This is a genomic window from Coriobacteriia bacterium (genome assembly GCA_030652115.1).
Lineage (GTDB): Bacteria > Actinomycetota > Coriobacteriia > Anaerosomatales > Anaerosomataceae > UBA6100.
This window is the reverse complement of the sequence record JAUSBK010000010.1, coordinates 173,015-228,836: the sequence shown is the minus strand read 5'-3', so window position 1 is coordinate 228,836 and position 55,822 is coordinate 173,015. Positions and strand designations below refer to the sequence as shown.

Here is a 55,822-nt window from a genome sequence, read left to right as displayed (position 1 = left end):
CGCGGACGCGGTGGCCGAGGTGTTCTCGGAGGCGTACGGAGAGGCCGGCAGCTGGGACTCGGTTGCGTTCGTCAACATCGCGCATCTCGGACTCACGGGCGACTACAGCGTGCAGGTGCTCGACGCCGACGGTGATCTGGTGGCCTACACGCAAGACCGGATGGGCCGCATGATGACCGGCGGCACGCCCGCCGACAATGCCGAGGTCACGGCGCGCGCGGACATCGTGGTGGATGGTGAGGTGGTCGGGGAGGCGCTCGTCGTGCGCATCACGCCCGGCGGCCTGCTGACCGAGCGCGACGTCTGGTTCCGGGCAGCATCACTGCGCGGCCTGGCGCTGGCGGCGTTCATCGCGGTCGCGCTCGCCTCGCTTGCAGGCGTCCTCTTCTCGCGGGGAATCGTGCGGCCGATCGCGGCGGTGACCCGCGCAGCCGAGGCGCTTCGGCACGGAGACCGCTCGGCGCGCACCGGTATGACCGGCGGCGACCCGATCGCCGACCTCGGGGCGACGTTCGACGAGATGGCGGATGCGGTGGAAGCCGAGCGTGCCTTCGAGCAGCAGCTCACCGCCGATGTAGCACACGAGCTCCGGACACCGCTGCAGGCGATCCAAGCGACGGTCGAGGCGATGCAGGACGGCGTGCTGCCCACCGATGAGGAGCGCCTCGCGCTCATCCACGATGAGACGGTTCGCCTCGGCAGGCTGACCGGTTCGATCCTCGAGCTCTCGCGTCTCGAGAACGGGTCTGCCCCGATGCCGCTCGTGCCGATCGACCTGGCCGAGCCGGTGACGGCTGCGCTCGAGACCTCGCGCGCGCTGATGGAGTCGACCGGACACACGCTCGAGGACGCGGTTGAGCGCGGGATCGTGGTGATGGGCAACGCGGACCGCCTCAGACAGGCCGTGGGCAACTTGCTCTCGAACGCGGCGCGCTACACGCCCGAAGGGGGGAGCGTGCGGCTGCGGCTGCTGCGCGACGGCGACGAAGCGGTCATCGAGGTCGCCGACTCGGGCATCGGCGTGGCCGACGAGGACCGCGAGCGGGTGTTCACGCGCTTCTGGCGCGCGGATCCCGCCCGCGCCCGCACGAGCGGCGGGTTGGGGATCGGCCTGGCGGTCGTGCGCGAGGTTGTCGATCGTCACGGCGGGAGGGTCGGGGTCCACCGCTCGGACCTCGGCGGCGCCTCGTTCGTGATCCGCATCCCCGTCGCGCAGGACCGTCGCTGACGCGCGGCCGGGGGATCCCACGCCTGTTGTCCGCTCGTCGGGAGGCTCCCACGCGTGGGTTGTGAGGCGGCCGCTGTCCTGGTACCCTCTGACAGACCTTTAATACCGGTCCCGTGAGGCCGGCAAGGAGCCAACAGCATAGATGAGCCGCAGCCGCCCCCAGGGTTGGTCGCGTGCAAGCCGAAGCAGACGCCTTCTTGCCAGCCGCAAGAGGGCGTTATCTGTGCCCGGGGGGAACCGGCCGACGCCAAGCCAGGGAGGTGCCGCACGTGAGCTACCGGGAGAAGGCCGAGGTGATGGACGCCGAGGCGATGGACCGCGCACTGACCCGGATCGCACACGAGATCCTCGAGGCGAACAAGGGGGCGGGGAGCATCGCGCTCGCGGGCATCATGACGCGCGGCGTGGACATGGCCAACCGCCTCGCCGACCGGATCGCCGCGATCGAGGGGACCGTGGTCCCCGTAGGAAGCCTCGACATCTCCTTCTACCGCGATGATGTGGCCACCCGGCTCAGTCCCGAGGTGCACACGACCGACATCCCCTTCACTGTCGAGGACCGCACCATCGTGCTCGTGGACGACGTCCTCTACACAGGGCGGACCATCCGGGCCGCGATGGACGCCATCATGGACTACGGCAGGCCTTCGGCGGTCCAGCTGGCTGTGCTCGTGGACCGCGGCCACCGGGAGCTCCCGATCAGGGCGGACTTCGTGGGCAAGAACGTGCCCACCGCCCGCCGGGAACGCGTGAAGGTGCTCCTGAAGGAACACGACGGTCGCGAGGCGGTCGTCATCCTCGAAGACGACGGGAAAGGGGAGTAGCGTGCTCTCAGGCAGGCACATCATGACGATGGACGATGTCTCAGCCGAGGAGATCGCACTCATCCTCGACACCGCGGAATCCTTCGCCGAAGTGAACCAGCGCCGCATCAAGAAGCTCCCGACGCTTCGCGGCCGCACCATCGTGAACCTCTTCTTCGAGCCGTCCACGCGGACGCGCACCTCCTTCGAGATCGCGGCCAAGCGCCTCTCGGCCGACGGCATCAACTTCTCGGCATCGGCTTCGGCGACCGTCAAGGGCGAGACGCTGCTCGACACCGCCAAGACGCTCGCGGCGATGAGCTGCGACTTGGTGGTTGTGCGCCACAAGTACGCGGGCGCGCCGCAGATGCTTGCCGAGGTGATGGGCTGCTCGATCGTCAACGGCGGCGACGGCGTGCACGAGCACCCCACGCAGGCGCTGCTCGATCTTTACACGATGCGCCAGGCGCTCGGGAAGCTTGCTGGACTGCGTGTGGGCATCGTGGGCGACATCTGCCACTCGCGGGTGGCCGGCTCGCTCGTCCCCGCGCTCCGCAAGATGGGGGCGACGCCGATCGTGATCGGCCCACCCACGCTCATGCCGGCCAGGCCGGACGTGCTCGGCGCCGAGGTGGCGTGGGACCTCGATGAGGTACTGCCCACGCTCGACGTGTGCTACCTGCTGCGCGTGCAGTTCGAGCGCGCCGAGGTGATGCCATTCCCGAGCAACCGCGAGTACGCGACGCTCTACGGCATGAACATGGCGCGGATGGCCAAGCTGCCCTCGCACGCGATCGTGATGCACCCGGGTCCGATGAACCGCGGCGTGGAGATCTCGGCCGATGTGGCCGACTCCTCGCGCAGCGTCATCCTCGGCCAGGTCGAGTCCGGAGTGGCGGTCCGCATGGCCGTCATGTACCTGCTGCTGGGAGGTGCCGACAGTGGCGCTGCTGCTTAAAGGAGGGCGGGTGGTCGACGCCGCCATCGGGCTCGATGCGGTGCTCGACATCATCGTGAAGGACGGCCACATCGTCGGCGTGGGCACGGACCTCAAGCTCGAGCGTGGCGAGACGGTCGACTGCGCCGAGAAGGTCGTGCTGCCGGGCCTCGCGGACGTGCACGTGCATCTGCGCGAGCCGGGTCGTGAGTACAAGGAGACGATCGAGAGCGGTACCCGCGCTGCGGCGCACGGCGGTTTCGCCGCGGTAGCCTGCATGCCGAACACCGACCCCATCTGCGACAACGGCTCCAAGGTCCGCTTCATCGTGGAGCGCGCGGCCGCGAACGGAGCGGTGCGCGTCTATCCCGTTGGCGCGATCACCAAAGGGCAGGCCGGCGAGCAGCTCGCCGAGATCGGCGACATGATCGCCGAGGGTGCGGTTGCCTTCTCCGACGATGGCAAGGGGATCCAGTCGGCAGGCATGACCCGCATCGCGATGGACTACATCAAGCGCTTTGGCGCCACGCTCATCGCACACTGCGAGGACGAGTCGCTTGCAGGACACGGCGTGGTGAACGAGGGCGTCGTCTCCACGCGCATGGGGCTGCCGGGCATCCCGGCTGCTGCCGAGGAGACGATGGTCGCGCGCGACATCGCGCTTGCCGAGCTCACGGGCTGCAGGTTGCATCTCGCGCACCTCTCGACTGCGGGCTCGGTCGCGCTCGTGCGGGAAGCGAAGGCGCGCGGCGTGCGCGTGACCTGTGAGGTCACGCCGCACCACCTGTTCCTCGACGAGGACGCGCTTGCGACCTACGACACAAACCTCAAGATGAACCCGCCGCTGCGCACGGCAGAAGACCGCCAGGCGCTCGTGGCAGGCCTCCTAGACGGTACGGTGGACTGCATCGCCACGGACCATGCGCCGCACGCGCCGCATGAGAAGGAGCTTGAGTTCGAGCTCGCGCCGTTCGGCACCACCGGCCTGGAGACCGCGCTTCCGCTGGTGATCACGAACCTCGTGGCTGCCGGCACGCTCGGCTGGACCGAGGTCACGAACCTCATGTGCCACGGGCCGCGGCTGGCGCTCGGCCTGCCCGAGGTCCGCCTCGAAGCCGGCTTTCCGGCCGACATCACGATCGTAGATCCCGAAGCGCGCGTTGAGGTCACGGCCGACTGGTTCGTCTCCAAGTCGCGCAACTCGGCGTTTGTGGGCAGCAGCCTGCTCGGTAAGGCGAGCGACGTGCTCGTGGGCGGGAAATGGGCGCTCCGCAACGGGAAGGTGGTCGGTTAGGTGGCTTCCGGCAACGACACCCGCGCCCGCGCGCTGCTTGTGCTCGAAGACGGCACGTTCTTCGAGGGCTTCAGCTGCGGCGCGCCCGGCGAGAGCTTCGGCGAGATCGTCTTCAACACCTCGATGACCGGCTACCAGGAGATCCTCACCGATCCTTCCTACACCGGGCAGATCATCGCGATGACCTTCCCACACATCGGCATCTACGGCGTGAACGCCGCCGACGTGGAGTCGCGCAGCATCTTCGCGTCCGGGCTGGTGGTGCGTGAGCTTTCGGCCACGGCCTCCAACTGGCGTTCCGAGGAGACACTGGGCGCGTACCTTGAACGCCTCGGCGTGGTCGCGATCGAGGGCGTGGACACGCGGCGCCTCACGCGTCATGTGCGCGAGGCGGGGGCGATGCGCGCGGTGCTCTCGACGGTGGACCTCGACGTGGCCTCGTTGCTTGCGAAGGTGAGAGCGTCCGAGTCGCTCGTGGGGCGCGACCTTGTGAGCGGCGCGGCGGCGGGAAGCAGTTACCGTTGGGGCGCAGAGGCGCCACCCGAATGCGAAGTGCCTGTGGACACGGGCGTGCTCGCGGGGCTGCCACGCTACCGCGTGGTGGCGTACGACTCGGGCCTCAAGTACAACATCATGCGTCGGCTGTCCGAGGCAGGCTGCGAGGTCACCGTGGTGCCGCCGTCGACGACCGCAGACGAGGCGCTCGCGCTCGAGCCCGACGGCATCTTCTTCGCCAACGGCCCGGGCGACCCGGCGGCCGTGGCGTATCTCTACAGCACGCTCAGGGACCTGCTCGGCGTGCGGCCGATCTTCGGCATCTGCCTCGGACACCAGATGCTCTCGCTCGCGCTCGGCGCAGAGACGTACAAGCTCAAGTACGGGCATCGTGGGGGCAACCAGCCGGTGAAGAACCTCGTGACGGGCGCGGTGGAGGTCACGTCGCAGAACCACGGCTTCTGCGTTGACTTCGGCTCGATCGGCCCGCTCCTGGCCGAGGACTCGCGGGGGCTCGAGCTTGACCCGAACGATCTTGGGGCGTGGGTGCGCGCAGGTGTGGCACCGGTGGTACGCTCGTCGGTGCACGGTCGGGTGCAGCTCACGCACGTGAACCTCAACGACATGACGACCGCGGGGGTGCGCACGCTCGACCTGCCCGCGTTCTCGGTCCAGTACCACCCCGAGGCGGCTCCCGGCCCGCACGACGCACGGTACCTGTTCCGCGCGTTCACGCGACTCATGGACGGTCGCCCCGACCTGTTCGGCGAGATGGACGGAGAGTGAAGATGCTGCGAACAGTACTCCTGCCGGTCGACTTCACCGAAGACAACGCGCTCATACTGGCGTTCGCCAAGGGACTGCCCTCTATCGGGGTCCGGCGGGTCATCCTCGCTCACGTGGTCGAGGTCCCGGGCGTGGAAGGGCATCTCATCGCACAGCGTGTGGACGAGGCGCTCGAGGCGATCCGCGCATTCGCTCCCGAACTGGAGGCGGCGGGACTGCTCGTCGAGGTCCGGGTCGCCACCGGCGACACGGTCGAGGAGATCGGTGCGCTCGCGATCGAGAGCCAGGTAGACGGCGTCGTCTACGGCTCGCACGCCAAGACGGTGATGGACCAGCTGCTCGCAGGCTCGGTATCCGAGCGCCTGCTGCGCGACGCGACGATCCCGCACCTCGTGGTGCGCTTCGACCTGCTCCGCAACCAGAGTTCGCCCGAATCGCTGCTTCGGCACTTCGGAGAGAAGATCGTGCTCCCCACGGACTTCTCGCTGTCGGCCGCACGTGCGTTCACGGTTGCGATCGACCTGCCCAAGGGCGTCATCAAGCACCTGTTCCTCGTCCATGCGATTGATCCGGCGCTCACCGGCGAGAAGCTGCGGCGCGCTTCGGAAGGGGCCGAGTTCCAGCTCAAGAACCTGCAGGCGATGTGCAGTCAGCAGGGGATCACGTCGAGTCCCACGACCACGCAGGAGGCCCCGATCCCCGGGATTCTGAAGGAGATCGACGAACGTCGCGCGACCGGCGTGATCGTCGGAACGCGTGGCCGCAACGCCGTGCAGGAAGTGCTGCTCGGCAGTGTCTCGATGACGCTGCTGCGGCAGGCGAGCTGCCCCGTTCTCATCGTGCCGTAAGGCAGGTCCCGCCAGCCCTCGACCGTCAAGGAACCCATGCCCCGCAGAGACGACATCAAGAAGATCCTCATTATCGGCTCCGGACCGATCGTGATCGGCCAGGCGTGCGAGTTCGACTATTCGGGCGCCCAAGCGTGCAAGGTGTTGCGTGAGGACGGCTTCGAGGTCGTGCTCGTGAACAGCAACCCGGCCACGATCATGACCGACCCCGAGTTCGCGGATCGCACGTACGTGGAGCCGATCACCGTCGAGTTCGTCGAGAAGGTCATCGCCAAGGAGCGTCCTGACGCGCTTCTGCCCACCCTCGGCGGGCAAACCGGACTCAACTGCGCGGTGGCACTCGCCGAGGCCGGGATCCTCGACAAGTACGGTGTCGAGCTCATCGGCGCGACGCTGCCGGTCATCAAGAAGGGTGAGGACCGGAGGCTCTTCAGCGAGGCGATGCGGGCGATTGGGCTCGACACGCCGCGTTCGGCGTACGTCTATGCGATCGCGGATGCCGAGGAGTTCGTGGCCTCGGTCGGCTGGCCGGTAGTCGTCCGGCCGAGCTTCACGCTCGGCGGCGCGGGCGGCGGCATCGCGTACAACATCGACGAGCTCCGCGAGATCTGTGCGGGCGGCATTGCGCTCTCGCCAGTAGGCGAGGTGCTCGTGGAGGAGAGCGTGATCGGCTGGAAGGAGTTCGAGATGGAGGTGATGCGCGATCGCAAGGACAACTGCGTGATCGTGTGCTCCATCGAGAACTTCGACGCCATGGGCGTCCACACCGGCGACAGCATCACCGTGGCGCCCGCGCTCACGCTCACCGACCGTGAGTACCAGGTGCTGCGGGACGCCTCCTTCGCGATCATGCGCGAGATCGGGGTGGAGACCGGCGGCAGCAACGTGCAGTTCGCGGTGAACCCCGCCGACGGCCGGCTGTTCGTCATCGAGATGAACCCGCGCGTGTCGCGCTCTTCCGCGCTGGCGTCCAAGGCCACTGGCTTCCCTATCGCGAAGATCGCGGCGAAGCTTGCGGTGGGCTATACCCTTGATGAGATTCCCAACGACATCACGAAGGCCACGCCCGCGAGCTTCGAGCCATCCATCGACTACACGGTCGTGAAGGTGCCACGCTGGGCGTTCGAGAAGTTTCCCGGAACAGACACCACGCTCACCACGCGCATGAAGAGCGTGGGTGAGGTCATGGCGATGGGCCGGACGTTCCCCGAGGCGCTCGGCAAGGCGCTGCGTTCGCTCGAGAACGGTCGCGGAGGCCTGGGCGCCGACGGCAAGGACTCCTTCGACGAGCATCGCTTCGACGAGCACCTTGCGGTGCCGAACGAGCAGCGGGTGTTCTACATGGCCGAGGCGTTCCGCCGGGGACGCACCACGGACTGGGTTGCCGAGATCACGCGGATCGACCCGTGGTTCTGCGAGCAGGTGCGCCGTATGGTCGAGGTGGAGAGTTCGATCCGTGATCGCTCGCTCGATTCACTCGACGGCTCTGAGCTGCGGAAAGCCAAGCAGCACGGGATGTCGGATGCGCAGATCGCGTACCTTACAGGAACGCTTGAGGGTGACGTCCGGCGAGCAAGGCTCGACCTGGGCGTGACGGCTACCTTCAAGGCGGTCGACACCTGCGCAGCGGAGTTCTTTGCGGCCACACCCTACTACTACAAGACGTACGAAGAGGAGAACGAGGCGCATCCCTCGGAGCGCAAGAAGGCGATGATCCTCGGCGCGGGACCGAACCGCATCGGGCAGGGCATCGAGTTCGACTACTGCTGCGTGCACGCGGCCTACGCACTGGCCGAGGCCGGGTTCGAGACCATCATGGTCAACTGCAACCCGGAGACGGTCTCCACCGACTACGACACCTCGGACAAGCTCTACTTCGAGCCGCTCACCTTCGAGGACGTCATGGACATCATCGAGGTGGAGCGTCCCGACGGCGTGCTCGTGACCTTCGGCGGGCAGACGCCTCTCAAGCTGGCTCACGCGCTCGAGCAGGCGGGCGTGCCGATCCTCGGCACCAAGCCTGAAGCGATCGACCTGGCCGAGGATCGGCAGCGGTTCTCGGAAGTGCTCGATCGGCTCGGGATCGCGTATCCGGCGGCCGGCACCGCGCGCACACTCGAGGAGGCCGTGGAGGTCGCCGCGCGCATCGGCTACCCGCTGCTCGTGCGTCCGAGCTACGTGCTCGGCGGGCGCGGCATGGTGATCGCCTACAACGAGGAATACCTGCTGCGCTACGTGCAGAAGGCCACGGAGGTCTCACCCGACCATCCCGTGCTGCTCGACCGCTTTCTCGAGGGCGCCATCGAGGTCGACGTGGACGCGGTGTGCGACGGTGAGACCGTCTACATCGGCGGCGTGATGGAGCACATCGAGGAGGCGGGCATCCACTCGGGTGACTCGGCCTGCTGCATCCCGCCGTTCTCGCTCGGCGAGGAGACCGTCGAGCGCATCACCGAGCACGCCCGCGCGCTCGCGCTCGAACTTGGCGTTCGCGGACTGATGAACGTGCAGTTCGCGGTGAAGGACGAGGCCGTCTACGTGCTCGAGGTCAACCCGCGCGCCAGCCGGACCGTGCCGTTCGTGAGCAAGGCGACCGGCGTGCAGCTCGCCAAGGTGGCGGCACGCGTGATGGCGGGCGAGAAGCTCGCCGAGATGGCGCTGCCCGCCGAGGGTCGCGAGCTCGGGCGGTACTGCGTGAAGGAAGCAGTCATGCCCTTCGGCCGCTTCCCGGGCACCGACAGCGTGCTCGGCCCGGAGATGAAGTCCACCGGCGAGGTCATGGGTGTGGCGCACGACTTCCCGAGCGCGTACGGCAAGAGCCAGCTCGCGATCGACTACTCGCTGCCGCGCGAGGGCGCGGCGTTCATATCGGTGTGCGATCGCGACAAGCGTGCCATGGTGCCGGTGGCGCGCCAGCTGCACGCGCTCGGCTTCCGCATCATGTCCACCAAGGGTACGGCGCGCCTCCTGCAGGCCTCGGGCATCCCGGTCGAGAGCGTGCGCAAGGTGCACGAAGGCCGCCCGAACGTGGTCGACAGCATCGTGAACGGCGAGGTACAGCTGGTCATCAACACGCCGTTCGGCCGCGAGACGCGCTCGGACGGGTACCACATTCGCACCGCCGCCGTGCAGCACGGCGTCAGCAACATCACGACGCTTGCCGCCGCACAGGCGAGCGCCGCCGCCATCGAGGCGATCATCCGCGGCAATCTCGACGTGATCGCGCTCCAGGACTTCAACGGGGAGGCGGAGTGAGCGACACGCGCCAGCGACCGGCGACCGAGCACGCCACGATCGTTGCGAACGAGCGCGTCGCCGAGGGCGTCGGGATGGTGGTGCTGGACGCACCGCGCACGGCGGCCGCGATCGCTCCGGGGCAGTTCGTGCATCTGCGCATAGCCGAGGGTGCCGACTTCATCCTGCGCCGCCCGTTCTCGGTCTACCGCGCCGAGGCGGGCCGCCTCGAGATCCTCTACCAGGTGGTCGGGCGCGGCACGCGTGTGCTCGCCGAGGCTGCGCCCGGCGTGGTCATGGACCTCATCGGCCCGCTCGGACGCGGGTGGTGGGTGCCCGAGGGCGTCGCACACGCGCTCGTCGTGGCCGGCGGCCTGGGTGCAGCTCCCATGGGCATGCTGGTGGAGGAACTCGCTCGCCTGGGCGTGGCGACGACGCTCGCACACGGTGCGCCCACAGCCGATCGCCTGCTCGCGCGCGACCTCTTCGAGGCCACGTGTCGGCGGACCGAGGTAGCCACTGACGACGGTTCGGCGGGCACGTGCGGGTTCGTGACTGCACTCACCGACGGCCTCATGCGCAAAGCCCGGCCTGATGTCGTGTACGTGTGCGGCCCGGAACCGATGCAGCGCATCGTGGTGGCTCAGGCGGCCGCGGCGGGCATCCCATGTCAGGTATCGCTCGAGCGCCTCATGGCGTGCGGCGTAGGCGCGTGCCTGTCGTGCGTGGTAACGACGGTGAACGGCCGCAAGCGCGCGTGCGTGGACGGCCCGGTGTTCGACGCCGCCGAAGTGCTGTGGGACCCGTCCGAGGACCCGGAGGCAGGGGAGTGACCGGCACCGTGGACATGCGCGTGCGGATTGGCGAGCTCGAGCTTCGCAACCCGGTGATGACCGCCTCGGGCACCTTCGGCTCGGGGCGCGAGTACGCGGACTTCATGGAGCTCGCGCAGCTCGGCGCCGTGGTCACCAAAGGCGTGTCGCTCGAGCCCTGGGCGGGCAACGACAGCCCCCGCATCGCCGAGACGCCTTCGGGCATGCTCAACTCCATCGGCCTGCAGAACCCCGGTGTTGCGGCCTTCTGCGCGAATGACCTGGCCTGGCTCGCTACCCAGAACGTGCCGGTGATCGTGAACCTCGTGGGTCACAGCGTGGCCGAGTACGTGGCCGTGACCGAACGGCTGGATGCGGAACCGGACATCGCGGCCTTCGAGCTCAACATCTCGTGCCCGAACGTGGACGCCGGCGGCATGGCCTTCGGTACGTCGTGCCCGGCCGCCGCCGAGGTCGTGAGGGCGGTGCGGGCAGCCACCACCAAGACGCTCATCGTGAAGCTAAGCCCGAACGTCACCGACATCGCAGAGATCGCGCGTGCAGTTGAGGCCGAAGGTGCAGATGCCGTGAGCCTCATCAACACGCTACTGGGCATGGCGATCGACACGCGCACCTTCCGGCCGAAGCTCGCACGCGGCGTGGGCGGCCTCTCGGGGCCGGCGATCCGGCCGGTGGCTGTTCGGATGGTCTGGCAGGTCGCGCGCGCGGTGGCCGTGCCGGTGATCGGGATGGGCGGAATCATGTCGGCTGCCGATGCGGCCGAGTTCATGCTCGCGGGCGCGACGGCCGTGGCCGTGGGTACGGCGAACTTCGTCGACCCGACGGCATCTGCTGCGGTTGCCGAGGGCTTGCGGCACTTCTGCGAGGAGCGCGGGATCGCCCGCGTGAGCGACCTGACCGGTGCAGCCTGGCCCGAACGCCAGGCCTGACAGAGTCGCGGCGACCGGCGAGGCGGCCGGATGCCGCGTGCGAGTGCAAGGGGACACTATGAGAGACCGGATCATCGTCGCACTGGACCTGCCCGACGCCGAGCGCGCGCTCGCGATGGCGCGCACGTTGCGCGGTCGCGTGGGCTGGGTGAAAGTCGGCATGACGCTCTACTACGCCGAGGGCCCGCAGATCGTGCGGGACCTGCGCGCGATGGGCTTCAAGGTGTTCGTGGACCTCAAGCTCCACGACATCCCGCACCAGGTCGAGGGCGCGTGCCGTACGCTCACCCGCGCGGGCGCCGACATGTTCACGGTGCACGCCTCGGGCGGGCGCGCGATGCTCGAGGCCGCTGTGGGCGCCACAACGGCGGCCGCCGAGAAGTTCAAGGCGCCACGACCGAACATCCTCGCCGTCACCGTGCTCACCAGCCTCGATGACGCCGCGCTTGCCGAGATCGGCGTCTCGACCACCTCGGCCGAGCAGGTCGCCGCGCTGGCGACGCTTGCGCGCGACACGGGCTGCGACGGCGTGGTCTGCTCGCCCGTGGAGGCCGAAGCGATGCGCACGCTCCTCGGCACAGACGCGCTTGTGGTGACACCGGGCGTGCGTCCCGCCGACGAGGACGCGGGAGACCAGGCCCGGACTGCGACCCCGGCCGAGGCGATCGCTGCGGGTGCGTCGCATCTGGTCGTCGGGCGGCCCGTCACCGGCGCCGCGGATCCGGCGGCAGCAGCCGAAGCGATCGTGAAGGAGATGGCCTCATGACGATGACCGACGCAGACGTCCTCGCGGCGCTCAAGGAAGCGGGAGCCATCCTGCACGGGCACTTCCAGCTCACGAGCGGGCGGCACTCGGACACCTACGTCCAGTGCGCGCGCGTGCTCGAGGATCCGGCGCTCACTACGCGACTCGCCCGGGCGATGGCCGCATCCGTTGCTGACCGGCAGATCGATCTTGTGGCCGCTCCGGCGGTCGGCGGCATCATCATCGGCTTCGCCGTGGCTCAGGCACTCGGCGTCAAGTTCATCTTCAGCGAGCGCCAGCAGGGCGTGATGACGTTCCGTCGCAGCTTTGCCGTGCGTCCCGGCGAGCGCGTGCTGGTCGTGGAAGACGTGGTCACGACAGGTGGGAGCGTGGCCGAGGTCATCGAGCTGGTGCGCGAGGGCGGGGGAGTCGTCGCTGCGGTAACGTCGATCATCGACCGCGGCGGAGACAAGGCGTTCAACGCCGAGTACCGCCCTCTCCTTAAACTTGAGGTTGAGTCTATGGAGCCGCAGAACTGCCCCCAATGTGCGGCTGGAACGCCCATCGATTCGCCCGGAAGCCGCCGTCTTGCGTAACACAGGGTTGGCATCCTCGCAGGTCAGGGGTATCATCAACCCGCTGTGACGCAACGGTTCCCGTTCGCCGCGGCGATGGTGGAACCGACCGTGTGCATGTGCACGAACCCGCGAGGAGGAACAATGGCTCTGCCGAACTTGTCTCCGGAGGACCGCAAGAAGGCCCTCGAGAAGGCCGCCCAGGCGCGCCAGGCACGCGCTGATCTCCGCCAGAAGATCAAGAGCGGGAAGACGTCGTTTGCTGACGTCATGAAGAAGTCGGACGATCCCGTCGTCGCGCGCATGAAGGTCGCCACGCTGCTCGAGAGCCTCCCGGGCTACGGCAAGGCCAAGGCAGCCAAGATCATGGCCGAGTTCGAGATCTCCGACAGCCGCCGCGTCCAGGGCCTTGGCGCCCGTCAGCGCGAGCTGCTCATGCAGCGCCTCGGCTAGAGCGTCTGCCTCTATGCCGAAAGGCTCACTCGTCATCATCTCCGGTCCTTCGGGCGCCGGAAAAGGGACCCTGGTGGACCGGCTGGTCGCCAGGGTTCCGGGTCTGTGGGTGTCCGTGTCCGCCACCACGCGTTCGCCGCGCCCGCACGAGGTGGAGGGCGAGGACTACTACTTCCTCTCGGCCGAGGAGTTCGCCGACAGGATCGAGGCCGGCGAGTTCCTGGAGTGGGCCGAGGTCCACGGGAACCGCTACGGCACGCTCGCTTCCACCGTGCGCGAGCACTGCGATCGCGGGCTGGATGTGATTCTGGAGATCGACCCGCAGGGTGCCATGCAGGTCAAGGAGCTCATGCCGGATGCCGTGCTCGTGTTCATCATCGCACCGTCGATCGAGGAGCTCGAGCGCCGGATCAGGGCGCGTGGCGCCGAGAACGACGAGCAGATCAAGACGCGTCTCGCGACCGCCGTTCGGGAGCTCCAGCTTGTGGAGACATACGATCATGTGGTAGAAAACGATGATGTTGCCCGGGCCACCGATCAACTGGTCGGCATCATCGAATCCCTCCGAAGCGGCGAAGGATGTTCATAAACCATGGTCATCAAGCCTGAGATCGATCTCTTGCTCGAGAAGGTCGACTCCAAGTACACGCTCTGCATCGTGGCCGCCAAGCGTGCGCGCCAGATCAACGACATGATCCACGGTGTTCGCGACCAGGCACTGCTCACCATGCAGGCCCCGCAGATCGCCCAGATCACGAGCACCAAGCCGCTCACCCTCGCGCTCGATGAGATCGCGAGCGGTGACGTGAGCTACGAGCGGGTCAAGGAGAGCTACAAGTAGCCCCACCGCCCTCTGCTCTGCGAACATGATGCCCCGGCCGCATGCGCGGAACCGGGGCATCGTTGCTGATGAGGGGTGATCGTCAGGTGCGTGTCGCGCTCGTTCACTACCACGAGATCGGTCTCAAGGGCCTGAACCGCGGCTCGTTCGAGCGCCGCCTCGAGACGAACATCAAGTGGGCACTCCGCGACATCCCCTCGGCCGAGGTCGGGCGCATCGCGAGCAGGGTGCTCGTGCGCATCAACGACGACTCCTCGGCTCCGGACGTGGCCGCCGCGCTCGCCCGTACGCCCGGCATTTCCTACGCGGCAATCGGCATGGAGGTCGAGCAGACACCCGAGGCTATCGCGTCGGCCGCACTTGAGCTCGCCCGTGCCGAGATCGCTCGCCGGGGCGGGGCGATCCGCACCTTCGGGATCGAGGCGCGCCGCTCGGCCACCGACTACCCGGAATGCAGCATGGATATGAACCGCAGGGTCGGCGACGTTGTGCGTGAGGGCACCGGGCTTGCGGTCGACCTCTCAGCGCCGGACCTCATGGTGCGCATCGCGGTGGTCCAGGGTGCCGCGTACGTCCATGCCGAGCGCGTGGACGGCCCGGGTGGCCTGCCCGTGGGCACGTCGGGCAAGGTGATGGCGCTGCTCTCCGCCGGCATCGATTCTCCGGTGGCGGCATGGCGCGTCATGAGGCGCGGGGCGACGATCGTGGGCGTGCACTTCTCGGGGCGGCCCCAGACGGTGGGCACGTCGGAGCGCGCGGTGGAGGATCTGGCGCGCGTGCTGGTGCCGGGCGGGGGGATGGGCCGCCTCTTCGTGATCCCGTTCGGCGCCGTGCAGCGGACGATCTCACTCGACGCGCCGCCGGATATCAGGGTGCTTCTCTACCGCAGGTTGATGGTTAGAGTCGCCGAGGCTCTGGCGCGAGTCGAGGGTGCCAGGGCGCTCGTAACGGGGGAGAGTCTGGGACAGGTTGCATCGCAGACGCTCGAGAACATCGCGGTCGTGGATGCAGTCGCCACGCTCCCGGTCTTCCGGCCGCTCATCGGCAGTGACAAGCAGGAGATCGTGGCTGAGGCCCGCGCGCTCGGCACCTACGAGCTCTCGATCGCAACCGATGACGACTGCTGCACGCTCTTCATGCCGCGTCGGCCGCAGACGCATGCGCGACACGAGGAGATCGCCGAGGGCGAGGCCGGTCTCGACATCCCCGCTCTCGTCGCCCAGGCGCTCGCTGGCGCCACGCATGTGGACTTCCCGTCGGTGTCGTACCGCGCGCCGCGCATGGGGCAGCGATGAGCACGGGGCCGCTGCGCGTACTCGCGCTCGAGCCGTACTACGGCGGCTCGCACCGCGCCGTGCTGGACGGGCTCGTTGAGTGCCTCACGCCGCTCGGCTTCACATTCGACCTGCTCACGCTGCCTGCGCGCAAGTGGAAGTGGCGCATGCGCGGCTCGGCGATCACCATGGCCGAGGAGGTGCGCTCGCTCGCCGGCACCTGGTGCGAGGCGCACCCCGTCGGCGAGCCGGGGCGTCGGCGTCCCGATCGCGCGTGGGACCTCATCTACGCCAGCACCTTCGTGAACCTCGCCGAGTTCGTGGCGCTCGCGGGAGAAGCGGTGGCAGGCGTTCCGCGCATCGTGTACTTCCACGAGAACCAGCTGCTCTATCCGAACCGCCACACTGCCGAGTGGGACTACCAGTTCGCGCTCACCAACATCACGAGCGCGCTCACCGCGGACCGCTGCCTCTTCAACACGCGGTACAACCTCGACGGCTTCCTCGCCGAGATTCCCGGCTTCCTGCGCGAGTTCCCCGATCACCAACCGAAGGGCGTCCCGGCGCGCATCGCCGGGCACGCAGAGGTGCTTCCGCCGCCGTTCGACCCTGCCGTCTTCGATGCCGCACTGCCAGAGCGCGGCGCCCGCCCGCGCATCATCTGGCCGCACCGCTGGGAGCACGACAAGGACCCGGAGGCGTTCTTCGCAGCCGCAGGGACGCTCGCCGCCGAAGGCCTCGACTTCGAGGTGGCCGTGGCCGGCCAGTCGTTCCGCGAGACCGAGCCGCTGATGGCCGAGGCGGCCGCGGCGCTCGGCGACCGGCTGGTGCACCTCGGCGAGCCCGAGTCGCGTGAGGCGTACGCACGCCTGCTGGCGAGCGCGGACGTGGCGGTCTCCACTGCGCGCAACGAGTTCTTCGGCCTGGCGATGCTCGAGGCGTGCTACGCGGGTTGCACACCGGTCGTGCCCGACGGTCTGGCGTATCCGGAGCTCTACCCCGCCGAGTGCCGCTACGCGTCGCCGGGCGAGCTCGTGGCCCGGCTGCGGGGTGCGATCACCCACCGCACGGAGCCGGGCGGATACCGCGCGCTCGCGGAGCCGTTCACGTTCGATGCGCTCGTACCGCGCTACGCCGAGGTGTTCGAGGCTGTCGTGCGAGGTTAGGGCACGGTCAGCAGCGTCACCCGTGCTTGACCCGGCTCTGCAGCTCGCCCTACACTCTGCATGGTTGTAAACCGTTAGAAACGGAGCGATCATGCCACGCATCGCAAAGACGATCGGGTTCTCCGTTCCACCCGAGGTCATCGAGGACGTCGAGAGGATCGCCGCCGCCGAGGGGCGCACCCGCAGTGAGCTCTTTCGCGAGATGGTGCGCGTGTACAAGCGCGACCGGGAGCTTGTGGCCTTTGAGGACCTCGCCGCATATGGGCGTGAGCGCGCGCGTGTGCGGGCGGTGCGCACCGAGGCAGACGTGGAGCGACTGATCCATGAGGCGCGCGGTGTCTAGGCTCGTTCTCGATACCAACGTGCTTATCTCAGCGTACGGATTCGGCGGCAAGCCCGCCGAGTTGATGCGTGCGATCATCGACGGCCAGCACGGGCTGATCACCTCACCGGCGCTACTGACGGAGTTCGCGGACAAGCTCTACGACGTGCTCGGCTACGATGACGATCGCGTGCGCGCGGCGCTCCAGCAGCTCGCGCGGCTCGCGGAGATGATCCGTCCCGAGGTGACGCTGCATGTCATTGCCGATGAGGCCGACAATCGCGTGCTGGAGTGCGCGGTGGAGGGTGGCGCCGAGATGATCGTCTCGGGCGACCACCATCTGCTCGACCTCGGCGAATACGAAGGTGTGCCGATCGTCCGCGTGTCCAGCCTGATCATCGGGTAGGAACCGCACATGGACGAACTCACCATCGGCACACGCACACTCCGCCTCGTAATCGACGACATCACGCGCCAGCACGTGGACGCGATCGTGAACGCCGCGAACCCCGGGCTGCTCGGCGGCGGCGGCGTGGACGGCGCCATCCATCGCGCCGGTGGCTCCGCCATCTACAACGAGTGCAAGGCGATCGTGGCCCAGCGGGGCTCGCTGTCGCCGGGGCAGGCCGTGAAGTCCGGTGGCGGCCATCTGCCGGCGAAGCACCTCATACATACCGTGGGCCCCGTGTGGCACGGCGGCGGGGCAGGGGAGGCCGTCACGCTCGCGAGCGCGTACCGCGAGAGCCTGCGCGTGGCCGAGAGCTACAGTCTGCGCACGATCGCGTTCCCGTCGATCTCGACCGGCGCGTACGGCTATCCGCTCGCCGAAGCCGCGGAAGTCGCGCTGGCCGAAGTGAAGCGCTTCCTGCGCGACGAGGCGCGTTCGGTGCGTGAGGTAACGTTCGTGCTCTTCGACGAGCGAACGTATAGCGCGTACCGTGCCGCGCTTAACGATCTCCGCTGATCGCCCGGCGCGCCGGCGCGGTGAGCTCCGAACCCTTGCACGTCCGATTCGAACGCTATCTTGCATCACCAACTAGCATGTGATACAAGGTAGTTGGCAGTACCAATCACTTCGGCAGGACGGACGAGAACGCCACATGGCCGCCGAGCGCGACAGTCGGGTCTCGCAGTTCCGAAAGGGCGCGCTCGAGCTCGTCATCCTTGCGCTGCTGGACTCCGGCGAGCTGTACGGCGTGGAGATCGTGGACCGCCTCGGCGAGCACGCGGGGCTGGAGGCGAGCGCGGGCACGGTGTACCCGCTGCTCTCACGCCTCAAGAAGGCGGGGTCGGTCGAAACCACCTGGCGCGAATCGCCGGTGGGGCCGCCGCGCAAGTACTATCGGCTCTCCGCGCAGGGCAAAGGCGAGCTGGCGGAGATGAGCGCCTCATGGCGCGATCTGTCCGAGACGGTCGAACGGCTGCTCACGAGGGCCGAGGGCGATGACTGAGCCGAGCACGATAGCAGGATTCGTGACCGCCGTCGGCGCAGATCTGGCCGGGCTCCGGAGCCGCGACCGTGACGAGGCGCTCGCCGAACTCCAGTCGCTGCTTGCCGACGATGCGGCGCGCGTGGGCGAGGCGGCCGCGGTGTACGCGCTCGGCGACCCGCATGAGTACGCGCGGAGTATCCGCGAGGCGCTCGGCGGGTCGGGCGGGGAGCTGGACGACGCTTCATCGCAGCCGCAGGGCCGGCTGCTCGGGATGCCGTACGACTTCCGTGGCGCCTCGGTCGACCGGATCAGCAGCCGCATGTGGAATCCGGCAGATCCCCACATCTTCACGCCGCGCCTCTTCGGCCTGGGCTGGACCATCAACTTCGGCGCGCTCGCGGTGAAGCTTGGCTTGCTTCGGCCGGACGACGTGGGCGATGAGCTGTTCGAGCGCATCCCGTCGGCCGCCGTGTGGATAGCGTTCGCGATCCCTGCGGTGATCGCCACCGCGACCGCGGTGCTCATGGCGGTGTCGTGGAGCTCGCTTCCCGCCGAGGTGCCGGTGCACTGGGGCCTCTCCGGAGCACCGGACGACTGGGCGTCGAAGGCGTTCTCGTTCGGGCTCGTGGCGGTGCTCACCGTGCTTCCCGTTGCGATCACCGACGTCCGCGCGCTGTGGCGGCGCGTTCCCGCGCGTAGCCTCGTGCTCTCGTCGGCCGCACTCGGCCTGATCGCGCCGCTCGGCCTCGGCCTCACGATCATCACCGTGGCCGATGCGGACGGCGGTGCCAGTGGCAACCTCATCGTGGTGCCGATCCTCGTAGGACTCGCGCTCTCGTTCCTGCTTCTGTACGTGCCTGTTCGTTTGGGGCTGCGCGCCGACTGGCGTGCGAGCCTCAACGATGATCGAGAAGGGAACTGATGATGGGTACGCAAATCGCATGGGGCGACATTCCGGCGGGGCTGCAGATCGGGCTTATCGCGCTTGCCGTGGTGCAGATCGGCGTGGAGGTCTTCGCGCTGTTCAAGCTGTTCCGGACGCCGGATGAGCAGCTCGTCTTCGGCAAGAAGTGGCCATGGGTGATCATCATCCTGTTCGTGAACCTCGTCGGCGCGATCGCGTTCCTCGCGGCCGGTCGCAAGCCCGCGGCTGCGGTGGACCCGCTGTCTACGGCTGCCGAAGGCGCACCTGCCGCCGGTGACCGCGCCGCGCGTGCGGCCGACGTGCTCTACGGCAGTGGAAGTGACGCCGAGTGAGCGCTGCAATCGAGATACGCGGCCTCACGAAGGCCTACGGCGAGAAGCGCGCGCTCGATTCGGTGGACCTCACGGTGGCCGAAGGGTCGGTCTTCGGGTTCCTCGGCCCCAACGGCGCGGGCAAGACCACCACACTGCGCATCCTGACCGGGCTTGCGCGGCCCACGTCGGGTGAGGCCCGCGTGTTCGGCCGCGACGTGGTGAGCGCCACCAATGCGGTCCGTGCCGACATCGGCTATCTGCCCGACGTCCCCGGCTACTACGGGTGGATGACCGCGCCCGAGTTCCTGCGCTTCGCGGGGAGGCTCTTCGGCATCGATGCCAAGACGCTCGACGCGCGCGTGGAGGCACTGCTCGACCTAGCCGGCCTTGCGGACGTGCACGCCAAGATCGGCGGCTACTCGCGGGGCATGAAGCAGCGGCTCGGCGTGGCGCAGGCGCTCATCAATGCGCCCAAGCTGCTGATGCTCGACGAGCCGACCTCCGCGCTCGATCCGATCGGGCGCAAAGAGGTGCTCGAGATGATCGGGTCGCTCGGCGGGAGAACCACCGTGTTCTTCTCCACGCACATCCTCGCCGACGTGGAGCGCGTGTGTGACACGGTCGCGATCCTGCACGAGGGCCGCGTGGTCACACAGTCGCCGATCGACGAGCTCAAAGCGCGCTACGGCGCCTCGCGGTTGCTCGTTGAGGTCACCGAGGGCGCCCACGAGTTCGCCGAGCGATTCGCCGCCGAAGCGTGGGCGGGCGAGGTCACCCGTGTGAATGGCGGCGCGCTCTCGATCTCGGTGAGCGATCTCGAGGCCGCGCGTGTGGCGATCCCCGCGGCGGTTGCCGAGCGGGGCGTGGGTCTCGTGCGGCTCGAGGCGGGCGAGGTCTCGCTCGAAGAGGTCTTCGTGGACCTTGTGGGAGGTGAGGCGTGAGATGAACGGATTCACGGCCTTCCTCGGCAAGGAGCTCCGCGAGATCCTCCGCACGTGGCGCATCTGGGTGCTGCCCGGTATCGTGCTCTTCTTCGCGATCTCCGGTCCGCCGCTCGCCAAGATCACCCCCGAGCTCCTCGGCTCGCTCATGACCGACCAGCAGCCGGGCGTGGTCATCCAGCTCCCGGACCCGACATACGTGGACGCGTACATGCAGTGGACCAAGAACCTGTCGCAGATGGTGCTCTTCGCGGTGATCATCATGTTCGGCGGCATCATCTCCTCCGAGACGAAGTCGGGCACCGCGGCGCTCGTGCTCACCAAGCCGCTCTCGCGCACGGCGTTCGTGCTCGCCAAGTTCGTGTCGCAGGCCGCGCTCGTGGCGGTGCCGGTCATCGTCGGTGCGCTCGCCACCTGGGGGATCACCTACGCCATCTTCGCCGAGGCGCCGCTTGGCCCGCTTGCCGAGGCCACCGGGGTGTGGCTCCTGTTCGCCCTCATGTTCGTGGCGCTGATGGAGCTGCTTTCGGCGGCGCTCGACTCGCAGGCGGGAGCAGCGGGAATCGGCTTTGGCGCCTACATCCTTCTCAGCCTGGCAACGCTGTGGGCGCCGATGCTCGACTACTCGCCGGCCGGGCTGGTGGGCGCGCCGTCGAACCTCGTGATGGGCGAGGCCGCATCGCTCGGGTGGCCGATCGTGACCACAGTCGCGGTGATGGCGCTCTGTGTGGGCGTCGCAGTGCTCGTGTTCCGCCGAAGGGAACTCTAGAGGCTTACTCGCGGGCGGGGCGTGATGCCCCGCCCGGAGCATCAGATGTACGTCAGCGCGAGGTCGTCGAGTGTGACGTGGTCGGCCTCGACCTCCGAGATCGCCCGCCACACCTCCCGCAGTCGCGGGTTGGTAGCCCGCTGTGCAAACTCGGCGTAGAGCGCCGTGGCGCGGTTCTCGCGCTTGAGCGACTCCTCGATGTCGGTCTTCCAGGAGTCGGTGGTCTCGCTCGGGGCGAGCAGGTCAGTCGGCTTGTGCACCTTCGCGAGCTTGCAGAACACGCTGCAGTGCTCGGCCTCCACTTTTGCCAGACGCTTGTACGTGGCCCGCAACGTGTCGTTATCCTTGCGCCCGGTCATGCCGAGGTAGAACCGGGTGTTCGAACGCTCGATCTCGATCGAGCTCTCGAGGTCGGCGCGCTCGGTCTCGGTGACCGTGATGTCGTTGATGTCCTCAGGGTATTTCTCCGGCGCCTCGAGGAACTCGGCCTTCACGCCGCAGAACGGGCAGTTCTGAGGCGCTTCGTAGCCAAGGTAGACCTCACCGCAGATGCGGCAGCGGTAGATGTGAAGCTGCATGGTCGCGTCCTTTCGTCGAGCGTATCAGGGCAGGCCGAGCGTATCGGCGATCTCCATGCCGAAGTCGCGGGCCGCGTCGGGGCCATTGGCGGTAACGATGGCGCCGTCCACCTCGACCGGCCTGCCGGTCCAGATGGCGCCGTGGGCAACCAGGTCCGCGCGCTGGCTGCCGAACGCGGTAGCTCGCACGCCCTGGAGCAGTCCGGCGCGGGCGAGGATCGAGGGCGCGATGCAGATTGCGCCGAGGACGCGGTCCGCCTCAAGGGCCCGCCGCGCGAGCCGATGGGCGGCCGGGTCGTCGAAGAAGACCTCGGCGCCGCCGCCGCCCACGAACACGACCGCATCGTAGTCGGCGGCTTCCACTTCGGCGATCGCCACCGTTGCTTCGGCGGTCATGCCGAGCTTGCCGTGGCAGATGCCCGGTGTGCGGCTGGCAGTGATCACCTCGGCGCCGCGCGCTTCGAGCACGGCTTTGGGCTGGGAGTACTCCTCGTCCCGGAAGATCGCGGGCGCGATCACCATCAGTACGCGTGCCAAAGGAGGTCACCTCCGTGGGAAGCGGTCACCTCCGATGATACCCGTAGCGGGTGACACGCAGGCGTGGGTGAGGGCGGGCGTGCGGGAGTCCCGCGCACATGCCACGTGAACGTCCGGGTGGGCATGACAGCGCACCGCCCCCCGCCTATACTTCGGCCATACGAAGAGGGTCCGCGCGATACATGCCGTCGTGGTCCTGTTCGGGTATCGCACCGCGGCACAGGAGAGCGTGTGACACAGGCGCCACTTTCGGTAGCGGAACGCCCCGTCAGTCCAATGGTGGTCGCCGGCTTCGTGACGCTCGCGGCGTGCTTCGTGCTGGCCCCCTCGGTCGCTCCCGTCCCGTCCGTCGGGGCGGCGGTGCGACTGGCTGCGTATGTTCTGCCCGCCGTTCTCGCGCTCGTCATGTCGCTTCGAGTGGCAAGGCGACTGCGGTCCTCGGAGCGTCGTGTCTGGCTTGGCATCGCCGTCGGCGCCGGCGGGTTCGCGCTCTCGACGCTCGCGGCATCTTCCGAGGTGATCGGTGGTGTGGTTCCGCCGTGGCCATGGCTTTCCGCCCTCGGGATCCTGGGTGGGGCGTTCGTGACGCTGGTTGCGACCCTGAGTATCAGCGGGTTCCGCGTGGGTTCGTGGGCGGTTGTGGTGCGCCATGTGGTGGATTTCGTGGCGGTTGGCGTGCTGGCGTACGTTGCCGGCTATGCCTTCGTGTGGCGGCACCTGGCCGCGCTGTATCCTCCGTCGGTTCCGGCCGAGGTCACTGTGGTCGGTCCGCTGTTCTCGGTACTCGGGCTCGGCATGCTCGCGGGCATGCTCGTCAACTACGCCGGACGCAAGTTGCGGAAGCGTTCCCGGTGGGGTTCGTTCATCGCTGTCGGGCTGGGGCTTGCGGGCGGGGCTCTGTTCTTCTGGCCGCTGTGGTATCTCGGTGCGGTCGTGAGACCGGCGCTGGTGTACGACGACGCAGTGCAGTTGTTCTGGATGGCCGGCGCCTACGCGCTGTTCGTTGCGGGGCGCGAGCGGCTGGCTGCTCCTGCCGACGGGCGCGACCTCGCCGGAATGCCGCGGATGCGCCCGCGCTCGCATATGGTCCCGGGCATCATCGTTCCGGTCGTCTACACGGCGCTCATCCCCCTCTTCTTCTGGCTCGCGTTCAGCCGACCCGAGGGCGGGCAGGAAGCATCCGTCTACCTCGGAGTCGGCGTCACCTTCGCGATCGTTCTTGCCGCTCGCTCGGCGCTCACGGCCATCGAGAACGGTCACCTGTTCAGTCGCGCGGTGAGCGACCCCGTGACGCAGCTGCTCGGTCACCGGTACTTCCACGAGCGATTGGCCTGCGAGCTCGACCTGGCCGAGCGACACCGTGAGGAACTCGGCGTGGTGGTCATCGACATCGACGACTTCAGCCGGGTGAACAGCGTGTGCGGCCATGCGGGCGGAGACACATTGCTGCGGGCGCTCGCCAGTGAGTTCGCCGCGTGTTGCAGAGCCTCGGATACCGTGTGTCGTCTTGGCGGAGACGAGTTCGGCATGATCCTACCGGACGCGGGGGAGCGAGGCGTGCTCGAGGTCTGCGAGCGCATTCGCAATCGCCTCGGCGGCGTGAAGACGCCCGATGGACGACCGGCAACAGCATCGATGGGAGTTGCGCTGTACCCGCGAGATGCCACGGTGGTGGCCGAGCTGCTGAGACGCGCGGATGGCGCGCAGTACTGGGCCAAGTATCACGGCAAGAACGCGGTGGTGTTCTACGACAGCGAGGTCGTGGAGGCCCTTGATGCCGACGAGCGCATCCGCAAGTTGGAGGAGCAGTCGGAGCTTGCGGCGGTGCGGGCGTTGGCCGCCGCTGTTGACGCCCGCGATTCCGCGACGCAGTACCACTCCCGCAATGTTGCCGCGCTTGCCGTGCGCGTTGCCCAGTCCCTCGAGCTCTCGCACGACACCACCCGGCTGCTCGAGGTGGCTGCGCTCCTCCACGACGTGGGCAAGATCGCCGTGGCCGATGCGATTCTTCGGAAGAAGGGCGCCCTCACCGCCGCGGAGCGACGTGACATTGAGGAGCATCCGGCACTCGGAGAGAAGATCCTCGCCTCGAACCGGTTCGACGAGATACTGCCGTGGGTGCGGGGCCATCACGAGCGGTGGGATGGCGCGGGTTACCCCGACGGCCTCGCCGGGGAGGACATCCCTCTTGAGGCTCGCATCCTCGCCCTATGCGACGCCTACGACGCGATGACCTCCGAGCGGCCGTATCGCAACGCGCTCTCGACCGACGCCGCGATCCAGGAGCTGGATCTGTGCATCGGTACCCAGTTCGACCCCGCACTGGCCGACGTGTTCATACGGATGGTCAGCGGGACCCGTCGGAGCGATAGGCGATCATCACGCATGCCGCACGCTGCAGCGGGCCCGGATCCGCAGAGTGCGCTTCGCTGAACGCGCGCACCTCGCCGGGTGAGCGGTAGGCAGAGCCCACCGCATCTTCCTCTGCGTCCAGTCTAATGGCAGGACCCTAGAGTGAGCGGCTCAACCGAAGTGGACTCCAACGACTTTGCATTCGGCCAGAACCTCAGCCAGCCGTAGCATCCGTCCTACTCGTTCCCCTCTGCTTCCTCGAACGCGCCGACTTCCCAGGTGTCGACGACCGCGGGGTCCTCGTAGTAGGCCGCGATGAACGCGCGCACCTCGCCCGGCGAGCAGCCGTACGCGTCCTTGAGGTCCTTGAGTGCCGAGTCCATCTCACTCTCAGGCACGCCGTAGACCTGCGTGAACACGCTTGCCGGGATGCCGCTCGCCTCGACGACCTCGGACAGCGGCGTGCTGCCCTTGATGAGAGCGGTGTCGAACGGCAGGCCTTCGATGCTGCCGCCGGTGCCCTCACCTTCGCCGGAGCCCTGACCGCTTTCGATCTGGTCGCGCAGTGAGGCGACCTTCCAGTCGAAGTTGTCGGTCACGGTGGCACCCGCTACGAGCACCGCGAACGTCCCCACGGCGAGCACACCTGCGGTGACGGGGGAGAGGCCCTTCTTGCCGCGTGCGCTCACCGCGAGCGTGTCCGCCACAGGGCATGCGCTCACGCATTCGCCGCAGTCGATGCACTCGGGGCTGGTGACGGTCTCCACCTCGGAGACGATCACGTTCACGGGGCACGCCTTGTCGCACGCCTTGCAGTCGATGCAGGTCTCGGTGTTACGCCGGACCTTGAAGATACTCACCTTCGAGATGAGGCCGAGGAACGCACCCATCGGGCACGCGTACTTGCAGAAGAAGCGGTCGTAGACGAGCGATCCGGCGAGCGCGATCACGAGCACGGCGAGGCCGATGCCGTTCTCGGTGAGCAGCTCGGCCGACGTGAGGTGGTTGTACGCCACCCACGGGTCGTAGGAGCGGATCACGAGCTCACCGGCGTTCCAGGTGAGCAGCAGGACGGCGGCGAGCACCACGTACTTGAGGTAGCGCGCGGGGCGGTCAAGCACCTTGGGCATCTCGAGACGCCGCTTGAAGAGCTTGCGCCCGATCCCGCCGAAGAGCTCTTGCAGGTAGCCAAGCGGGCAGATGCGCCCGCAGAACGCGCGTCGGAAGACGAGCGCGGTCACCACGGCCGCAACGAGCAGCGCCACGCTGGAGGCGGCGATCTTCTTGATGAGCCCGGTGCCAGCGATGAGTGAGAACAGCGTCTCGAGCCCACCGAAGGGGCACAGCGCGTCCACGCCAACGGGCTTGCCAACACCCACGACCTGGTGCAGGTACCCGAGCACGGTCACGAGTACGAGCACGGCCGCAAGCACGGTCCAACGGACAATGCGTGCCGTGGCGCGGGGGCCCTTAGGGGCCTTCTCGACGGCCATTCTGCCTCCTGTGTCGGCTGCCCGGCTCCGTGCCAGGCGTCGGCGTGCGTATACCCTACTAGGTATGCAGCATCATCGTGTAGTGAACATGCCGAAGTTGTGTGCGTCAGATGGAGATGGGGGCGGCCCGTCGCCGCAGCGCGGTAACGCTACTGCAGCGCGGTCGTGATCGCCGCGTACGTACCCGCGCGGTCGTGCAGGCCCTCCACCACGAGCCGGTCGAGGGCGGCGAGAGCGTTGTGCTGGTTGGCGAGGTCGTTGCGCCGATCGGCCGCTGTGTTGAACTCGTCCACGAGTGCGTTGTACTCGGGCACCGCGGCATTGTACTCGGCGGTGCGTCCACTCGACCTGAGCGAGTTGAGTTCGGCCTGTGCGGCTGCGAGTTCCGCCTGCAGGCTGGCGAGTTCGGCATCAGCCGCATCGATCTGCGACGCCAGATCCGCTGCGCGCGCAATCGCTTCGGTGCGGCCGTCGAGGATGCCCCGCACGTCGTCACCGGCGGTGTAGGCAAGCGTGCCGCCGTCCACGCCGAACACGCGTGGCTCGCTGGTGAGCGTCACCCCGCTGCCAAAGCTGTCCGGCACCATGCCGATGAATCCTTCGGCGGTCGTCTCCACGAACGCGTAGCCGGTGTCGAGGTAGCCGATGTCCTCCGAGCGGATGCCGAGCGCCACGTGCTGTTCGGGCTCGAACATGAGGATCGCCACGTCGTACCCCTCGCGCGAGAGCAGCCCCGCGAGCAGGAGCGTCTTGTCGTCGCAGTCGCCGGCTCCGTCCACGAACGTCTCCACCGGGAACTTGGGCTCGAGGTCGACCGGGTCGGTCTGGTAGGCGAGCGACTGCACGTACACGGTCATGAGCTCGCCATACCGGTCGGCATCGAGTCCCGCGTTGTCGCGCACCTGCCTGAGCGCTGCGAGCAGCGAGGCGTAGAATTCCTCCTGGTGCTCTTCGTTGATGAACGCCGGCCAGTAGTCCTCGATCCAGTCGTTCTCGCGCGCATTGCCGAAGCGAGTGACGGTCTTCTCGGCGGCCACCGCACCCGCGTACAGGCTGCCGTCCACGGTCACGTTGAGCGTCACCTGTTGTCCCTCGAAGACGAACGAGTGGGTCACGGGGATGTCGTCGGTGACCGTCTGGTCGAGGGTTATGGACGGGTAGATGACGCCTTTAGGCAACCCGACCGAGCAGCCCGCGAGCAGGGCGGGCAGCAGCAGCGCGATCACGAGCGTTCGGCGCACAGAGGGCCTCCATCGGAGCGGATGAGAGTGCGTGCAGCAACACCGATGCCGAGCATACCCGAACGCGAGCTACTCGCGATGGGGTACCTTCACTTCTGTCCGGTCGTCGTCGCGAGGAGCCGCGCTATGTCCGCACGTTTCGGGTTCGTTCCGGTCGTCCCGCCGTTTGCCGGCGCCGGTCAGGAAGAGGCCGTCGTGGCCATGTACATGGCGCAGCTCGAATCGTTCGGCGGCGTGCGGTGGCATGCCGGGGACTTCGGCGATCCGGATCCGCTGTGCTTCGTGATGGCCACCGGCGGCACCGAGCGCGCGCTCCTCGATCTGCACGAGCAGCGTGAGGCGGCGCACCCCGGCGAGCCGGTGCTGCTCGTGGCGCACCCGGGCAACAACTCGCTGCCGGCGTCACTCGAGGTGCTCGCGCGCCTGCACCAGGACGGCGCACAGGGGCGCATCGTCTACCTCCGCGGTCCCGACGACACCGAGGGTCTCGCCGCGCTCGAGAGCGCGCTGCACGACCTGCGTGTGCGTGCGGCGCTCCACTCGGCGCGGATCGGGCTTGTGGGTGCGCCCTCCGACTGGCTGGTGGCAAGCTCGCCCGACCCTGCGGTGGTCGCCGAAGTGTGGGGCCCCGAGGTGGTGCCGATCCCGCTCGACAACCTGACCGCCGCGATGGATGCCGCTGCCGAGACGGACGTGGAGGCGGGCGTGGCTTCGCTTTCGCGTGACGCCACCGAGACGCTCGAGCCTTCGGCGGATGACCTCACCGCGGTTGCGCGCGTCTACGAAGGCCTGCGCGCGCTCGTGGCCACACACCGGCTCGACGCGCTCACGCTTCGCTGCTTCGACATCGTGCTTGAGCGCGGCACGAGCGGCTGCTTCGCGCTCTCGGAGCTCACCGACACCGGCGTGATTGCCGGCTGCGAGGGTGATCTCGTGAGCACGGTCGGCCTGATGTGGGCGCAACTGCTCACCGGCCAGACGCCGTGGATGGCCAACCCCTCGGGGATCGACGAGGAGGCCAACGCGCTCTTGCTCGCGCACTGCACCGTGCCGCGAACGATGGTGGACGCGTACCGCCTGCGCTCACACTTCGAATCCGGCCTCGGCATCGGCATCCAGGGGATGTTGCCGCTCGGGCCGGTCACGTTGCTGCGCATCGGCGGCTCGATGATGGACGCGCTCTGGCTTGCCGAAGGGGAGATCGTGGCCACTGGTGACGCCGAGAACCTGTGCCGCACGCAGGTGCGCATCGCGCTCTCACGTGGCGACGTGAGCGACTTGCTCTCCTCGCCGCTCGGCAACCACATCGTGCTCGTCTACGGCCACCATGCGGACAGGCTCGCGACCTGGTGGGAGAGCATGCTGTGACGGACTGGGCGCCTCCGAGTACCGTGCTACGTAGTCCTCGCCGGGGGCCCCCGCGGCGCGTTCGGAGGACATGCCTCCTCGGCGCCTTCCCCGGCTGCGGAGTGACTCCGCTTAGGTCTGGCCATCCCGCGCGATTGTCGCATCCTCATCCAGCACTCGTCGCTCGTGAAGAACCATTGTGACGGTGACCGAATCGGGATCCCTGCGGTAGATCAATCGGTAGGGGCTGATGATCAGCTCGCGGATGTCCTTGCGTGCCGCTTCTGGGACAACGCGGCCCAGATCGGGGAAGTCGGCCAGGTCTGTCGCGGAGTCGAGTATGCGATCGAGCCACTCGGCCGCGACCTGCGGCTTGTCCCGCGCGATGAAGGCCATCGCCTCATCCAGCTGCGCGTACGCATGCTCGGTCCACGCGACTCTCACAACCCGTACTTCTCCCTGATGCGGCGGACGACATCTTCGTGGGCGATGACCTCGCCCGCGGCCAGCTGAGTCTCAGAGATCGCCAAGTGGCGGAGGAGCTCGTTCTCAGCGACGAGATCCTCAAAGACCTGAGGATCCAACAGGACCGCCGCGCTCCGCCCATGCTGCGTGAGGATGAGTGGACGTCTCGTCGAGCGCACGTGTTCGATGATCGCCGAGGCATTGGCCCGGAACTCGGTCACGGGTCGGACGTCAGTGGAAGGTCGGAGCTGGGGCATGAGGCACCTCCAAGATTGCACACTAGTACGTACAGGTTAACGTATTTGAAACCGTATGTAATCTAGAGTATAGCGGTCCTGGGCGCGATGAAGCGCGAATCGAATCTCTAGCCGTCTTCAGCTTGCGTCTTGACTGCGGCGGCAGTATTCTCGGGAGGTAGTACCTATAAGGTAGTACCCTGGGAGCGCGCCATGGCCAAAGTGAACGTCTACATACCCGATGACCTGCTCGAACACGTGGACGCCGACGCGCTGGCACTCGGACGGAGCCGCAGCTCCATCGTGCAGGAGGCGTTGGCCGAGTACGTCACGTCGCGCGCTGGTGACAAACGGCGTGCCGGCGTGGAGCGCGCCATCGCCATCGCCGACGAGGTCGCGGCCATGTGGGCCGACAACGACATGATGCCCGAGGTCAGCGCCAGCGAGTTCCTGATCGGTTTGCGCCACGCCCCTGACGGCGCAAGTGACGCAGAGGTCATTCTGCGGATCATCGAGGAGCGTTCGGGCGGTTCGGATGCCTAGTCGGCTCGTCGTGCTTGACGCATCTGTCGGCGTGAAGTGGTTCACTCTGGAGTCCGGTCGCGCGGAGGCACTCGCGCTGTTGCACGCGGCGGCCGAGGGTGAGGTGACCCTCGTCGTCCCGGATCTGTTCGTGTACGAGGTCCTTCGCACCGTGAAGCGCAAAGCGGGCGATGTGCCGGCTCGCCGTGCGGCTGAGCTCTTCTCCACGGCCGGGATGGTCACCGTTCCGCCGGTTGCCCATGTGATGCGAAGGACGCTTGATCAGGCAGCCGCACTCGGATGCGACGTATACGACGCCTGCGCTCCAGCGATCGCCGCGATGCTGGATGCGGAGCTCTTCTCGGCCGACAGGCGGGCACATGCCGCGTTCCCCGGCGTCACGCTGATCGAGTAGTACTTGTGGGTTCGAGGGACTGCTTGGGAAGGCCTCGGACGCGGGTCGGGGTGTCCCGTACGGAGTCACTCCGCAGCAGGGGGAGGCCGAACGCGGCGCGGGCGAGCGCCGCGAAGGCCGAGGGCCCCCTGCGAGGACTACGCAGTACGGGACACCCGGGCCCGCCGGTTACTCGTACTTCTCGAGGATCGCCGAGATGTCCCTCGGCTCGGATGCATGCTTCCACATCGGCCGGTCGAGTTGCGGCAGGCCGTCTTGGTAGGTGAACGAGTCCTCTTCGCGGTAGAACACGCCGATCGGGATCTTACACTCGTCCGGCGCGCAGGTGAGCTCGTGGAAGGTCGACATCGATACGTCGAACGCCTGCGTGCGGTTCGTCGGGTCGTAGCCTTCGGTCTCCTCGAGCTTGTAGACGCGATCGCGGAACCACTTGAAGGTGTTGATCTTGTTCCAGGTCACGCAGGGCTGGTAGACGTCCACCACGGCGAAGCCCTTATGGGCGAGTGCCTGCCGGTAGAGGTCCTTCAGGTGTTCCACGTCGCCCGCGAAGCCGCGTGCCACGAAGGACGCGCCCTGCGCCACCGCTACGCCAACGGGGTTCACCGGCTCCTCCACCACGCCGCCCGGGGTGCTCGGCGTCTTCATGAACTGGTCCGAGGTGGGAGAGGCCTGCCCCGTCGTGAGGCCGTATATCTGGTTGTTGTGGAAGATCGCCACCATGTTGATGTTGCGGCGTACCGAGTGGATGAAGTGGTTGCCGCCGATGCCGTAGCCGTCGCCGTCACCCATCTCCACGATCACCTTGAGGTCGGGGTTGGTGAGCGCGATGCCGGTCGCGAGCGGGAGCGCGCGACCGTGCAGGCCATGGAAGCCCTGTGAGCGGTAGAAGTCGGCGCCGTTGCCGTGGCAGCCGATGCCCCACACCATCACGTAGTCCTCGAAGCGCATGCCGCTTTCGGCGAGCACCTCGGAAAGCGCCTTCTGCATTTGGAAGTTGCCGCAACCGGGGCACCACGTGGGCGCCAGCGCGCCGGTGATCTCGGAGACCTCAGGCATTCTCGGCCACCTCCTTCAGCTTCTCGTAGACCATCTCGGGCGAGAACGGCCGCCCGTCGTAGCGGTGGAGCGTGTCCTCCACGTCGCGCAGGCACTGTTCACGCACGAGCCCCTGCAGCTGCCCGGTGTAGTTGCCCTCCACGATCAGCGTGCGCTTGGCCGCGCCGAGGAACACCGATACGTCATCGGCGGGGAAGGGCCAGAGCGTCACGACCTGCATGGCGGCCACCTTCACGCCATCGGGTTCGATCCAGCGCATCGCCTCGAGCACGGGACCCTTGGTGGTTCCAAAGAAGAGCACCGCGACATCAGCCTCCGCGGTATCCGCGCCAAACAACGCCGGTCTCGGCACGAGCGTGCGAGCGAGTTCGAGCTTGCGCATACGCTTGTCGTTCTGGGCTTCGCGCATGTCGGCCGACTCGCCCGCGGAGCCGTAGCCGTACTCATCATGCTCGTACGAGTTGCCGAGCTGGATTGCTCCGGTCACACCTGGCAGGACGCGCGTCGAGACGCCGTAATCCGTGAGCTTGTACCTGAGGTAACGTCCAGCCTCATCTAGAGCGTCAGGGTGGTCCGCGACGTCACCTTCGGCCACGAGCTTCCCTCGGTCGACTGCAACCGCCTCAAGGTCGAAGTACGGCACCGTCTCCCGGTTGTCAGACAGGTAGCTGTCGCCGAGGATGACGACAGGCGTCTGGAGCTGGTCGGCGAGGTTGAACGCCCTCCAGGTTAGTTCGAAGGCGTCGGTGCGGTCGCCGGGGGCGAGCACCACACGAGGGAACTCGCCCTGCGCGGCGTGGAGCACGTAACGCAGGTCGGACTGCTCGGTCCAGGTGGGAAGACCGGTCGCCGGTCCGGGGCGGGTGAACACGCCCACGACGACGGCACTCTCGCTCACCGCCGCCATGCCGAACGCCTCCACCATGAGTGCGAAGCCGCCGCCTGCGCTCGCGCACATCGTTCGGGTGCCGGTGAAGGCCGCGCCCACGACCATGTTCATCGCGGCGATCTCGTCTTCGGTATGCTTCACGACCACACCTGCGTCGCGCTCGTGCGCCGCCATGAAGTGCAGCAGCGACGAGGCGGGGGTCATCGGGTAGGCGGCGTAGAAGCCGATGCCCGCTGCGAGCGCGCCGAGCCCCACCGCCTCGTTGCCGTCCACCAGGAGCCGCTTTGGTGCGTCCGGATTGGGCTCCACGCCCATCCAGAAGTCCCCGGCGAGCTTGGCTACGTAGCCGTATCCGACGGTTGCGGCCGCCACGTTCTGTTCGGCGATCTCGGGTGCCTTGTGCGCGAACTGCGCGCGCAGCGAGTCCACCAGAAACTCGAGCGGGAAGTGTACGAGCGCGAGCGCCGCGCCAAGGGCGACGGTGTTCGCCATGATCGGCCCGCCGGCTTCCTTGGCGAACTTCGCGAGCGGTACCGGCACCGGGCGGACCTTCGAGTTCGGCAGCCATCCCTCGGTTGAGGTGCTCTCGGGATCGAAGATCACCGCGCCGCCCTCGATCATCTCGTCGAGGTGACGGTCCACGGTCTCGCGGTTGAGCGCTATCAGCACGTCCACAGTCTCGACGTGGCTTGAGATGGCCGTCGGGCTGACCCTCAAGGTGTACGTGTTGTGCCCACCGCGGATGAGCGACGGATACTCGGTGAGGTCGAAGACCTCGAGCCCGGCGTCTACGAACGATCGGGCGAGCATCTGTCCGGCGGCCTTGATGCCAAAGCCCGCCTCGCCGCCGATCTTGATGCGAAGCTCGCTTCCTTTGGGCGGAAGTGGCACGGTGACGCCTCCTTGCAGTTCGGGAGCGGGTACGAAACGGTTTGTACCCCGGGCGGCGAGTTTGTGCCCCGCGCTGCTACTGTCGCATACTGCGGGGGTCGGGAGGAGGTGCCGCAGTGTCAGCCGAGAAGAAGACCGTCGTCGTGGGCGTGACCGGCGGCATCGCCGCGTACAAGACGTGCGAGCTCGTGCGTGCGCTCGTGAAGCGCGGCCATCGTGTGAAGGTCGTGATGACCGAGGCAGCAACGCGCTTCGTCTCGCCGCTCACGTTCCGCACGCTCTCGGCGGAGCCCGTCACGGTATCGATGTGGGCGGACGAACCGGACGCAAAGGTACATCACATCTCGCTCGCCGAGGAGGCCGACGTGATGGTGGTCGCGCCCTGCACCGCCAACGTGATGGCCAAGCTTGCGCACGGGCGTGCCGACGACATGCTCACAACGACCGCACTCGCGACTGAGGCGCCGCTCGTTATCGCGCCAGCCATGAACGTCCACATGTGGCGCAAGGACGTCACGAAGCGCAACGTGGCCGCGCTTGTGGCACGCGGCGCCGTGATCGTGGATCCCGAGCGCGGCGAGCTCGCCTGCGGCGACGTGGGCGAGGGGAGACTCGCACCGGTCGAGACCATCCTGGCGGCGATCGAGGCCGAACTCGGCCGCTCGCGCGACCTGGTGGGGAAGCACGTCCTCGTGACCGCCGGTGGCACGCACGAGCCCATCGACCCGGTGCGCTACATTGGCAACCACTCCTCGGGCAAGACCGGTTTTGCCATCGCCGAAGAGGCCGCGCGGCGCGGCGCCCGCGTCTTCCTCGTGACCGGCCCGTCGCACCTGCCCGATCCGTTCGGCTGTGAGGTCGTGCGGGTCCAGACGGCGCTGCAGATGCGCGCCGCAGTGCTCGCGCGTGCGGATGCGGCCGACGCGATCGTGATGTCGGCGGCAGTGGCCGACTTCCGGCCGGCGACGGCGGCCGTCGACAAGATCAAGAAGACCGACGCGCCCGGCGCGATCGAGCTCGAGCGCAACCCCGACATCCTTGCCGAACTTGGCGCGCGCGGCGGGAGGGCCGTGCTCGTGGGTTTTGCGGCCGAAACGTCCGATGTTGAAGCCAATGCGAAGGCGAAGCTCGTCGCGAAGGGCTGCGACCTCATCGTCGCGAACGACGTGAGCGACCCGGCGCTCGGCTTCGGCACCGACGACAACAGCGTCGTGGTCGTGAGCGCAGATGGCGTGGAGCCCCTCGGCGTTTTGCCGAAGCGCGCGATCGCTCGTGCGATCGTGGACCGGGTGGCGACGTTGCTCGGGGGCCGGCGCGCCGAGTGACCGGGTCGCAGCTGTACATCCACTCAGGGACTGCGTTCCTCGCCGCGGCTGCGCTCGCGGCGGTGCTCGCCATCCACGGCTGGCTCACGGGTGCCGCGCGTCGCACGATCCTCTCGCGCCTCTTTGGCGTCTTCTACGCAGCGCTGGTCATCTCGATGACGCTGCTGCCCGTCGAGATCGGTCCGCCCGGATCGGGAGTGGAGCTCGATCCCCACTGGCGCAATTCGATCAACCTCGTGCCGTTCGAGACGATCCAGCTCTATCTGGCGAGCGATCTTGGCCGAATCGCGTGGGAAAACCTCCTCGGGAATCTCCTCCTGCTCGTGCCGCTGGGCGCGCTCGGCCCGGTGGCGTGGCGCAAGCTCGACGGCTGGAAGCGCGTCCTGGCCGCTGGACTGGCCATCTCGCTCGCCATCGAGGGCCTTCAGTTGGCGAAGTGGTTCGTGGACGTGCTCGGGCGGACACGTTCGGTGGACATCGACGATGTCATCCTCAACGCAGCGGGGGCGCTTCTCGGCTATGCGCTTCTGCGCCTCGTGCAGCCGATTTGGCGTCGGCGGCGGCGCAGGAAGGCCGAAGCGGGCTGATCAGGCCCCTGCATGGCAGCCGCGCGCATCTCCCGTGTGGAGTTCGTGTGGATTCCGCCCGCTCAAAGCCTCACCAGGCCGGCTTGGCATCGGGCTTGCGTAGGGTACACGGCTGTCGCAGGCGTATTCCCGCCTTCGGCAGGGACCTGTTCCCGGCCTTTGGAGGCCCATGAGTTACCAGCGTAGAACCGCGCTTACGGCGTTCACCGCACTGATCATGACCGCGCTCCTGGCGCCGGCAGCCGCTCAAGCCGCCGTGCTGCCTCCCGAGAGCGCAACAACCACTCCCACCCCGACCGTCGCTTCGCTGACCGCTGAGTCAACGACCGCGTGTATTGCGGAGTCGCGGGCGGTCAACTCCCTGGAGTGGCACGACGCGCGGCTCGATTCCGCGCGCGATCGACTTGCCGGGGCCGAGGCCCGGCGGATCCGCAACGCCATCGCAAACGAAGTCTCGACTCTCGTGGCTGATCGGGCTGAGCTCGTGGCCGAGGTCACCGACGCGCGTCGCGAAGCCGACGAGGCGCAGGCCGCCCTCGCCGAGGCGCAGGCCGCCCTTGCCGAGGCGCAGGCTGCGGAGGCTGCACGTGTACGCGCCGAGCAGATCGCCGCTTGCGGCCTCTTCCCGGTGGCCGGACCGAACGAGTACATCGACAGCTGGGGCTTCCCGCGCAGCGGCGGCCGCAGGCACAAAGGTACCGACATCATGGCCACCGCTGGCACACCGCTCGTGGCGGTCAAAGACGGCACGGTGACCTCGGGTGGCAGCAGCCTCGGCGGGATCACGCTGTGGCTCGAGACCGACGACGGCACGCGCTACTACTACGCGCATCTGCAGTCGATCGAGGTCGGCTCAGGGCGCGTCGTGGCCGGGCAGGTCATCGGGTACGTCGGCAGCACCGGGAACGCGAGCGCGAGCGCGCCGCACCTTCACTTCGAAATCCATCGGCCGAGTGCCGTGAACCCCTATTCCGAACTGCAGCTGATGGTGCGTTAGTGCGACAGCGTGCGGTCCGGCGCTTGATGTGACGTCGCGCGAGCCGTACTATGATGCTTCGCTGCCCTCGGGTGGCGCAGATTCGGGCTGTAGCGCAGCTTGGTAGCGCACTTGACTGGGGGTCAACAGTCGTCCAGACGGGAACGCCCTGGCAGACAGGCAGAGATGCCATCTGCCAGGGCTTTGTTTTGCCCTCTCGGTCCACGCCCTCCCTTTCTTCAACTGGCTGTGGCGTACATCACTTCCCCTGTACAGCCCCAAGAATCGCCTGGAACGACCCCCCCCAGGCCCCCCCGAGGGTGATTTGTATTCGAAGGCGTTTTCGCGTGCGCGTAACATTTCGCGAAGGGGACTCCCGTATCGATGGCCGTGTCGGTGCGGACTGGTATCGTAGGGACGATGTGGGTGGGACACGACTCGCCCGCAACGCAACTCGCCCCACCATGCGGGATGGGAGCTCGGATGGGATTGCAGGGTTTGGACCTTCTCCGCAGCTACGATTCCGGAGAGATGGGCCGGTCGGTGCTGACCTCCTTCTACGTCCCGGCACTGTCTGCCTCACTGAGCTACGACCGGATTGCCGGGTTCTTCTCATCGACTTCACTAGCTGTGGCCGCGCGGGGCATCTCGGGGTTGCTCGAGAATGGAGGTCGCATCAGGCTGATTTGTTCGCCACGCTTGAGCAGCGCTGATGCTGTCGCACTAGCGGAGTTGTCGCGGGAATCGCTTGGCGAGCGACTTGGCGAGTTCATGCTCCAAGCACTCGACTTCGACACCCTGGGAGACATTCTTGCTCGTGACCACGTCCGTGCCATGTGCTGGATGCTCAGGAACGGCACGCTCGAGATGAGAGTAGCGGTACCCGCAGCCGCTGATGGCTCGGGGCTCTTCCATCAGAAGATTGGCATCCTCAGAGACGCCTCGGGTAATGAAGTGTCGTTCAGCGGCTCGATGAATGAGACTGCTTCTGGGTGGTTGGACAACCTTGAGCACTTCAAGGTCTTCCGCAGCTGGGAAGCGGTAGAGGCTGCATACGTGGCCGACGATGTCAGCCTGTTCGAACGCTACTGGAACGATGATGTCCCCGGTGCACGGGTCATGAGCGTCCCGGAAGCTGTGTCCCGCAAACTTCTCGAGTACGCACCGGATTCCCTAAGCGAGCTGCGCCTCGAGGCCTATTCTCCAGCGTCGGCAGTCTCCTCTTGCCCGGTTGGACTGTGGGAGCACCAACTTCGGGCGGTAGACGCATGGCTTGAGAGCGGGTGTCGCAAACTACTCCAAATGGCGACCGGGACGGGCAAGACAGTCACCGCCCTAGAGTGCGCGAGGCGCTACTCCGAAGCCAATCCCCACACTCTCCTCGTTATCTCTGTTCCGTATCAGCACTTGGCAACGCAATGGATGCGGGATGTGACCAGGTTCTTCCCGGGCGTGCCAACTGTCGTTGCTCACGGCGGAAACGCCAAGTGGAGAAGCTCGGTATTGGAGTGCGCCTCACGCGTCGCCTCCGGGACCCGGAGGGTCGGGGTGGTCGTCGCCGTCCAGAATACCGCTGCTGGCGACGATTTCCTGTCTGCCGTGGAGTTGGTGGGAAGGTCGCCGATTGCCGAAGCAATGCTGATAGGCGATGAGGTTCATGGACTCGGCGCCTCGAGATTACGCGCGGCGTTGTCGAGCAGTTACACCGCTCGACTGGGGCTAAGCGCGACGCCGTACAGGTGGTTCGACGACGAAGGCACGGCGGTTCTCGAGGACTACTTCGGGCACGAGCCATACTCCTTCATGATTGAGGAGGCTCTGAGGACTGTCATCCCCGGTACGTCCTTGACCATCTTGACCCCCTACACCTACAAGCCGCTGTTTGTATCACTAGAGGATGACGAGCTTGACGACTACGTGGCGCTGACGAAGAAGGCGGCGCAGGCGGGCTGGGCTTCGGGTGGGTCCGACGGCGATAAGTCGTTCGACGAGAGGTTCCTCTTCATGAGGGCGAGTGTGGTGAAGTGCGCGCGGCAGAAGCTGAATGCTCTGGACGATGTGCTTCAGGAGCTGGGTCCCGATGTGACTCGGCTCATCATCTACTGTTTTGACAGGCAACAGATGCTGGCGGTGGAGCAAGTCTTGGCTGGTCGTTGTTTGGTGTTCTCCGAGTTTACGGGTGCGGAGGGCACCAAGCCCGAAGCTCGATATGGTGGGATGAGCGAAAGGGAGTTCTTGCTGGAGAAGTTCGGGAGCGGCGACATTCCCGTGCTGATTGCCATGAAGTGTCTCGACGCTGGCGTTGATGTGCCGTCAGCGCGTGTTGGGTTGATTCTCGCAAGTTCGACCAACCCAACGGAGTTCATCCAGCGGAGAGGACGCCTACTTCGAAGAGCTCCTGGAAAGCATAGAGCCGTCATCTATGACGTGCTCGTCAGGCCGGGGCTTGGTGAGTCTGGCGATGCCCAACTGCGAGACGTGGAAATCAGACTGTTCAGGAAGGAGTTGGAGCGACTGAATGAGTTCGCATCCACTGCGGAGAACGGCGCAGAAGTGCACGCCAGAGTGCTAGGCGAGCTTGGGCAACTGTTGGACTAGTGACTGTGAGGATGGGATGAGCGACAAGTCGATAATCGAGAAGATTGAGCAGCTTGCTACTGACCCTGGCGTCAAGGAGTGTCTGCTCGAGCTAGTGGATTTCGAGCAGGGGTCCGAGAGCGGTCGCTCGTTCAAGAGCGAGTACAAGATGCTCTTGCAGAAGCACCTCCCCAGCGGACAGTCCTCTGCGAGCGGAGGCGCGCAATGAGGTTGGCCAAGATTCGCATACGGAACTATCGCCAGTATCGCGACCTGGAGCTGCCGAAGGACGGTGAGCTGAGTCAAGCTACGCTCCTGGTGGCCCACGTGGGAGCGGGGAAGACAAACCTGCTCAACGCAATCAACTGGTGCCTCTACGATGAGGAGCTCTACGCCGTCGACGGCAATAGGAGCCTGCCCTTCGTGAACAAGGGGAGGTTAGGGGAGGGTCTGCAACCGGGAGAGGAGCCGGAGGCTTCGGTCCAGCTTCTCTTCATGCTAGACGACCGAACTTCGGTGCGTATTACCCGGAAGCGGGCGTTCAGGGTTGTGGGTCCCACTCACGTGGAGCCGAAAGGCAAGTCGGAGTTGACGGTTCAGTTGAGTCAACCGAACTCCGACTGGACAACCCTCGGGCAGGACGAGGCCAGGGAGTGGGTCGAGAGATACCTCCCCAATCGCATCCGCCCTTACTACATGCTGAACCTTGAGCGCATGCAGCAGTTCATTCATGACACCGAATCAGACAAGGTCCAGCAGGCTGTCTTGTCCATCGCACAGATTGACGTGCTCGAGCGGCTCATCAAGCGGCTGGGGGACGTGAGACGAGACTGGTTCAGCGTCTCTGGCGGCGGGGCGGGCGAACACTTGGAACGCCTGGCCAAAGATGTGAGTGACTACACGGATAGAGTTCAGAACCTCGACGAGGCAATCGCCAAGAAGACTGATGCAGTCGACTCTCTGGCTGCAGAAATCGCGGAGCTTGATGCCAAGCTCGAAGTGCATCAGGACGCCTACGAGGCGGACCTGAAGCTGAAGGCGGCCCGGTCTGGTCTGGCTGAAGCAGAGCGCAACTACGTCGCTCTAGAGGAGCAGCTCAGGACGACAGTAGCTGCCTCCGCCGGATTCGTGTTGGCGCAGGATGCGCTGGTCAAAGCCGAGCGGTTGGTGGCGACCGAGAAGGCCGCGCACAGGTATCCTCCCCCAATCGATGCGGAGTATCTAAGAGAGCTACTGTCTCCATCAAGGCAGTCGTGCATCTGCCGCAGGCCGCTGACACCAGGCACCACAGAGTACGCCGAGGTCGAATCGCTCTTGCCCGAGAAGATGCGTGTTGGGGAGCTCGGACAGTTCCTGATGGAGCATGAGAGCGGGATAGCGGTTGGGCGAGACCGAGCCGCGACCTTCCAGCGTCAGACCTCGCAAGTCCGAGAACAGATGTCCACCCTGGACTCGGAAATTGCGAGGTGCCAAAACGCTGTAGTGGAGCACGGCAACACTCTCGATGCGCTGGGCGGAGTCAACCCCGAGGTGGGCCTTGTCAAGGACCAGAGGGCGAAGGCCCAGCACCTGCTGTCGGACGCTGACAAGGCCATAACCTCCGACAAGAAGGACAGAGACAGCGCGCAGGCACAGCTTGAGAAGACCGAAAAGGCTTACAAGCTTGAGTTAAGGAAGGACGCTTCAAGACAGAAGACTGCTGCATCCCTGGAATTCACCGAAAGGTGCCTGGATGCCGCCGAGCAGGTCTATGAGGACCTGCTCGGAACCGCTCGGGCGAGGGTCTCTGGGGCTCTAGACACGGCCTTCAAGCACATGATGGTATGGAAGGGCGAGACTTACACCGCGGCGACGGTGGATGACGACTATCACGTATCCGTGGACACGTCGGATGGATGGGAAGCTACTGGCAGCCTGAGTGGTGGAGAGAATGTGTGCCTCGCCATAGCGTTCGGCCAGGCGCTGGGGGAGGTATCCGGTTTCGATAGCCCTCCGCTCATCTTCGATAGTCCGCTCGTGAACCTGGACCCGTCAACACGAGTCAGCGTTGCAGAGAGCATTGGGGAAAACCTGAAGGACCGGCAGCTCGCCCTGCTTATGAAGCCCGGCGAATTCGATGATGCTGTCATCACAGCACTGAGGGCTTCACTACCTGCCCTGAAGGTCATGGACATGGCCTTCGACCAACGAGAACAGTCCACGAGTGTGACGGAGCGCTGAGATGGAGAGCAACGAAGCAACCAACCTGTACGTGGAAACCGACAAGAAGGCGCTCTTCGGCATCCTGGTCCAGGCCTTGTCTACAGAAAAGTCGAGAGCCGAAAACAAGGAGGCCTTCCTACTGGCCGCCTCGTACGGTTTCAGAATGTCGACCTCCAAGCCTCTGGGTCGCAAGGATAGCTACATCAAGACAAGCGGCTTGAGCGCAGCCGACCGCGGACTGATGGCGGCGATTGGACTCGCTAGTCAACCCTCGAGCTCTCCGCCCAGCATGAATGAGTGCTATGCGATTGCGGAGACCTACGCCAATGCAGGTATCGACATGCTGGAGGAGAAGCTCGCGGACATGGACGTCTTCCGCTTCTGGCTCAACGCGCAGGTCTTCACGGCCGCGAGCGAGTCAGAAGTTCAGTGGCCGTTCGCCCGGCAGGACGGGCAGGGAGAGTAGTGGCGCAGGTACTTCTGGTCCAGCCCCGTTTTCCGGTTCCCAGGAAGAGCCACTTCCACAGAGACTATCTGCCAGTCGGGCTCCTGAAGATTGGCGCCTGGCGCAGAAGCCTAGGCGACGACGTGAAACTTGTCGTCTGGGGTGACCCGCTTGACGGATTCACACCGGATGAGGTGTACGTCACATCACTGTTCACATTCTGGTCTGAGTACGTGCGCGAGGCCGTCCAAGGCGCTCGGAGCTTGTTCCCAGGTGCGTTGATTAGGGTTGGAGGAATCTACGCATCGCTGGCGCCGAAGGAGTGCAAGGAGTTCACGGGATCTGACGAGGTTCATGAAGGCATACACCCGGAGGCAGAGGCCGAGGCACCTGCTTTTGACCTGGTGGAGACTGACTACCAGATAGTCCACGCATCTCGTGGCTGTGTTCGTCGGTGTGACTTCTGCGGCACTTATCGAATCGAGCCAAAGTACAAGGCGAAGAAGACCATCAAGAACGAGATTGTTAAGCCCAAGGTGGTGTTCTATGACAACAACCTCCTTGCGAATCCCCACATCGAGAACATCCTTGAGGAACTTGCGGATTTCCGGCTGGACGGGAGGGTCATAAGTTGCGAGAGCCAGAGCGGGCTTGACGGCCGGATACTACAGGAGAAGCCTCACCTAGCGGCCCTGTTGAAGGCTGCGAGGTTCCGCAATGCCCGCATCGCTTGGGATGGCCCCTTGGCGGATGATGAGAACATCCTCACCCAGCTCGACATTCTGCGAGATGCCGGTTACTCAAACCGCCAACTGCAGGTGTTCATGCTGTACAACCATGACCGAGCTCCAGAGGAGGTCTTTGCAAAGGTCGAGCAATGCTCTGAGTGGGGCGTACAGGTGTCCGATTGCCGGTATCGGCCGCTGGATAGGTACGTGGATGGCTACGACCCACGCGCCAAGAGCCAGACCCGGGACGAGTACTTCTTGGCGGATGGGTGGCGAGATGAGCAGGTTAGGGGACTAAGGCGCACGGTCAGGCTCAACAACATCTGCATTCGATATGGCATCCCACGAGAACGGTATAGCTCCCAGCTCGAGCGCATTCCGCGGGCCGCGAGAAGTGCCGCAGCGGCAAGCCTTGGCCTTGACGCGTCGTCTCATGAAGAGGACGAGATTAGGGCAATCAACACGACACTACTAGGTGGCAGGAAGAAGTAGAGGATGTGCCCGAACGTACTCGACATTCTTCCCCTGATGCCGGTAGGTGTTCGAGTTGCCGACTTCCCCCGACGAGGGTATCCGCTTGCACCCTACGCCTTGGCACCATTCCTGACAGACGCCGAATGCATGCTTCCTTGCGCCGGTCTCGACCCGTCCAAGCATTATCTCTACCTATCTGAGCTCGATGCCTCGTACTGGAGCTCGGGGCTCGGTCTCCGCCCTGACGAGGCCGTCCGTCTGATTGAGGTCCAGCTAGCGCGTTCCGGATACGCCCTGCTGCGGGAGCTGGGAGACACTCGGCTTGGTGCTTACGCGAGTGCTGAATCCTTGGGGCGCCTGACACTCTCATCAGCCACCCTGGGCGTGCTGCACGGCGCTGGGCTGCTTGATTCACGGCGGGCGTTGCTCGCGACGAGGATTGAGTTTCTGCTCCGTCTTCCGGGATTCGGCCCACGCTGTCTGCTAGACCTCCTTGCGGGTCTTGAGCTTTGGGGCTTTGGTGCCGCTTTCGCGGTGGCTGCGGCGGACGCACGGAGACTGTGTACCGAGATGCTCGGGAGTTTTCGCAATGGGGAGGCGCCTACAGTAGGTGACCCTCGGTTTGGGCGACAGGTCAACGAGTTGTGCCGAGTGACAGGGCTGCATGAGGCGTCCTTGGGGGTGCTTCTGAATCGTGTTGCCGAGATTTCTGAACAGCTGCCGTATGAGAGGCTGCAGGCGACGAACCACCTGCTCGATGCGCTCAAGTCGGGCATGCAAGAGGCCCAGGCGCTCACCCTAGAGGAGGAGTTCACCGCAATCCTGGAGTCTTTCTCTGAGAAGTCCAGGAATATTCAGGTCACGGTGCACAGATACGGTCTTGACGGGACACCGCCTGAGGGGCTCGAGACTGTGGGGCAGCGCTTCGGGGTGACCCGCGAGAGGGTGCGTCAGATAGTGTATCGATTCGAGTCGAGTTTGGAGAGACTCGAGACCTGGAATCGGACGCAGCACTTCGCGGTCTATGCCCCGGTCTTGGATAGCGCGATTGCCCTTGTAAGGGACCGCAAGCTGACTCGACTGGAAGCGCCGGTTGCCCTTGCGCAAGAGGGTGTCACTTTGAACCCGTTCAGCATTGACAGTCTCGAGAAGGCATCCGCGCTACTCGGGCGGAGCTGCGGCTTTGGTGAGGAGACAGCGTTAGAGCTCCCGGTGGCGGTACATCGCATCTCCGCGTACCTGACAACGAGGCGAGGCGCTCTGACTGTAGAGGAGCTCGGTAGAGCGCTCGAAGCTGAGCTCGGAATGCAGCTGGGTGAGGCCTCGTTGAGGAGGTTCGTGGACGCAGACCCTGAGGCTTCGTGGCTCGACGCAGACTGGTACTGGATACCCAGCGCCGGGAGGAATCGGGTACTGAATCGGATGCGAAAAGCGGTCTCTACTGCTGAGATAGTGAGCTTCCACGACCTGCGAAATGCAGTCCGCCGAGACCGCAGAATGGCGAACTACGCACCCCCCTCGAGCGTCCTCAAGGCGCTCTGCATGACGCAGGAGTGGGTTGAGGTCGACGGGGACCATGCTCGTCCGAGAGGAATACGACCGGCCGAATGTATGGAGGGCGCGGAGCTTGGTATTGCGCTGACTCTCCTTGAGTTCGGACCGGCGATGCGCGCCCAGGATATAAGGGCCGTGGTCGAGTCGGAGACTGACTGCAGCGGCCAGCGGTTCCACCAAGTCCTGATGAACTCTGCATGCATCACCCGGTACGCCAGGGGTGTGTACGGTCTGAGGGGTCGTGAGGTCTCCGCTTTGGAACTCTACGAGTTGGCTGTCAACCCCGGGACAGTCCGACCAGATGCCGTGGCACAGGGGTTCGGTCAGGTCGATGAGGGCGGCTTCTGGCTGGCCTATCGACTTAGCGCAGCGAGCCTCAGGCGCAGGGACTTGCCTGTGCCTAAACGCGCAAGAGGCCTACTGGACGGAAAGTACATCCTTGACGACATCCTTGATGGGCGCCCTGTTGAGTTCACGGTTGATGGACGACTAGTCAGCGGCATAGGTCCGGCGCTCGCGCAGTGGGGGGTGGAGGTAGGTGATTGGCTTCTCCTAGTATTCGAAACCTCCGAGATGAAGGTCGCCGGATTCGCTGGGGACAGAGACCTGATAGCGGAGCGTGTCGAGGACCTGCGGGACGGGCAGGGTGAGTAGGAAGCCCGGTCCATGTGCATGCTCGGGGTCGTGCCAAAATGCCGAAACTGTAGGAAACGTCCGTATAATGGAAGACACCAGGGCGGTACGACGAGACTCGAATGGATTGGAGGAACGAGCTGTTAGTGGGCAAGTCAATGCATCGTGCCGTCTGGGAAATCCGCACATGATGAAGGGATGGAGTCCGTGGGAAAAGGCGGGTCTGGCTATTCGCCAGGGGTGATGACGGTTCAGGAAGCGGCTGACTACCTCAGAATCGGTCGCAACACGTGCTATCAGGGTATTCGACGAGGGGAGATTCCGGCGCTTAGAATCTGCGGCCGGATACTACTGTCCAAAGCGGCAATCGACAGCATGTTGGCGTGTTCGGGTGACCCTGGACACTAGTGTGACTGCATCGAACGAGCGCTTATTGACCGCGGCTGAGGCGAACGCGGCACCGACTACCAAGCGAGTCCAGCGACCACCGAATGAATGCGATACTGCGAGCCTTGCGAGCGCGTCCCAGACGCGCTTTTTCTATGCCCGCTCAGAGCTCCTGGAAGCTCGGTCAAGGCTCAATCTCAACCGAAACGAACTGCTGGTGTACCTGTTGCACTGCAGAGGCTACACGCCAGTTCAGAGAGTATCGCTCATGGGCGAGAAGGCTGCTCGAGAGCGTTTGTGGTTGACGAAGAAGCCATGGCGTCAGGCGACGGAGGGGTTGGTGAAGAAGGGTCTAATTATGGAAATGTCGAACGTCCGGTTCATTTCGCCGAGGACAATCGTCGGCTGTCCCGCCGCCCCATTCGACGGAACGGCTTCGGATGAAGAAGTCCTGCCGAGATTGCAGGACCGACACGCATATCGTGGACTCGGGAGCGCAGAACTGGTCAAGATGCCGTGGCGTCTATTGGATGGTCGAGGCGGCACAGAACCTGTCCTGGCGGAGGTTCAGGACGTCGCGGGACTTGTCATCCTACTCGCAATGTACCTGGTGGCCGCGGGGGACGGCCTGCTCCCCAGAGTGGCAGCGTGCCTCGAGCCTGATATGTACCTGAGACACGGTATCGCGGGCATGGTTCCGCACTTGTCGCTGGGCCTTTCGTCTGGCGAAATCGCTCATGCGCTGAGAGGTCTGCTTGACATCGGGTTGGTCTACCCGCTCTGCGAGGACAGCAGGGACAGGCACGTACTGCAACTGTTCCATCCACTGGAGGCGCCAGCTAACGAGGCTGAGCCGACCACGGCTCTCTAGCTCCCATAAGAACTAAGGAACTGAAGAACAGACGGACACAAGGACGTGGAACCAGGAACAGACTGGACTGGAGAACGAAGGCACTCCAAAACTCGAGTGTGTCACTGTTACCGACCCATCTCCGTGCCGGGTTTCTTGTCTCTTGACTCTACTGCCGGCCTGCCAGCGCTTTTCCGCTCTAGGACGGTCGATGCAGCCATGCGGTGTCATTGTTCGGTAGTCCTCCGAATGACTCACTTGGCTGTGACGTCGCGGCCACCCGGCACCCGCTGCGCGTCTTCCAGGCTGTCCAACCAGTCCTCCAGGTCGCCGACGCTGACTCGGAGGTATCCGCCCAGCTTTCGCAGTGGCAGGCCAGCCCTCACCGCTGGCGCGGGGTCTCGCTTGCTGCCGTAGAGCCATCCGGTGGAGACTCCGAGCAGTGATGCTACCTCAGGCGGCGATAGGAGAATCCTCCTAACGGAGGACACCTCTTCCGCGGCAGGCGAATGGGGGCCGGGCCAGGCGCGCGCTGCGTGAGGCCTTCCGACCGCCGGGTCCAACTTGCGCGCGCGAACCCTCAGGTATCCGCCGACCTTAATGACGGGGACGCCAGCTCGTCTCGCAGCGCCACTGTAGAACCAACGGATGGACACACCGAGTTGCTGTGCAGCGTAGTCGGCGGACAGCAACTGCATGTCCTCCAGGTACTGCTTTCGAAGCAATCCCAACCCACCAGCAGTAATCATGGCTCCTCCTATGGAGGCTCGGCCAGTGCGCGTGGTGGGCCCTGCAATCATCCGCTGCAGCGCCAAGGCTGTCCAGCCCGGGTGCCTGTGCACAGACAACGAAGAAGGTGATTCATGAGCTCCAAGGCGCGAAGACACGAGTGCGAGCATTGTGGGGACCCGTATCAGCCTCGCAGCAAGGCGCAGAAGTACTGCTCACTAGTCTGCCGAGCTACAGCGTCGAAGACGCATAGGAGGGCGAAGCGTCGCGTGGCTGCGGGGGAAAGGACCGAGGCACAGCGACAGGCAAGCCACCTCCAGTACGAGGCGGGGAAGGAGGACATGCGCCTTCGAATCGGTATGGCGGCGTGCCTGAGGGCTGAGGACACCGGCGATAAGGTGGCTGCGAGGCAGGCGGCGAACGCCCTGCTTGTACCGTACGAGAGGCCCAAGGCTTGCAGGGGCTGTGGGCTTCGACCCAAGGATGGGGTTATCGAGGCTCATCACGACGACTACTTCAAGCCACTGCAGGTTAGGTACCTTTGCCGTTCATGTCATCGAGAGGCGCACACAAGGCTGCTCGACGAGCAGGCTCAACAACACGTGGCATGAGGCCAGGTTGGAAGACGAAGCGCCAAGCGCACGTGGTGGCGAAGCGCAAAGCGCACGTGGCGACGAAGCGCAAACCGCATGTGGTGATACGATGGAGGGGCCAGGGCAGCCTGGCCCCTTTCCCGTCTGGACGACGAACTCGAAAGGGGTAGTGCATTGACAATCGAAAAGCGGGCAAGTGGCAAGTATCGCGTTCAGATATGGGATTCAACACTGTGTCGAAAGGTTCACGTCGGCACGTATCCGTCCCTGGCGGCCGCCAAGAACGCAGGGCGTCAGGCGGAGATTGCACTCAGGACGCAGGGGTTCATCGTCAAGCCGAAGGACACAACCCTGAGAGAACTGTGCACGACGGTCCTTCGGGAGAGTGCTCAGCTGCGTTCGACAAGCCGAGACTGGTACGCCCACGCGCTCAAGCCAGCACTCCGCTTCTTTGGCGAGGGGCAGAGCGTGCGGAGAATGACACGCGAGAGTGTGCAACAGTACGTTGCGTGGCTGAAGCGCTCCGGAAAGGCCGACAAGACGGTGAACGGCTACGTCAAGGCGCTTGGCACTGTGCTGGAACACGCCGTCGAATCGGGATACTGCGACGCAAACCCGGTGCGCAAGCTGCGGAATCTCCCTGCTGACAAACGGCGAGTGGGATACGTTCGAGTGCTGACCCGCGAGGAGCACCAGCGCCTAGTTGGTGCCGCTGATGACGGCTATCGCGTGATGTTCAGCGTATGGCCGTTCATTGGCCTGCGACGAAGCGAGATGCAGGGCCTGCTCTGGGAGGATGTCGACCTGGAGTCCGGATACCTGCACGTGCGTCGGCAGCTTCGTGAGGACAGTACCCTGGACGTGAACCTGAAGACGCAGAAGGCCTTCCGCGCAGTGAGGTTGTCGACCAGGGTAGTCGCCGAGCTAGGGCGCTGGAAGGTGGAGTGTCCAGCGACTCCGTTGGGGTTGGTGTTTCCAACTCCGAAGCGACTGCCCCAGTCCAGTAGGTCGCAGTTCTACAAGGTCTGGAAGCGGGCGTGTGCGGCGGCTGGACTGGTGGGCGTGCATCCGCACGACATGCGTCACACCTTCGCGACGTGGAACCTGGAGGCAGGGGAGAACCCCGTGTGGGTGGCGGCTCAGATGGGACACGAGAAGCCCTCGATGACTCTTGATACGTACTCACATGTCTTGTCGGGGCATCACGATGCAGGTGGGCTCAGGGTCGAGCAGTGGTACGACAGGCAGGTTTCCGTGGCATAGACAGGGGAGTGTTCGCCCCCTATACTTCCCCATGCGGCTTTGGTCGGCCGTCGACCTGTGGTCCCATTAGGGGGTTTCCGCAGGTCATCATTATCATCGGGCTGTAGCGCAGCTTGGTAGCGCACTTGACTGGGGGTCAAGGGGTCGCAGGTTCAAATCCTGTCAGCCCGACCAACTCTTGACAGGGCAGTCATTCTGACTGCAACTGACGAAGGAACGGGACTCCGAAAGGGGTCCCGTTCCTCGTTCCAGCCAGAAGTGACCGAAGGATTCTCAATACCACTTCAGAAGCCGGCGCCCTCGTGAGTCGGCTTCTGCGTTTGTGAGACTCGGCAACCCAACAGCGAGCCGAAGAGCGTTCAGACACACTACCTAGGGCGCGCTTGGAGTGTTGCTCGATCTCCTAGGGGTTCATCGTGCCGTTGCCTTGATCGCCACCCGAACCGTCGTTGTCCATCATGTCGTCGCCTGACCCGCCGTTATCCATCATGTCGCCCCCGTCATCTGAGCTGCCGTCCGAGTTGTCTACGCTCAAACAACCAACGATCGTCGCCGTCAGCAGCGCTGTCAGACAGATTGTGATGATGACCATCATTGTGCGTCGGTGCATGGCTACTCCCTTCATATCGTGAGTACGTACCCACTTCTGAACGGTTCGAGATGGGCGATTCTCCAGGTGCTCGATCGACTCAAGGTCGATATCTCCAGCGGGACTTGCAGTACTGCTGGTCGCCACAATTACCAGAGTGTCTCCGGCTCCCGCAGCATCAAGGGCTGGGAGCCGAGCTGCTGACCTCCACGGACTCCTAATCCCAAGGTCACGCTTCACTTGACACATGCAGCAGTTACAAACGCGTCCACGAAGTCCGGCCAACGCATTTCGAGGCACCCTTCGGGGTGCCTCGTTTCGCTCACCTGCCGGAACGCAGGCAAACCTGAACCGAGGCCCCTTTCGCCTATGGCCCTGGAGCGGCCGGACGCGGTCCCGCGAGTGCGCAGGTGGCAGGTAGGCTCGCCATGGCGGGCCATCTTCGTAGGTAGGCCGTCGACCGATACGGGAAGAGAGGAACAGTAGCCGAATCGGCTGTGGGGGCATGTATGGAGGCTGACATCGCGGGGCGGACATCCGAGTCGCAGCAGCGCCGCAAGTACAAGATCCACTGGCACGTAGTGCTGGTTCACTTCCCGGTGAGCGCTCTTGCCGGTGCTTTCTTATTCATGGCGCTGCACCTGATCACCAAGAACCCCTGCCTGGATTATGCGGCGTTCATCACGCTCCTGGTCTCGGCAATCGTCCTCATCCCCGTCACCCTGAGCGGATGGTTCACCTGGAAGTACCGCTATGGAGCGTCAAAGATCAAGCTGTTCAGAATCAAGATCTGGACGGCCGTCGCGATGATTCCTCTGAGCCTCGCATTGGTGGTCTATCATGCCCTCTACCCGTTCGACGTACTGGACGCGGCCCACGTGCTGCCCCACGCGCTCTACTTCGCCGGCGTGACGCTGCTGATGGCGGGGGCTTTCGTGGAAGGCTTCTGGGGTGGCCGGCTCAACCATAGGTAGCCGGGGCAGTACTACGAGTACCTCTACCGCAGCACGGATACGGCGTACTGGCGGCAGTTCGACATCGCCGACCTCGACGGCGAGAAGGAGCCCGATCTGTCCCTCGAGGACGTCTGCGCCTACTACCAGGAGCGCAGCGACAAGCTCGAGTTCGCCACCGACCGCGATGCGCGGATGCTGACCTTGAAGGACGGGAAGCACAGTGTGACGATCGCTTTCTATGAGGGCGGCCGTCGTGGCGTGCTGGAGATCGGCTGAGACTGGAAGGGGTGGCACCACCGCCGCGAAGGCATGATTCTCACTTCACTTGACACGTGCAGCGGTTACAGATGCGGCTGCTAAGTCCGACCAGCGCATTCGACGGAGTCCCGAAAGTTCAACGTGATCGTCCTCTAGAGTCGTCAGCCCGTAGGACTGGTTATCGTTGCGATACTCTGTGTTGCCGACGCGCAACAGCGTGCGATCGAGCACGCCGACGACGAGCGCGGTGACCAGGCGGCGATCAAGCTCTGGTCGGCGCAGCTCCCGGTCGACCTTCTCTTTCACGCTCGTCGTCTTCGCACCGCCTGTCGATTCTCGCTAGCGCGAGTTCCCCCCTGCCGCAGTTTCGTTACTTGTTGAAGAAGCGCAGGAGTAGGTTGAGCACGACCGTGAGTAGGAGCGAGAGTAGGATCGATGTCGCGATCGACACGTAGCAGCCCCAGCCGGCACCGTTGAGGCGAATGTCACCGGGCAGCGTCCCGAGTCCCATGCGCCCGCCCAACCACAGAAGCGCGCCAAGTACCAGCATCGAGATGCCAGCGATCTGGATGATTCGTCCTATGGTCTGAAGGTCCATCGCGAATCAACTCCCAACCGCGGAGCCTGGCGCGGCGTCACGTACGTACCTGCAGAGCTCCCCGCTCGGATACTCATTGATGAGAGGTTCGAGTCCGTCGTCGTTACCGAGCTGAAGTAGATCTTGGCTCGGGTCATCGCACACACGGTTGCTAGTGTATGGATCATGGTCGGCCACGGGCTTCATGGCGCCCTCTCGTCATGTCAGGCGGCTTCGTTCCGGCCGGCTACTCGAGTCTACCCCCGGCGACCCGCTGGCAACCGGCCCCACGCCGAGGCGGCGCAGCACTTCCTGAATGCGACCTTCGGGGTGCGTGGCTTCGTTTACCTGCGGGAATGCTCGCGACATGGACTCGAGCGCACGACTGGGAACATACCGACTATGCGTTCGCTCGACGGAGAGAGGTCACGATGGGATTCGACGACAAGATCAAGGATGCGGCTGAAGAAGCCGTAGGCAAGGTGAAGGAATGGGTCGGAGACAAGACCGGCAACGAACAGCTCGAAGCAGAGGGTAAGCGTGATCAGGCAGTCGCGAAAACCAAGGAGGCAGTCGAGGCCGTGAAGGACGACCTCGGCGACAAATTCGACGACGCGCGCGACGGGGTGAGCGAGAAGGCCGGGAGTCTGAGCGACAAGGTGGCCGACAAGGCCACTGCAGTGAAGGAGCGGGCAGACAGCTAGCCGTCTGACTGCTGGTCCGCGGTGGGGGGCATGGCCATGCCCCGGCACATCGCAGAGAACAAACGCGGCCGGTAAGCCCGACCACAAGGGGACACCAGAAGCGACCCCTTGTCGATGTCGCGTCCCCGCGGCGGAGTCAACATTCGCGCTCCGCGCCCGGTGCCGTATTCGGGTAGAAACAACGATGCGACTGTTCGCGCTGGAATGTGCCAACGCGGAGCGTCCAAGGCTCAAGTCCTTCCAGTCCCAGGTATCGGAGGCGACAGAAGTGGCCGAAGCGAAGAAGGCTGCCGACAGTAAGATCGCCGAAGCGAAGAAGGTTGCCGACAGCAAGAAGGCCGAAGCGAAGAAGGCTGCCGCCAGTAAGAGGGCCGACGCAAAGAAGGTTGCCGACAGTATGAAGGCCAACGCCAGAAAGAAGGCTGCCGACAAGAAGAAGGCTGCCGACAAGAAGAAATAGTGCGTGTATTGATGGGCTGCTACGGGGGGAGTAGCGGAGTTCGCTTCCCACGGCTACAAACCGGCCTAACAAGCCCGACCAGCGTACTCAGCGGGGTCCCGAATGGGGCCCCGTTTCGTTTGGCACAGGACCCTCCAGGGAGTGGAGACCGCAGCTCGAACATGCTGAGTCGGCCGTCTGGTGATTGCCACGCCGCTGCGATCGTCTTCAGTGCTGCGAAATCGGGGTAGAGGCTACTAAACGGACACCGCGACTTGCCGAAAGGGGCGAGGATGATGGGTGAGCACAAGGCGGAAGAGACCATTGGCCGACTGAAGGAAGCCGTCGGCGACGCGACGGGAGACAAGAGCCTGGAGCGAGAAGGCAAAGTAGACCGCGCCAGTGCGGCGACCAAGAAGACGGTCGACAAGGCAACGGATGCCGTGAAGAACGTCGTCAAGCCGAACGAGTAGCGCCGTTACTCCGGGTCCGCGAGCCCGTTTACGCCTGCCAGTACATCCGTCCGCAGTATCTCGCACGTCTTCGTCGGCTCCTCGAACAGCGGGCTGTGCGCCGACTGCTCGAACGTGTAGAAGCCCTTCAGCGGCGCGTCCAGCTGTTCGTAGTAGGCCTTTGCCAGCGGGTACGAGACGGTGTAGTCGTACGCGCCGTGCAGGAAGTAGACGGGGATCTCCAGCCGTGTGACCTTCTTCGTCAGGTCCGTGGCCAGCTCCGTGTTCCACAACCGGCTGCCGGAGAAGATCTTGCCACGCCACATGCCGACCTTCTCGCCGAGCGTGTACTCGGGGCTTCGGAAGGACTCCAGAAGCAGACCGGTGACGATCGAGCGCATGTCGTGAATCGTGCCGATGCCCAGTTCGTGCATCGCGACATCGCGGACCGAGCTGTACTCGTTCGAAAGCGGAACCGAGTCGCCGACTGGCGCCGCTTCCAGCTTCCGTGCCATGTCCGCGTTCCCGTTTGACTTGAACCGCTCGAGCATGTAGTCGTACGCCAGCTGCTCGGAGCGGAGTTGGTAGGACATCTGGGCAACGCCGATGTAGGCGCGGTACTTCTCCGGTGCGCGCGCGGCCGCCTGGATGCCGATGAAGGTCCCTCCCGAGTGCCCCATGAGGTAGATCTTGTCCTGGCCGAAGCGCTCGCGGAGGTAGTCGGTCATCGCCAGCGTGTCGGCCACGATCTGCTCCGCGGTCAGAGACTCCGGTGCCATGTCGGGGCTGTAGGACAGGCCCGAGCCGCGCTGCTCCCACCAGACCACGACGAAGTCCTCGTCGAGACCCGTGGGGTAGCGCTCGGTCAGGAAGTAGTCGGGCATGCCGCCATGGAGGTAGAGCAGCACGGGCTTGCTCGCGTCCTTGGCCTTGATGAACATGCCCTGCTCGACACCGTTGATGGTGACGCGGGTCTTCTCCGAAATGCTGCCCGGAAGCGGCTTCCCGTTGTCATCGAGAAACGGCGTCGGCCGTCCGGGACTCAGGAGCAGCAAGACGCCCACAAGAACGAGCACCGAAGCCAGCAAGACGGAGATGGCGATCGACATCACGCGCCCGGCCTTTCGTGCGAACGTTCGGACAGATAGGTCACGGCGTGTGAGTCGCGGGATCATCAGAATGGATCGGCACTCAGTGTCGGCGTGCGCATCATGGTCCTCCGGCCGAACGCGACGACAAGGAGCGCGGCGACGAGGTAGGTGATCGAGGTGTACGCCAGAAGCGGCACGGTATCGATCTTAACCGCGCTCAACAGGAAGTTGAAGAGAAAGTGCACCCACACGGCAACAAGTATGTTGCCGCTTCGGTTGTAGAAGAACGTGATCAACACCGAAGTACTGATGATCGCGACAAGGAAGGAAGCCACGTAAAGGGCCAGGGTCCCACCGGAGTACCCGGAGAGCAGCCAGAGCGGCAGATGCCAGAAGCCCCAGATGACTCCGATGAACAACGATGAGACAAGCGGGCTGAACGTCTTCTGGCGCTCGTTCAATGCGTATGCTCGCCACCCAAGCTCTTCGCCCATCGGCCCCGACGTCAGCTTGACCACCAGAAGCGGCAGGACATCGATCGCCGAGACGAACTGCAGCGAGCCGAGTGACTTCCCATTGATGACGAGGTACGCGCCGACGGCACACGCGACCGCAAGCACCTGCAGAACCGCCGGGACGACGAAGTCGAGTGCGCAGACCCTGGGGAACTGCTTCTTGAGCCAGGTCAGCAGAGGCACACCGGGGAAGACCCTCTTGTACATGATGAGGAGTGCAAAGGTCGGCGCCCAAGCGCAGACGGTTTCCATGGCCGTCTGGACGACTGGGGGGACCTTCAGCACGATCGAGAGGCCGGTGAAGACCAGCAGGAGCCAGAAGATCACGTATGCCAGGATGAAGTAGGTCCTCAGGTTCTTTCTGGCTATCGGGTCCATTCCGCTGCCCTTCCAGAGTCCGGCCTGCTCCGCACCATGACGATCCCGAGCCATAAGAACCACACGATCTGCAGCAGCCCGAACACGGCTTCCAGTCCACTCAGTCCCGGCACCAAGGTGAGAATGCCGGCGCCGCCGATCACCACACCCAGCCAGCTCAGTGCACTCGGGAGTACCTTCGTTCGAAGAGCCGCTGCGCTCAGGAGCAGAAACCACAGCCCGCCGAGGAGATCGCCGCCGGATCCGCCCAGGGCTGAAGCCAGGGGCTCGATCACCTGCCACGCCGACACGGCCTGTGCGGGCGCGGTGGCGTAGAGCCGGACCACCACTCCCATTCCGTAGTTGAACACCATGACGCTGGCGAGCAGAAGGCCCGCCCGGATGAGCCCCGCGACAGTCGCGAACTGCGCTGTCGACGGCGCGAGCTCTTTCAGGCGCTGGTGGATCGCAAAAGTGACCACGATCAGAGCGAGTGCGACGAACTCGAACGAGACGACATGCATCCAGTACATACTCGCGTAGTTGTCCTTCAGCAAGATGACCTTCTGGGTCGGGTCGACCACACGGGGGTAGTTCACCAGGAAGACGAAGTAGGGGATTGCCGCGAGATACGCTATCGCGATGTAGACTGCCGCGATGCCGCCTGCCTTCTGCACTCGCATGCTGCGTCGAGTGGATGCGTCCATGTGACTACGCCTCGCTCTCGGCACCAGAGGCCAGCGCCCTCTGATCGAACCCCTTGGCGATGAGCCAGATAGCCAGCGCCATTTCCTGGAGACCGATCGGGATGTTGAGCACCGTGTTTACCGTCGTGAAGCCGAACTCCTGCGTGAAGCCTGCGATGACGGTCGAAACCATGAACAACGCGATCGCGACGAGCCCCCAACCCGACAGCCAGCGGGGAACGAGCCGCGACCTGTAGAGCACGACGTAGTACATGAACGCTCCAACGCCGAACGGGATCAGCGCGACGAACCCATGCACCCACTCGCGTGCCGCGAGCACCAGGTTCGACGTCGTCGCCACCGTGGCCACGCTGGCGGAGCCTACTGCCACAGCCTCTTGGCCCACGGTCAGCAGCGCAAGCAGCCCGAGAGCCCCGACCACGACGAACACGGCCTCGACCAACCTGCCGGCGACAGATCCGAGGGCCAGGGCCGGGTTGAACTTCTTGATGACGGGATACAGACCGATGGCGATGCCTGCCCCGGTCAATGCCCACACGAACTCGATGAGTGCGGTCAACACCACCCGGGTGTCGTTCGTCGCCAACTTGGCGAGATCGACGGGGGCGACCAGCGGACCGCCCAGTGGGACGATGCTCAGGATCGACGTGGCCGAGCACAGGATGAACAGAACTCCCACCGCTATCG

The 55,822-nt window shown here is 65.3% G+C and carries 59 protein-coding genes, 1 tRNA gene and 1 pseudogene (2 of these 61 cut by a window edge); 45 read left to right on the top strand and 16 right to left on the bottom strand.

Annotated features, from left to right (window positions below; genetic code table 11):
- The 24 genes from Q7W51_09070 to Q7W51_08955 all read left to right on the top strand — a co-directional run.
- Positions 1–1,228 carry the 3' portion of an ATP-binding protein gene (locus tag Q7W51_09070; protein MDO8848520.1) on the top strand. The gene continues 143 nt to the left of window position 1, outside the view, so the window shows 1,228 of its 1,371 coding nt (coding positions 144–1,371); the start codon falls outside the window, past its left edge; the stop codon is at positions 1,226–1,228.
- Positions 1,229–1,497: 269 nt separating this feature from the next.
- Positions 1,498–2,052, top strand: a complete 555-nt coding sequence (gene pyrR, locus Q7W51_09065; protein MDO8848519.1) for a bifunctional pyr operon transcriptional regulator/uracil phosphoribosyltransferase PyrR — start codon at positions 1,498–1,500, stop codon at positions 2,050–2,052.
- 22 nt (positions 2,053–2,074) lie between these two features.
- Positions 2,075–2,989, top strand: a complete 915-nt coding sequence (locus tag Q7W51_09060) for an aspartate carbamoyltransferase catalytic subunit (protein ID MDO8848518.1) — start codon at positions 2,075–2,077, stop codon at positions 2,987–2,989.
- Complete coding sequence (locus tag Q7W51_09055; protein ID MDO8848517.1) at positions 2,973–4,262, top strand: dihydroorotase; 1,290 nt, start codon at positions 2,973–2,975, stop codon at positions 4,260–4,262. Before Q7W51_09060 ends, Q7W51_09055 begins: the two co-directional genes overlap by 17 nt.
- Positions 4,263–5,543 carry a glutamine-hydrolyzing carbamoyl-phosphate synthase small subunit gene (carA, locus tag Q7W51_09050; protein ID MDO8848516.1) on the top strand — a complete coding sequence of 427 codons (1,281 nt, stop codon included), beginning with the start codon at positions 4,263–4,265 and terminating at the stop codon, positions 5,541–5,543.
- A 2-nt stretch (positions 5,544–5,545) separates the two neighbouring features.
- Complete coding sequence (locus Q7W51_09045) at positions 5,546–6,391, top strand: universal stress protein (protein MDO8848515.1); 846 nt, start codon at positions 5,546–5,548, stop codon at positions 6,389–6,391.
- Between the two features lie 36 nt (positions 6,392–6,427).
- Complete coding sequence (gene carB, locus Q7W51_09040; protein ID MDO8848514.1) at positions 6,428–9,646, top strand: carbamoyl-phosphate synthase large subunit; 3,219 nt, start codon at positions 6,428–6,430, stop codon at positions 9,644–9,646.
- Complete coding sequence (locus Q7W51_09035) at positions 9,643–10,458, top strand: dihydroorotate dehydrogenase electron transfer subunit (GenBank protein MDO8848513.1); 816 nt, start codon at positions 9,643–9,645, stop codon at positions 10,456–10,458. Before carB ends, Q7W51_09035 begins: the two co-directional genes overlap by 4 nt.
- The gene (locus Q7W51_09030; GenBank protein MDO8848512.1) at positions 10,455–11,387 is read left to right on the top strand and encodes a dihydroorotate dehydrogenase; all 933 of its coding nucleotides are present in this window, start codon (positions 10,455–10,457) and stop codon (positions 11,385–11,387) included. The genes Q7W51_09035 and Q7W51_09030 overlap by 4 nt, the downstream gene beginning before the upstream one ends.
- A 58-nt stretch (positions 11,388–11,445) precedes the next feature.
- Positions 11,446–12,153 (top strand): orotidine-5'-phosphate decarboxylase, encoded by a 708-nt coding sequence (pyrF, locus tag Q7W51_09025; protein MDO8848511.1) that lies wholly within the window; start codon positions 11,446–11,448, stop codon positions 12,151–12,153.
- Between the two features lie 2 nt (positions 12,154–12,155).
- Positions 12,156–12,728: an orotate phosphoribosyltransferase gene (gene pyrE / locus Q7W51_09020; protein ID MDO8848510.1), complete on the top strand. Its 573-nt coding sequence runs from the start codon at positions 12,156–12,158 to the stop codon at positions 12,726–12,728.
- 123 nt (positions 12,729–12,851) lie between these two features.
- Complete coding sequence (mihF, locus tag Q7W51_09015; GenBank protein MDO8848509.1) at positions 12,852–13,160, top strand: integration host factor, actinobacterial type; 309 nt, start codon at positions 12,852–12,854, stop codon at positions 13,158–13,160.
- Positions 13,161–13,173: 13 nt separating this feature from the next.
- On the top strand, positions 13,174–13,749 hold the full coding sequence (gmk, locus tag Q7W51_09010) for a guanylate kinase (GenBank protein MDO8848508.1): 576 nt from the start codon (positions 13,174–13,176) through the stop codon (positions 13,747–13,749).
- 3 nt (positions 13,750–13,752) lie between these two features.
- Positions 13,753–14,001 (top strand): DNA-directed RNA polymerase subunit omega, encoded by a 249-nt coding sequence (rpoZ, locus tag Q7W51_09005; protein MDO8848507.1) that lies wholly within the window; start codon positions 13,753–13,755, stop codon positions 13,999–14,001.
- A 68-nt stretch (positions 14,002–14,069) separates the two neighbouring features.
- Positions 14,070–15,296, top strand: a complete 1,227-nt coding sequence (thiI, locus tag Q7W51_09000) for a tRNA uracil 4-sulfurtransferase ThiI (protein MDO8848506.1) — start codon at positions 14,070–14,072, stop codon at positions 15,294–15,296.
- Positions 15,293–16,441 carry a DUF3524 domain-containing protein gene (locus Q7W51_08995; protein ID MDO8848505.1) on the top strand — a complete coding sequence of 383 codons (1,149 nt, stop codon included), beginning with the start codon at positions 15,293–15,295 and terminating at the stop codon, positions 16,439–16,441. The genes thiI and Q7W51_08995 overlap by 4 nt, the downstream gene beginning before the upstream one ends.
- 91 nt (positions 16,442–16,532) lie before the next feature.
- Positions 16,533–16,784 carry a ribbon-helix-helix protein, CopG family gene (locus Q7W51_08990; protein ID MDO8848504.1) on the top strand — a complete coding sequence of 84 codons (252 nt, stop codon included), beginning with the start codon at positions 16,533–16,535 and terminating at the stop codon, positions 16,782–16,784.
- Positions 16,777–17,169 carry a putative toxin-antitoxin system toxin component, PIN family gene (locus Q7W51_08985; GenBank protein MDO8848503.1) on the top strand — a complete coding sequence of 131 codons (393 nt, stop codon included), beginning with the start codon at positions 16,777–16,779 and terminating at the stop codon, positions 17,167–17,169. The genes Q7W51_08990 and Q7W51_08985 overlap by 8 nt, the downstream gene beginning before the upstream one ends.
- A 9-nt stretch (positions 17,170–17,178) precedes the next feature.
- Complete coding sequence (locus tag Q7W51_08980) at positions 17,179–17,727, top strand: O-acetyl-ADP-ribose deacetylase (GenBank protein ID MDO8848502.1); 549 nt, start codon at positions 17,179–17,181, stop codon at positions 17,725–17,727.
- 136 nt (positions 17,728–17,863) lie between these two features.
- Positions 17,864–18,214 (top strand): PadR family transcriptional regulator, encoded by a 351-nt coding sequence (locus Q7W51_08975; GenBank protein MDO8848501.1) that lies wholly within the window; start codon positions 17,864–17,866, stop codon positions 18,212–18,214.
- Positions 18,207–19,118, top strand: a complete 912-nt coding sequence (locus tag Q7W51_08970; GenBank protein MDO8848500.1) for a DUF1648 domain-containing protein — start codon at positions 18,207–18,209, stop codon at positions 19,116–19,118. Before Q7W51_08975 ends, Q7W51_08970 begins: the two co-directional genes overlap by 8 nt.
- Positions 19,118–19,453, top strand: coding sequence for a PLD nuclease N-terminal domain-containing protein (locus Q7W51_08965; protein MDO8848499.1), 336 nt, complete (start codon positions 19,118–19,120; stop codon positions 19,451–19,453). Before Q7W51_08970 ends, Q7W51_08965 begins: the two co-directional genes overlap by 1 nt.
- Positions 19,450–20,376: an ABC transporter ATP-binding protein gene (locus tag Q7W51_08960; GenBank protein ID MDO8848498.1), complete on the top strand. Its 927-nt coding sequence runs from the start codon at positions 19,450–19,452 to the stop codon at positions 20,374–20,376. The genes Q7W51_08965 and Q7W51_08960 overlap by 4 nt, the downstream gene beginning before the upstream one ends.
- Before the next feature lies 1 nt (position 20,377).
- Positions 20,378–21,145 carry an ABC transporter permease subunit gene (locus Q7W51_08955; GenBank protein MDO8848497.1) on the top strand — a complete coding sequence of 256 codons (768 nt, stop codon included), beginning with the start codon at positions 20,378–20,380 and terminating at the stop codon, positions 21,143–21,145.
- A 41-nt stretch (positions 21,146–21,186) separates the two neighbouring features.
- Here the strand turns inward: Q7W51_08955 and Q7W51_08950 are convergent, their stop codons facing one another.
- Both Q7W51_08950 and Q7W51_08945 read right to left on the bottom strand, forming a co-directional pair.
- Positions 21,187–21,723, bottom strand: a complete 537-nt coding sequence (locus Q7W51_08950) for a hypothetical protein (protein ID MDO8848496.1) — start codon at positions 21,721–21,723, stop codon at positions 21,187–21,189.
- A 24-nt stretch (positions 21,724–21,747) separates the two neighbouring features.
- Positions 21,748–22,260, bottom strand: coding sequence for a DJ-1/PfpI family protein (locus Q7W51_08945; protein ID MDO8848495.1), 513 nt, complete (start codon positions 22,258–22,260; stop codon positions 21,748–21,750).
- 231 nt (positions 22,261–22,491) lie between these two features.
- Between Q7W51_08945 and Q7W51_08940 the strand changes: the two genes are divergently transcribed.
- Positions 22,492–24,693 carry a diguanylate cyclase gene (locus Q7W51_08940; GenBank protein MDO8848494.1) on the top strand — a complete coding sequence of 734 codons (2,202 nt, stop codon included), beginning with the start codon at positions 22,492–22,494 and terminating at the stop codon, positions 24,691–24,693.
- A gap of 155 nt (positions 24,694–24,848) precedes the next feature.
- On the opposite strand, the gene Q7W51_08935 is transcribed toward Q7W51_08940, so the two are convergent.
- Positions 24,849–26,105 (bottom strand): 4Fe-4S binding protein, encoded by a 1,257-nt coding sequence (locus Q7W51_08935; GenBank protein MDO8848493.1) that lies wholly within the window; start codon positions 26,103–26,105, stop codon positions 24,849–24,851.
- A gap of 149 nt (positions 26,106–26,254) precedes the next feature.
- On the bottom strand, positions 26,255–27,346 hold the full coding sequence (locus Q7W51_08930) for a hypothetical protein (GenBank protein MDO8848492.1): 1,092 nt from the start codon (positions 27,344–27,346) through the stop codon (positions 26,255–26,257).
- A gap of 126 nt (positions 27,347–27,472) precedes the next feature.
- On the opposite strand from Q7W51_08930, the gene Q7W51_08925 reads away from it, so the two are divergent.
- The gene (locus tag Q7W51_08925; GenBank protein MDO8848491.1) at positions 27,473–28,714 is read left to right on the top strand and encodes a hypothetical protein; all 1,242 of its coding nucleotides are present in this window, start codon (positions 27,473–27,475) and stop codon (positions 28,712–28,714) included.
- Between the two features lie 111 nt (positions 28,715–28,825).
- On the opposite strand, the gene Q7W51_08920 is transcribed toward Q7W51_08925, so the two are convergent.
- Both Q7W51_08920 and Q7W51_08915 read right to left on the bottom strand, forming a co-directional pair.
- Positions 28,826–29,137: a type II toxin-antitoxin system RelE/ParE family toxin gene (locus Q7W51_08920; GenBank protein ID MDO8848490.1), complete on the bottom strand. Its 312-nt coding sequence runs from the start codon at positions 29,135–29,137 to the stop codon at positions 28,826–28,828.
- Complete coding sequence (locus Q7W51_08915; GenBank protein MDO8848489.1) at positions 29,134–29,415, bottom strand: type II toxin-antitoxin system Phd/YefM family antitoxin; 282 nt, start codon at positions 29,413–29,415, stop codon at positions 29,134–29,136. The genes Q7W51_08920 and Q7W51_08915 overlap by 4 nt, the downstream gene beginning before the upstream one ends.
- 192 nt (positions 29,416–29,607) lie before the next feature.
- Between Q7W51_08915 and Q7W51_08910 the strand changes: the two genes are divergently transcribed.
- Positions 29,608–29,937: a ribbon-helix-helix protein, CopG family gene (locus tag Q7W51_08910; protein ID MDO8848488.1), complete on the top strand. Its 330-nt coding sequence runs from the start codon at positions 29,608–29,610 to the stop codon at positions 29,935–29,937.
- Positions 29,930–30,331, top strand: a complete 402-nt coding sequence (locus Q7W51_08905; protein MDO8848487.1) for a type II toxin-antitoxin system VapC family toxin — start codon at positions 29,930–29,932, stop codon at positions 30,329–30,331. Before Q7W51_08910 ends, Q7W51_08905 begins: the two co-directional genes overlap by 8 nt.
- A gap of 168 nt (positions 30,332–30,499) precedes the next feature.
- Here the strand turns inward: Q7W51_08905 and Q7W51_08900 are convergent, their stop codons facing one another.
- Positions 30,500–31,387 carry a thiamine pyrophosphate-dependent enzyme gene (locus Q7W51_08900; protein ID MDO8848486.1) on the bottom strand — a complete coding sequence of 296 codons (888 nt, stop codon included), beginning with the start codon at positions 31,385–31,387 and terminating at the stop codon, positions 30,500–30,502.
- Positions 31,380–33,167, bottom strand: coding sequence for a 2-oxoacid:acceptor oxidoreductase subunit alpha (locus Q7W51_08895; GenBank protein MDO8848485.1), 1,788 nt, complete (start codon positions 33,165–33,167; stop codon positions 31,380–31,382). The genes Q7W51_08900 and Q7W51_08895 overlap by 8 nt, the downstream gene beginning before the upstream one ends.
- A gap of 116 nt (positions 33,168–33,283) precedes the next feature.
- On the opposite strand from Q7W51_08895, the gene coaBC reads away from it, so the two are divergent.
- From coaBC to Q7W51_08845, 10 genes are all read left to right on the top strand, one after another.
- Complete coding sequence (coaBC, locus tag Q7W51_08890) at positions 33,284–34,492, top strand: bifunctional phosphopantothenoylcysteine decarboxylase/phosphopantothenate--cysteine ligase CoaBC (protein ID MDO8848484.1); 1,209 nt, start codon at positions 33,284–33,286, stop codon at positions 34,490–34,492.
- Positions 34,489–35,079, top strand: a complete 591-nt coding sequence (locus Q7W51_08885; GenBank protein ID MDO8848483.1) for a VanZ family protein — start codon at positions 34,489–34,491, stop codon at positions 35,077–35,079. Before coaBC ends, Q7W51_08885 begins: the two co-directional genes overlap by 4 nt.
- 169 nt (positions 35,080–35,248) lie before the next feature.
- Positions 35,249–36,076: a M23 family metallopeptidase gene (locus Q7W51_08880; GenBank protein MDO8848482.1), complete on the top strand. Its 828-nt coding sequence runs from the start codon at positions 35,249–35,251 to the stop codon at positions 36,074–36,076.
- A gap of 462 nt (positions 36,077–36,538) precedes the next feature.
- Complete coding sequence (locus tag Q7W51_08875; protein MDO8848481.1) at positions 36,539–38,653, top strand: DEAD/DEAH box helicase family protein; 2,115 nt, start codon at positions 36,539–36,541, stop codon at positions 38,651–38,653.
- A 16-nt stretch (positions 38,654–38,669) separates the two neighbouring features.
- The gene (locus Q7W51_08870; protein ID MDO8848480.1) at positions 38,670–38,861 is read left to right on the top strand and encodes a hypothetical protein; all 192 of its coding nucleotides are present in this window, start codon (positions 38,670–38,672) and stop codon (positions 38,859–38,861) included.
- A complete protein-coding gene (locus Q7W51_08865; GenBank protein ID MDO8848479.1) occupies positions 38,858–40,852 on the top strand; it encodes an AAA family ATPase in 1,995 nt (664 codons plus the stop codon). Before Q7W51_08870 ends, Q7W51_08865 begins: the two co-directional genes overlap by 4 nt.
- Before the next feature lies 1 nt (position 40,853).
- Positions 40,854–41,300, top strand: a complete 447-nt coding sequence (locus tag Q7W51_08860; protein ID MDO8848478.1) for a hypothetical protein — start codon at positions 40,854–40,856, stop codon at positions 41,298–41,300.
- Complete coding sequence (locus Q7W51_08855; protein MDO8848477.1) at positions 41,300–42,499, top strand: Fe-S oxidoreductase; 1,200 nt, start codon at positions 41,300–41,302, stop codon at positions 42,497–42,499. The genes Q7W51_08860 and Q7W51_08855 overlap by 1 nt, the downstream gene beginning before the upstream one ends.
- 663 nt (positions 42,500–43,162) lie before the next feature.
- On the top strand, positions 43,163–44,689 hold the full coding sequence (locus tag Q7W51_08850) for a hypothetical protein (protein MDO8848476.1): 1,527 nt from the start codon (positions 43,163–43,165) through the stop codon (positions 44,687–44,689).
- 634 nt (positions 44,690–45,323) lie between these two features.
- The gene (locus tag Q7W51_08845; GenBank protein MDO8848475.1) at positions 45,324–45,926 is read left to right on the top strand and encodes a hypothetical protein; all 603 of its coding nucleotides are present in this window, start codon (positions 45,324–45,326) and stop codon (positions 45,924–45,926) included.
- A gap of 233 nt (positions 45,927–46,159) precedes the next feature.
- On the opposite strand, the gene Q7W51_08840 is transcribed toward Q7W51_08845, so the two are convergent.
- The gene (locus tag Q7W51_08840) at positions 46,160–46,654 is read right to left on the bottom strand and encodes a helix-turn-helix domain-containing protein (GenBank protein MDO8848474.1); all 495 of its coding nucleotides are present in this window, start codon (positions 46,652–46,654) and stop codon (positions 46,160–46,162) included.
- Between the two features lie 249 nt (positions 46,655–46,903).
- Here Q7W51_08840 and Q7W51_08835 point away from each other — a divergent pair, with 249 nt between their 5' ends.
- From Q7W51_08835 to Q7W51_08825, 3 genes are all read left to right on the top strand, one after another.
- A complete protein-coding gene (locus tag Q7W51_08835) occupies positions 46,904–47,245 on the top strand; it encodes a hypothetical protein (protein MDO8848473.1) in 342 nt (113 codons plus the stop codon).
- A 156-nt stretch (positions 47,246–47,401) separates the two neighbouring features.
- Positions 47,402–48,490, top strand: coding sequence for a site-specific integrase (locus tag Q7W51_08830; GenBank protein MDO8848472.1), 1,089 nt, complete (start codon positions 47,402–47,404; stop codon positions 48,488–48,490).
- Between the two features lie 97 nt (positions 48,491–48,587).
- A tRNA-Pro gene (locus Q7W51_08825) sits at positions 48,588–48,664 on the top strand.
- 229 nt (positions 48,665–48,893) lie between these two features.
- On the opposite strand, the gene Q7W51_08820 is transcribed toward Q7W51_08825, so the two are convergent.
- A complete protein-coding gene (locus tag Q7W51_08820) occupies positions 48,894–49,100 on the bottom strand; it encodes a hypothetical protein (protein ID MDO8848471.1) in 207 nt (68 codons plus the stop codon).
- A gap of 488 nt (positions 49,101–49,588) precedes the next feature.
- Between Q7W51_08820 and Q7W51_08815 the strand changes: the two genes are divergently transcribed.
- The gene (locus Q7W51_08815) at positions 49,589–50,053 is read left to right on the top strand and encodes a hypothetical protein (protein ID MDO8848470.1); all 465 of its coding nucleotides are present in this window, start codon (positions 49,589–49,591) and stop codon (positions 50,051–50,053) included.
- A gap of 303 nt (positions 50,054–50,356) precedes the next feature.
- Here the strand turns inward: Q7W51_08815 and Q7W51_08810 are convergent, their stop codons facing one another.
- Together Q7W51_08810 and Q7W51_08805 are read right to left on the bottom strand one after the other, a co-directional pair.
- Positions 50,357–50,599 carry a hypothetical protein gene (locus tag Q7W51_08810; protein MDO8848469.1) on the bottom strand — a complete coding sequence of 81 codons (243 nt, stop codon included), beginning with the start codon at positions 50,597–50,599 and terminating at the stop codon, positions 50,357–50,359.
- Positions 50,600–50,663: 64 nt separating this feature from the next.
- Positions 50,664–50,891, bottom strand: a complete 228-nt coding sequence (locus Q7W51_08805; protein MDO8848468.1) for a DUF2905 family protein — start codon at positions 50,889–50,891, stop codon at positions 50,664–50,666.
- 410 nt (positions 50,892–51,301) lie between these two features.
- Here Q7W51_08805 and Q7W51_08800 point away from each other — a divergent pair.
- The 3 genes and pseudogenes from Q7W51_08800 (at position 51,302) to Q7W51_08790 (ending at position 52,486) form a co-directional block, all read left to right on the top strand.
- Positions 51,302–51,460 (top strand): annotated as a pseudogene (locus Q7W51_08800) (CsbD family protein).
- Positions 51,461–51,842: 382 nt separating this feature from the next.
- Positions 51,843–52,034 carry a hypothetical protein gene (locus tag Q7W51_08795; GenBank protein ID MDO8848467.1) on the top strand — a complete coding sequence of 64 codons (192 nt, stop codon included), beginning with the start codon at positions 51,843–51,845 and terminating at the stop codon, positions 52,032–52,034.
- 275 nt (positions 52,035–52,309) lie between these two features.
- Complete coding sequence (locus tag Q7W51_08790; GenBank protein MDO8848466.1) at positions 52,310–52,486, top strand: CsbD family protein; 177 nt, start codon at positions 52,310–52,312, stop codon at positions 52,484–52,486.
- Between the two features lie 5 nt (positions 52,487–52,491).
- On the opposite strand, the gene Q7W51_08785 is transcribed toward Q7W51_08790, so the two are convergent.
- The 4 genes from Q7W51_08785 to Q7W51_08770 form a co-directional block, all read right to left on the bottom strand.
- Positions 52,492–53,574, bottom strand: a complete 1,083-nt coding sequence (locus tag Q7W51_08785; protein MDO8848465.1) for an alpha/beta hydrolase — start codon at positions 53,572–53,574, stop codon at positions 52,492–52,494.
- Between the two features lie 65 nt (positions 53,575–53,639).
- Positions 53,640–54,449, bottom strand: coding sequence for a CPBP family intramembrane metalloprotease (locus tag Q7W51_08780; GenBank protein ID MDO8848464.1), 810 nt, complete (start codon positions 54,447–54,449; stop codon positions 53,640–53,642).
- Entirely contained in the window at positions 54,437–55,135 is a 699-nt protein-coding gene (locus Q7W51_08775) for a DUF4386 family protein (protein ID MDO8848463.1), read from the bottom strand. Before Q7W51_08775 ends, Q7W51_08780 begins: the two co-directional genes overlap by 13 nt.
- A 4-nt stretch (positions 55,136–55,139) precedes the next feature.
- Positions 55,140–55,822 carry the 3' portion of a DUF4386 domain-containing protein gene (locus tag Q7W51_08770; GenBank protein ID MDO8848462.1) on the bottom strand. 22 nt of this gene lie beyond the right edge of the window, so the window shows 683 of its 705 coding nt (coding positions 23–705); its start codon lies beyond the right edge, outside the window; the stop codon is at positions 55,140–55,142.

What these genes read in the sequence shown, in the direction of transcription:
- Q7W51_08995 (MDO8848505.1), top strand. Translation starts at nt 15,293, where the DNA reads ATGAGCACGGGGCCGCTGCGCGTACTCGCGCTCGAGCCGTACTACGGC.
- mihF (MDO8848509.1), top strand. Translation starts at nt 12,852, where the DNA reads ATGGCTCTGCCGAACTTGTCTCCGGAGGACCGCAAGAAGGCCCTCGAG.
- Q7W51_08790 (MDO8848466.1), top strand. Translation starts at nt 52,310, where the DNA reads ATGGGTGAGCACAAGGCGGAAGAGACCATTGGCCGACTGAAGGAAGCC.
- gmk (MDO8848508.1), top strand. Translation starts at nt 13,174, where the DNA reads ATGCCGAAAGGCTCACTCGTCATCATCTCCGGTCCTTCGGGCGCCGGA.
- Q7W51_08975 (MDO8848501.1), top strand. Translation starts at nt 17,864, where the DNA reads ATGGCCGCCGAGCGCGACAGTCGGGTCTCGCAGTTCCGAAAGGGCGCG.
- Q7W51_08875 (MDO8848481.1), top strand. Translation starts at nt 36,539, where the DNA reads ATGGGATTGCAGGGTTTGGACCTTCTCCGCAGCTACGATTCCGGAGAG.
- pyrF (MDO8848511.1), top strand. Translation starts at nt 11,446, where the DNA reads ATGAGAGACCGGATCATCGTCGCACTGGACCTGCCCGACGCCGAGCGC.
- Q7W51_09045 (MDO8848515.1), top strand. Translation starts at nt 5,546, where the DNA reads ATGCTGCGAACAGTACTCCTGCCGGTCGACTTCACCGAAGACAACGCG.
- Q7W51_08925 (MDO8848491.1), top strand. Translation starts at nt 27,473, where the DNA reads ATGTCCGCACGTTTCGGGTTCGTTCCGGTCGTCCCGCCGTTTGCCGGC.
- Q7W51_08955 (MDO8848497.1), top strand. Translation starts at nt 20,378, where the DNA reads ATGAACGGATTCACGGCCTTCCTCGGCAAGGAGCTCCGCGAGATCCTC.
- Q7W51_08935 (MDO8848493.1), bottom strand. Translation starts at nt 26,105, where the DNA reads ATGGCCGTCGAGAAGGCCCCTAAGGGCCCCCGCGCCACGGCACGCATT.
- Q7W51_08965 (MDO8848499.1), top strand. Translation starts at nt 19,118, where the DNA reads ATGATGGGTACGCAAATCGCATGGGGCGACATTCCGGCGGGGCTGCAG.
- Q7W51_08815 (MDO8848470.1), top strand. Translation starts at nt 49,589, where the DNA reads ATGGAGGCTGACATCGCGGGGCGGACATCCGAGTCGCAGCAGCGCCGC.
- Q7W51_08880 (MDO8848482.1), top strand. Translation starts at nt 35,249, where the DNA reads ATGAGTTACCAGCGTAGAACCGCGCTTACGGCGTTCACCGCACTGATC.
- carB (MDO8848514.1), top strand. Translation starts at nt 6,428, where the DNA reads ATGCCCCGCAGAGACGACATCAAGAAGATCCTCATTATCGGCTCCGGA.
- Q7W51_08860 (MDO8848478.1), top strand. Translation starts at nt 40,854, where the DNA reads ATGGAGAGCAACGAAGCAACCAACCTGTACGTGGAAACCGACAAGAAG.
- Q7W51_08980 (MDO8848502.1), top strand. Translation starts at nt 17,179, where the DNA reads ATGGACGAACTCACCATCGGCACACGCACACTCCGCCTCGTAATCGAC.
- Q7W51_08950 (MDO8848496.1), bottom strand. Translation starts at nt 21,723, where the DNA reads ATGCAGCTTCACATCTACCGCTGCCGCATCTGCGGTGAGGTCTACCTT.
- Q7W51_08785 (MDO8848465.1), bottom strand. Translation starts at nt 53,574, where the DNA reads ATGTCGATCGCCATCTCCGTCTTGCTGGCTTCGGTGCTCGTTCTTGTG.
- pyrE (MDO8848510.1), top strand. Translation starts at nt 12,156, where the DNA reads ATGACCGACGCAGACGTCCTCGCGGCGCTCAAGGAAGCGGGAGCCATC.
- Q7W51_08915 (MDO8848489.1), bottom strand. Translation starts at nt 29,415, where the DNA reads ATGCCCCAGCTCCGACCTTCCACTGACGTCCGACCCGTGACCGAGTTC.
- Q7W51_08845 (MDO8848475.1), top strand. Translation starts at nt 45,324, where the DNA reads ATGGGCGAGAAGGCTGCTCGAGAGCGTTTGTGGTTGACGAAGAAGCCA.
- Q7W51_08865 (MDO8848479.1), top strand. Translation starts at nt 38,858, where the DNA reads ATGAGGTTGGCCAAGATTCGCATACGGAACTATCGCCAGTATCGCGAC.
- Q7W51_09060 (MDO8848518.1), top strand. Translation starts at nt 2,075, where the DNA reads ATGACGATGGACGATGTCTCAGCCGAGGAGATCGCACTCATCCTCGAC.
- Q7W51_08820 (MDO8848471.1), bottom strand. Translation starts at nt 49,100, where the DNA reads ATGCACCGACGCACAATGATGGTCATCATCACAATCTGTCTGACAGCG.
- thiI (MDO8848506.1), top strand. Translation starts at nt 14,070, where the DNA reads ATGAGGGGTGATCGTCAGGTGCGTGTCGCGCTCGTTCACTACCACGAG.
- Q7W51_08775 (MDO8848463.1), bottom strand. Translation starts at nt 55,135, where the DNA reads ATGGACGCATCCACTCGACGCAGCATGCGAGTGCAGAAGGCAGGCGGC.
- Q7W51_08805 (MDO8848468.1), bottom strand. Translation starts at nt 50,891, where the DNA reads ATGGACCTTCAGACCATAGGACGAATCATCCAGATCGCTGGCATCTCG.
- rpoZ (MDO8848507.1), top strand. Translation starts at nt 13,753, where the DNA reads ATGGTCATCAAGCCTGAGATCGATCTCTTGCTCGAGAAGGTCGACTCC.
- Q7W51_08780 (MDO8848464.1), bottom strand. Translation starts at nt 54,449, where the DNA reads ATGGACCCGATAGCCAGAAAGAACCTGAGGACCTACTTCATCCTGGCA.
- Q7W51_08910 (MDO8848488.1), top strand. Translation starts at nt 29,608, where the DNA reads ATGGCCAAAGTGAACGTCTACATACCCGATGACCTGCTCGAACACGTG.
- Q7W51_08900 (MDO8848486.1), bottom strand. Translation starts at nt 31,387, where the DNA reads ATGCCTGAGGTCTCCGAGATCACCGGCGCGCTGGCGCCCACGTGGTGC.
- Q7W51_08870 (MDO8848480.1), top strand. Translation starts at nt 38,670, where the DNA reads ATGAGCGACAAGTCGATAATCGAGAAGATTGAGCAGCTTGCTACTGAC.
- Q7W51_08990 (MDO8848504.1), top strand. Translation starts at nt 16,533, where the DNA reads ATGCCACGCATCGCAAAGACGATCGGGTTCTCCGTTCCACCCGAGGTC.
- Q7W51_08840 (MDO8848474.1), bottom strand. Translation starts at nt 46,654, where the DNA reads ATGATTACTGCTGGTGGGTTGGGATTGCTTCGAAAGCAGTACCTGGAG.
- Q7W51_08905 (MDO8848487.1), top strand. Translation starts at nt 29,930, where the DNA reads ATGCCTAGTCGGCTCGTCGTGCTTGACGCATCTGTCGGCGTGAAGTGG.
- Q7W51_08970 (MDO8848500.1), top strand. Translation starts at nt 18,207, where the DNA reads ATGACTGAGCCGAGCACGATAGCAGGATTCGTGACCGCCGTCGGCGCA.